We start from the raw sequence: 55,941 nt of genomic DNA, 5'->3' as shown, positions 1-55,941 counted from the left end.
AGAGCCGGTCACCGATGAGACGGCGGTAGTTGAGGTCGCCCTTCAGGACGGTCACGTCGGCCGCGGCGAACTCACGGCGGAGGTCGTCGGGCAGGTCGGCGTAGGGCAGCGGGGCGCAGAAGAAGGGGTGGGCCCGGACCGTGAGGCGGCCGTCGGCCGCTGCCGCCCAGAGCCGTCGGCCGGCCTCGCCGGCCGCTCCCTTCGCGTCGACGAGGCGGCGCAGTGCGTCGACGGTGTCCGCGGTCGTGGCGTCGGAGACGTAGTACGGGTACGGCTTGACGTGCAGGATTGCCCGTGTGATGCGGCCGTGGTGCAGGAGGTGGTCGACGAGGAGCAGGTCGGGGATGAGCTCGCGGCCCGCGTTGTCCGCGACCAGGCAGAGGGTGCCGCCGTGGAGCAGGGAGCGCAGCGCGTCGCCGTCGTCCGCGACGAGCCGGGACACCGTCGGCGTCTCTCCCGAGGCGGCGCCCAGGCGGAAGCCGAGGTCGGCCCGGTTGCCCCACAGCGAGCCGTGCAGCAGGGCCACTTCCTGTTCCTCGGCCGGCCGCGGGGCGAGTTCGTCGAGCGCGGCGAGTTCCTCGTCGGCCTCCGCGGTGTCGAGTTCCGCGAGCTTGAAGGGCCGGAACGGGTCGATGCCCTGCCAGGGGCCCGGCGCGAAGTATCCGACGGCTTCCAGGAGCCGGCGGTAGAAGTAGCTCTCGGACCACAGGAACGGCACGTCGAACCAGGACCGGCCGATCCGGTCCCGGCCCCATTCCAGCCATTGGCCCCGGTCCGCGGCCTCGGGGCCGAGGGGTTCGACGACGCCCTCGGTGCAGTCGGCGAGCAGGGTGTCGAGGGCACGGTGCTGTTCGGGACCGTACGGGAAGGCGCCCCGCACCTGGCGGATCAGCGCGGGGTGCCGCTCGGCCAGCACGCTCCAGGGGAACGATCCCACGACGTCGCTGACGACCATGGGCGGGGCGGACTCGGCGGGCTGGCCGGAGGGTGCGGGCTCGGCGGGTACGGGCATGCCGCTCACCGTACCGGCCGGACCGAAGGGGCCGGCCGACACGCGAGCGCGTCGGCCGGCCCCTCCCCCCGTGGAGATCAGCAGCGTGACCTGGGTCAGAAGGTCAGCTTCCAGCTGTTGATCGTGCCGGTGTCCTGGGCGGCCACGTCCTGGACGCGGAGTTTCCAGGTGCCGTCGGCCGCCTCGCCGGAGGCGTCGACGGTGAACGTCGCGCTGACGTCGTCCGCGGAGTCCGAGCTGCTGGAGGACTTCAGCCGGTACGTCGAGCCGTCCGGGGCGACGAGGTCGATCACCAGGTCGCCGCGGTAGGTGTGGGTGATGTCCACGCCCACCTTGAGGGCGGCGGGCGCGTTGCCGCCGCGCCCGCTGACGGTGATCGGCGACGCGACGGCTGAGCCCGCGTCCGGGATCGCCACCGGGCCGGCGCTCGTGAAGGTCGTGCCGCCGGTCGAACCGCCTCCGGCCACGGCCTGAACGGTTTTGGCGGCGTCCGCGAGACCGGCGCCGCAGCCGCCCGAGCAGGTGCCGGGCAGGGCACGCGCGTTGGCCTTGACGGCCGTCTCGATCTGCGCCGGGGTGAGGGCCGGGGCGGCCGACTTCATGAGCGCGACCAGGCCGACGATGTGCGGGGTGGCCATGCTGGTGCCCTGGTAGTACGCGTACGACTCCGTGGACGGCGTCTTGGTGCCGGAGTTGAGCGTCGACAGGATGCCGTTGGCGGTGCCGGTGCTCATCTCGCCGCCCGGGGCCGCGATGTCCACGACGGAGCCGTAGTTGGAGTACGAGGCGCGGGAGCCGGTGCGGCCGGTGGCGGCGACGGTGATGACGTTGCTGCAGCTCGCCGGGGAGTACTTGGAGGCGTTGTCGTTGTCGTTGCCCGCGGCCACGACGACGGTCGTCCCGCGGCTCACGGCGGCGTTGATGGCGCTCTGGGTGGCGGAGGTGCAGGCACCCGGGCCACCAAGGCTCATGTTGATGACCTTGGCGACGTTGCCGTTGGCCGGGACACCGGACACCGTGCCGCCGGAGGCCCAGGTGATGGCGTCGATGATGTCGGAGTCGTAGCCGCCGCACTTGCCGAGCACGCGCAGCGGGGAGACCTTCGCGTGGTAGGCGACGCCCGCGATGCCCTTGCCGTTGCCGGTGACGGCGGCGATGGTGCCCGCGACATGCGTGCCGTGCCAGGAGGAACCGCTGGAGCCGGTGCCCGCACCGCACTCGTCCGTCGCGTACCAGTCGCCCGGGTCGGCCGGGTTGCTGTCGCGGCCGTCGCCGTCGACGGACACCGCCGGGTCGGAGATGAAGTCGTAGCCGCCGACGATGTTCGCGGCGACGTCGGAGTGGGCGACGTAGCCGGTGTCGATGACGGCCACGGTCACACCGCTGCCGGTGGACGTGGTCCAGGCGCCGGGGACCCGCATGCCCGCGGTGGCCTCGAAGAGGTCCCACTGCTTGGCGTACTCGGTGTCGTTCGGGTCGGCCTGGGGCTTGTTGAGGCGGTCCGGCACCACGTACGCGACCTGCGGGTCGGCCCGGTACTGGGCGATGACGTCGGCGACGTCCGCCTTGTCCGGCTCGGCGCCGATGTCCACGAGGGCCGCCCCGGTGCCCAGGCGGCGCCGGAAGTCGAGGTCCTCCCCCGCCTTCCTGCCCTTCGCCGTGGCGTCGGCGTCCGCGGCCTTGTCCGAAGTCGCCTCCGCGGCACCGGACTTGTACCCGACGATCAGGCGCTCGGCCGGAGCGGCGGCGGGTGCGGCGGGCGTGGACTCGGCCGCGACGGTGGTGGACCGCGGGGAGGGGGTCTGGGCGGCGGCGACCGTGCTCGTCGTCGCGGCCAGCAGCGCCGCGGATATCGCGGCGACGGACACCAGTTTCCGGCCGGTGCCGCGGGGCGCCTCGCGGGAGGCGTCGGGTGAGGGGGAGGGACGCAAGGGCTTGCCTTTCGTGGCCGGCTCCGGAGGGTGTGGGGGTACCGCGGAGCAGCGGTCGATTCGCTTCGTCGTCGAAGCGGCGGGGGGTGCGGATCCGGAAAGCGGCGCGGTGGCCGGCCATGCGCGAGCGACCCTGCGAGGGGTTTCCTGTGGGGCGGCTGTGCCCGAACGATAGGCAAGTGGAAGGTGAGGGGGATACAGGGGAAACCCTCGATGTGACCGGTAATCGACCCTCGATCCAGTGCCGTTGGCCGGGAAGGGTACGTTTCGCGCCCCTCGCACCGCTGAACGCACGGCTCCGCGGTCCCGTACTTCACGGTGCCCCGGGTGAGGAGTGCCCTCCGCACGCCCCGCACGGTGGCCGGACCGCTTCGCCGACGTATCGAGGAGACCCCCGGATGACCGCCCACCGCACCGCCGTCGCGGCCGCTGTCGCCGTGACGGCTCCGCTGTTCCTCGCCACCTGGGCCGCGGGGCCCGCCCAGGCGCACGGCGCGCCGACGTCCCCGGTCAGCCGGGTGGTCGCCTGCTCCCCCGAGGGCGGGAGCATGACGCGGACCGCGGCCTGCAAGGCGGCGATCGCCGCGAACGGGGCGCCCTTCACCGCGTGGGACAACCTCCGGGTGGCCGGTGTCGGCGGCCGGGACCGGCAGGTGATCCCCGACGGGAAGCTGTGCAGTGGCGGCCTGCCCGCCTACAAGGGCCTCGACCTCGCCCGCTCGGACTGGCCGGCGACCCGGCTGACCACCGGCGCGAACCTCACCCTCAGCTACAGCTCGACGATCCCGCACACCGGGACGTTCAAGCTGTACCTCTCGAAGCCGGGCTACGACCCGTCCCGGCCGCTGAGGTGGTCCGACCTGCCCGAGAGGCCGTTCGCCACCGCCACCGACCCCGCTCTGGTCGACGGCGCGTACCGCATCACGGCGAAGCTGCCGTCCGACCGGACCGGGCGGCACATGCTGTACACGATCTGGCAGAACTCCAGCACGACGGACACCTATTACTCGTGCTCGGACGTGGTGCTGTCCGGCGGCCGCACGACGCCGGCGCCGACGAAGAAGCCCGCCGCCGGCGCGGGCGGCACGAGCGCGGACAAGAGCGGGCGGACCGGTGCGCCGGCGAAACGGTCGCCCGCTCCGTCGCGGACGGCCGCCTCGCCGGCACCGGCGTCCGGTTCGCCGACCCTGGTGACCACGTCACCGGCCGGCGCGGCCGGTCCGGATCACCTCCAGCCCGCCGCCGACAGCACGTCGGACCACAGTGCCGCGCTCCCCCTGGCAGCCGGGGGAGCCGCGGCGCTGCTGCTCACCGCGGGCGTCGCCGTCACGCTGCGGCGCCGCCGCTGAGCGCTCGGCGGGCCGTCAGTTCACGTGGACCGTCGGGCCGCCCGCCTGGCTGGTGTCCGACACGGGTGCGTACTTGGCGGTGAACCAGCCGCCGGCGAAGCACAGGGACGAGCCGGAGAACTTGGTGAACTGCTGGTTGGTGAAGGCGATGCTGTTGTCGGTGTTGCTCGCCGTACCGGACAGGCCGGCCGCCCGGTAGACGCAGGTCACGGTGCCGAGCAGGGTGCGCAGCTTGACCGTGGTCTGGATGCTGGAACCGGCGGCGGGCGCCACGGCGACGGTGCCGTCCGAGGAGACGGTGGTGCTGTAGGGCAGGTTGTCGACCGTGATGCCGGTGACGCCGAGCACCCCGACGACGTTGCTGGTGCAGCTCGCGCTGTCGAAGGTGTGCCCGGTGAGCGACTCGGTCGCGGTGCCGGGGGCCGCCGGGTTGTCGGTGACGGTGGCGGTGAAGGTCGACGAGGAGCAGGAGACCCCGCTCGTGCCGGTGCTGCTGGAGTAGAGCGTGGCCGCGGTGCCGCTCGCCAGGGACGCGTTGAGGACGTCACCGGCGGCGACCGGGGTTCCGCCCGCGCTGCCGGTGGTGAGCACCGGGGCGTCGGCCGCCGACGAGGGGACGGTCGCCGACACCGAGAGGGCGGCGACGACTCCGGCGACGGCGAGGAGCGATCGAGTGCGCATGGGGGGTGCCTCTTCTCCTGATTGGGGGGTGTGGGTGCCTGACCGCGCACGGGGGCGCGGGGGTGCGGGGTGCGGTGTCGAGCCGACGCGCCCGCGGCACGGCGGCGCGGGGCGACACGGGGTGGCGCGAGCGTGCGGACGACGCGCAGGTGCGGGGCGACGCGGACGTACGGGACGACGCGAGCGGGTGGGGCGACTCGGAAGTGCGGGCGACGCGCAGGTACGCGGCGACACGGAAGTGCGGGACGACGCAGGCGGTGGGGCGAGCCGGGTGCGCGGGCGACGCGAACGTGCTCGTCGCCGGGGTCGCGGGAATCCGCCGCCGGTCCGTGACGCCTTCTCCGTACGTCACGGACCGGCAGCGACAGCCGGGCGCCGGCACGGCTCAGGGGGAAGGCGACCGTGCCGGTGCCAGGGGTGGGGGGTGCAGTGGACGAGGAGGCGCGACGCGTCCGGAGGTGTCACCGCCATCCGGGGAAGGACGGCGTCCGGGAGGCGACCCACGCGTCACGCGACGGACCCGGCGCCACGGGTCCGTGGGAATCAAGGCAGAGTTGTAGACCTGGTGAATGCTCAACGTCAAGGCGCAGTACGGAAGTTGAGCGTGGAAGCGACCCTTTGGCCGGTCTCCGTTCACAGCTGCGGCACAACCATCACGCTTTTCCCACAAGCGCCTTGACCCATGAATGTAACCCCCGGTAACTTCCTCCGCGGCTACTGCTGCGTAACGAGAAAGCCCTTGCGCCCGTCGGGAGGCGTGAGGGGCGTGCGCCGCAGCCGCTGTCCGCGCCAGGACAACGTGCCACTGAACCCGTACCCGCATCGACCGTGCACAGGGAGCAGACATGGCCTCGTCCTCGGATGCCTCGGCGTCCCCCGGTTCCACCCCCGAGAGCCCGGAAAGCGGTTCCGCGGCCGAGGGTCCGGACAGACGCGGGCGGGTCCGCCTGCGCCGCGCCGCGGTGATGGCGGTGCCTGCCACCGCGATCGCCGCGGGACTGATGATCCTCACCGCGCAGGGAGCCCTCGGCGTCCAGTTCGCCATCTCCGGCATGCCGTTCACGGTCACCGCCACCGAGCTGAACGGCACCGGCTTCGAGCAGTTCGGCAACCTCGACAACATGGCGGAGGACAGCCCCAACGCCGGCGACACCGGCGGCCAGGTCCTCGTCGTGACCTCCGCCATCAAGAACGCGACGCTCACCAAGCTGTGCCAGAGCGTCGACCTGGGCGGCACGAACCTGCTCATCACCGCGGGCAGCGGCGCGGACAAGGTGCAGGCGAGCAACCTCACCACCGACTCCACGGAGCTGTCGGGCGACGCGGCCTTCGACAACATCGAGATCGGCAACGACGCCAGCACGCTCAGCAAGGCCGGTGTCCAGGGCAACAAGGGCGTCTTCAGCCAGCAGGCCGACACCGTGCACATCGCGAACCTGCGGCAGACCAACTACGCGACCACCGCGGCCGTGTTCAAGCTGCCCGGGCTCAAGCTCCGCTTCAGCGACCAGGGTTGCTGATGACGTCCGCCCGGGACCCGCGGTCGGCATTCCGCCGGTGGCGAGCGCACCGCCCCTTCTGGGGAGGCCTGCTGCTCACCCTGGCCGGAGCGGAGATCCTGCTCACCGAGAAGGCGTCCCTGAAGGTCGTCCTGCACATCGGCATGCAGGGACTGGCGGGTTATCTGCTGCCCACCCTGATGGTGCTGTGCGGACTGCTGATCCTCTTCAACCCGGCCCAGCGCCTCTTCTACTCGCTGGTCGGCATCCTGCTCTCCCTCGGCACCTGGCTCACCTCCAACCTCGGCGGCTTCCTCGTCGGCCTCCTCCTCGGAGCCGTCGGCAGCTGTCTCGCCTTCGGCTGGCTCCCGGACCAGGAGCCCCGCCGTCGCCGTCTGCTGCGGCGCAGGCACGCCTGATCCCCGAGCCCGTGCGACCTCCGGCCCCACCGCGGTCCGGCAGGGCCCGGGCAGCCCGACAAGTCGACCCGGCGCCGGGTCGACTTGTCGGTACGCGCACGGAAATTGCCCGCGTACGCACCGGGCGACGGGCGCTCTCGCTGCGGATCCGTACCCCCGCGTAGCGTGACCTGCCGTCATGACGTGCGAATGCCAGGGAGGCTCCCCGTGGGAAATCCAAGCCCCTTAGTGATGGACGCGACCGGCCGCGACATTCACTCGGAAGCCGCCCGCATCCGGGACGGCGGACCGGTGACCCTGGTGGCGCTTCCCGGTGGTGTCGAGGCCTGGGCGGTGAGCAGCCCGGATCTGCTGAAGCGGCTGCTCACGGACCCGCGGGTGTCCAAGGACGCCCGGCAGCACTGGCCCCGGTTCGCCCGCGGGGAGATCACCCCGGAATGGCCTCTGTTCACCTGGGTCGCCGTGCAGAACATGTTCACCGCGTACGGCGGCGAGCACAAACGTCTGCGCATCCTGGTCTCCAAGGCGTTCACCGCGCGCCGTACGGCCGCGCTCCAGCCGCGGATCGAGGAGATCACCGCGCAGCTGCTGGACCGGATCGCGGAGGCCGGCCGCGATTCCCAGGTCGTGGACCTGCGTGAGGAGTTCTGCTATCCGCTTCCCATCCAGGTGATCAGCGAGCTGTTCGGGCTGCCCGAGGAGCGCGGGCCCGAGCTGCGGCAACTGGTCGACCGCATCTTCGACACCTCCGCCGACCCGGGCGAGATGACCGCCGCCTACGAGCGGCTGTACGTCGTCCTGGCCGAACTCGTCGCCTCCAAGCGGGAGTCACCGGGCGACGATCTGACCACCGGTCTGATCGCGGCACGCGACGAGGACGACGGCACCCGGCTCAGCGAGCAGGAACTGCTGGACACCCTGGTGCTGATGATCAGTGCGGGCCACGAGACGACGGTGAACCTCATCGACAACGCCGTGCACGCCCTGCTCACCCACCCCGGTGAGCTCGCCGCCGTGCGTGAGGGGCGGGCCACCTGGGACGACGTGGTCGAGGAGACGCTGCGTGTGGACGCGCCGGTCGCCAGTCTGCCGCTGCGCTACGCGGTGGACGACCTGCCGATGAGTGAGTTCGGCGGCCCGGACGGTCTGGTGATCGGCAAGGGCGAGGCCATCCTCGCCGCGTACGCGGCCGCCGGGCGTGATCCCGAGCGCCACGGGAAGGACGCCGACCGCTTCGACGTCACCCGCGCCGACAAGGAGCATCTCGCCTTCGGCTACGGGGTGCACCACTGCCTCGGTGCCCCGCTCGGCCGCATGGAGGCCCGGGTCGCGCTCCCGGCGCTCTTCGCCCGCTTCCCGGACCTGCGCCTCGCGGTTCCCGGGGAGGAACTGCGGCCGGTGGAGTCCTTCATCTCCAACGGCCACCGGTCCCTCCCCGTACTGATCTCCTGATCACTCCCCGCGCCACCAGGCCAGCAGGCGTGCCCAGCCGCTCTTCGGCGGCTCGGGCACGACGGCGGGCGGCGGAGCCACCGGCAGCGGAAGGGCGCCGGGGTGCGGCTGCGGCTCGGCGTCCGGCGCCGCGGCCGCCGCCGTGGGCGGGAAGCGGACGGGCAGTGCGGCCAGGGCGCGGTGGAAGGGACCGGGCCGCCAGACCAACTCATCGGCCGGGACCGTGAGTTCGACATCGGGGAGGCGGTCGAGGAGCTTCTCGACGCCGACCGCCGCGATCAGCCGGGCCGGACTCTGTGCCGGGCAGTTGTGCGGGCCCGCGCTCCACGCCAGGTGGGCGCGGTTGCCCGCCCGCTGATCGCTGGTCAGCGCCGGGTCCGTGTTGGCCGCGGCGAAACTCACCACCAGCGGATCACCGGCGCGCAGCGACGCACCCTCGTAGACGACGTCGTGCACGGGATAGTGGACGGCGTAGTTGGCCATCGGCGGGTCGGACCACAGCACCTCGTCGAGGGCGTCCTCCACCGGGAGACTGCCGCCGGACAGATCGCCCGCGAACCGGTCGTCGGACAGCAGCAGCCGCAGACTGTTCGCGATGAGGTTCTGCTGCGGCTCGGTGCCGGCGCCCATCAGGACGACGAGGGTGTGGATCATCTCCTCGTCGGTGAGCGCGGCCGGGTGCGCCATCAGCCAGGACGTCATGTCCTGTCCGGGCTTCGCCCGCTTCAGCGTGACGAGGTCGAGCAGGGTGGTGCTGAGCAGTTCGTTCGCCTTCTCGGCGTCCACCCCGTCGAAGATCCCGGACATGCCCTCGACCAGCCGGATCCCGTAGTCGGCGGGGCAGCCGAAGAGGTGGTTGAACACCAGCAGCGGCAGGACCTGGGCGTACTCGCCGAGCAGATCCGCCGTGCCGAGCGGGGCGAACCGGTCGATGAGCGTGTCGGCGCTGCGCTCCACGTATCCGCGCAGTGTGTTCGGCTCCACCAGGGCCAGGCTGTCCGTGATCGCTCCGCGCAGCCGGCGGTGCTCCTCACCGTCGGTGAACAGCGCGTTCGGCCGGTACATCATCATCGGCACGACGGGGCTGTCCATCGGGACGGTGCCGTCGGCCAGGTCGCGCCAGCGCCGGGGGTCCTTGGAGAAGGTCTCCGGGCTGCGCAGGACGTGCAGGGCGGCCTCGTACCCGGTGACGAGGGTGGCCCGGACGCCGGGCGCCAGTTCGACGGGAGCGGTCGGTCCGTTCTCCCGGAGCCTGCGGTACACGGCGCCCGGATCGGCCGCGAACTCCGGTCCGTACATGGGCTCGTGGGCCGGGCAGCCGGGCGGCGGCACGGACTGCGACGGTGCGGGCCGCGGCGCCGGGGCGTCCTCCGGCACGCTCTGCGGTGGTACGGACTCCGGTGGTACGGGGGTCACGCGTGCTCCAGTTCGCCGGTGCGGGTGAGCAGGTATTCGACGAGGGCGATCAGCGCCTCGGTGGAGGAGACCCGGTCGCGGGCGTCGCAGCGCACGAGCGGGGTCGAGGGCAGCAGGTCGAGAGCCTCGCGCACCTCGTCCAGGCCGTGTTCGGGCGCGTCGTCGAACTCGTTCAGGGCCACCGCGTAGGGCAGTCCCAACTCCTCCAGCACGCCCATGACTTCGAAGGACTGGTCCAGGCGCCGGGTGTCGGCGAGGACGAGCGCGCCGAGCGCACCGCGCGTCATGTCCTGCCACAACTCGGTGAAGCGCTGCTGCCCGGGTGTGCCGAACAGGTAGAGGACCAAGGCGTCGTTGAGGGTGAGGCGGCCGAAGTCGAGGGCGACCGTGGTGGTCGTCTTGTCGCGCGTCCCGGCCAGGTCGTCGACGAGCGCGCCGGCCTGGGTCATGACCTCCTCGGTGCGCAGCGGCCGTATCTCGGACAGGGCGCCGACGAAGGTGGTCTTGCCGACGGCGAAGTGACCCACGATCAGCAGCTTGACCGCGGTCTGCACGGTCGGCGGCAGATGCATGCCGCCCGACCGGGGGCGGACGTCGTCAGAGGCGGGCGCGGAGCCCATCGAGCACCTCCTGGAGGATGCGGGTGTCGGAGGGGCGGGCGGACGGGATCGGCGCGCGGGTGACGATGTGGCCGCTGTCGATCAGGTCGGCGATCAGCACCTTGGTGACGCTGACCGGCAGCTCCAGATGCCCGGCCACCTCGGCGACTGACAGCGCTCCGGGCCGGCACAGCTCCATCAGCCGCCGCTTCTCGGGACTCAGTCCCGTCAGGGGCAGATCGTCGGCGGCGATCAGCAGCGTGACGAGGTCGAGGGTGTTGCGGGACGGGTGGGAGCGGCCGTCCGTGACGACGTAGGACCGCACGAGCCGCTCCCCGGGACGGCGGCGGGGTGTCATGCCGGACTGCCGGTGTCCTGCCGGGCCGGGCTGGTCAGCTCCTTGCCGAGCCGGTCGACCAGCTTGTGCATGCGGTAGGTGACCGCTTCCATGTCGACGTTCTCGGTGGTGGACACCGCGAGATAGGCTCCCTCCCCCGCGGCGACGAGGAAGACGTAGCCATGGGCGAACTCGATCAGGGTCTGCCGCCACGGGGTGTGCGGGCTGCCGCAGAACTCGGCCGTGCTGCGGCTGATCGACTGCACCCCCGACAGGCCGGCGGCCAGCCGTTCGGCGTCGTCCCGGCCGATGTCCGCGGAGTGCGCCCGGAGCATGCCGTCGGCGGACAGCAGGATCGCGTGACGCGCCTCCGGCACCTTGAGGACCTCGTCGAGCATCCACCCCAGCTCGTTGGTCATGGGGGCGATCATCCCTGTGTGTTCCCTTCGTTCTCGTGGGGGGCTTGGTGCGAGGCCTCGGCGGCGGACGCGTCGTGGGCGGACCGGCCGAAGCGGGTGCCGCGGGCGAAGGCGCCCATGCGCCGCGCGTTCTCCTCGGCGGTCCGGCCGCCGACCTCCTCGGCCGGCGCCGCGGGCGGCTCCCCGGCGGTCGCGGTCACCGGCGCCTGAGGGGTGCGGCGGCGCCGCTTGGGCAGTCCTCCGGCCGTGGTGGCCTCCGCGGTCTCGGCCGTACGGGCTGTCGTACGGGCAGTGGTGGTGGCGGCGGACGCCGCCTCGGTCGGGGTGGCGGGTCCGGCCTGTACGGGGGCCGGGGCGGGTTCCGGCGACGCAACGGTTCCGGCGGGCCGGGACGACCGGCGGGTCGGGGCGGCCGGCGGTGCCGCCACCGTCGCGGGGTCCATGTGGGTCAGCAGCGCCGCGGGCACGAACAGCACGGCGCGGACACCGCCGTACGGCGACCGGGTGTCCACCGAGACGCTGAATCCGTACCGGGCGGCGAGCACGCCGATGACGGCGAAGCCGAACTGGGGCGGGTCGTCGAGGCGGGTGACGTCCACGGCGTGCCGGCCGGTCAGCAGCGCGGCGGCGTGCTCGGAGGCCTGCCCGTCCATGCCGACGCCGGCGTCGTCGATGACCACGCAGGCGCCGTTGTGCACCGTCTGGACGTTGACCTCGACCGTCGTGTTGGGCTGCGAGTGGCGTGCCGCGTTGTCGAGCAGTTCGGCGACCGCGAGGACGACGGGCTCCACCGCGCGGCTCTCGACGGCGATGTCCGCCTGCCCGTTGATCCGCACGCGCCGGTAGTCGCGGATGCGGGAGGTCGCCCCGCGGACGACCTCGATCAGCGGGGAGGTGGAGCGCTGCCGTCCGGGCCAGGAGCCGCAGAGGACGGCGATGGCCTGCGCGCGGCGGCCGAACTGGGCGTTGGTGTGGTCGATCTCGAGCAGGTCGCGCAGCACGTCGGGGTGGTCGTGCCGGTCCTGCATCTCCGAGATGGACACCTGCTGCTCGTTGGCGAGGGCCTGGATCGAGCGCATCGACGCCTTGAGGGCGGCCTTGGCGGACTGGTCGGCGCGGGACTGCGCGTGCTCCACGGCGCCGGAGAACCGTTCGACGACGCTGTCGAGGCTCTTGGCGAAGTCCGTGTCGGCCAGCCGGGCGTCCAGCAGTCCGGCGGCGGGGCCCGCCTGGTGCGGGGCGTCCTCCAGGGCCGGGAGGCGGACCGCGGCCAGATGGCGCAGTTCCTCTTCGCGGGCCCGCAGTCCGTCCGCGAGTTCGGTGGTCCGCCTGCGCTGCCGGGCGGTGATGCCGCGCTGGCGGAGCAGCAGGACGGTGACGGCGAGCAGGCCGACGGCCAGGCACCAGAACGCTGCCTCCGGTAGGCGTTCGGTCATGGATCCTCAAGTCTCCGCATGCATGGCTGAGTTGAACGGGTGGCAGTCATAGGGGGTTGGAAGGGTGATGGGAGGGGCGCGAGTTGACGCGGCGCACGACGGTAGCCGCGCGGCGGCGCCCGCGCTTGCCCCGGCGCGCAAGGAAGTTGCTGTCATGCGCACGGGGCGTGTGCAGTAGGCTGACTCCGAGTAACTGCCGCCAATAGCACGGGAGTTGAGGTGCCGTCGCCAGCGGAGAGCTACCTCGTGGAATCGCAGTCGACCCATGAGGTGACACCGCGTGAGCGGGCCGACTTCTGGAGCGAACACATCGGGTCGTACCAGTCCCGGATGGGCTTCGCGTACGCCCGCCCGGACGACTTCGGCGGCGAGACCGTCCGGCAGCGGACCGAGAAGTACCAGCTCGTCAGGTTCCGGTCCGACGAGATCGAGTACAGCAGGACCGCGCGCCAGGTCCGCGAGGACCCTGACGGGGACTACCGGTTACTCCTGCCGCTCACCGGCGGGATCGTCCTGCGGCAGGACGGCCAGGAGGCACGGCTCACCCCGGGGACCGGCACACTCGTCTCCTTCGACTCGCCCTTCGACTGTCTCCAGGACGCGACCACCCAGGCGTACATCCTCACCATCCCGGCCCGCGAGGTGGACGGCCCCCTCAACCGCAAGTCACCGCTGGCCACCGGCCTCGACCTGACCAGGGGGCTCGGCCGGGTCGTCGGCTCCATGCTGAACGACCTGCACGCCGAGCGCGACGCCCTCACCGACGCCCAGTTCGACGCCGTCTCCGACCGCATCGTCGAGCTGCTGTGCATGCTCGCCACGGGCGACGACCGCCCCGACGGAACCGGTCAGCTGTCCGACGTGGAGACCATGGTCCGCCGCTACGTCCGCGACCACGCGGCCGACCCGGCCCTCACGGGTACGTCCATGGCCCGCGCGCTCGGCTGGTCACTGCGCCAGATCCAGCTGGCCCTGCAACGGGCGGGCACCACTCCCCGCGACCTGATCCGCGAGGAACGGCTCCGGCTCGTGCGCGAGCGCCTCCGGTGCGGCGACTGCGAACACCTGACGATCACCGACCTCGCGTACGCCTCGGGCTTCTCCTCGGCGAGCGCCCTGAGCACCGCGTTCCGGCAGCGCTACGGGCTGAGCCCCCGGGAGATGCGCAACGGCGGCCGGCGGTCCTGAGCCCTCGCCCGCGTCCGCCCGGCTGGTGACCCGACGAGTGGTCCTCCCGTCCGGCGACCGGCCCGCGGACGATCGCGGGACGGCCGGCAGGTGACCGCGGGACGGCCGGCAGGTGATCGCGGCCTGCGACAATCGGAGGACGAGCTCATCTCCGAGGGAGATGGGGTGCGGCTTCGGGACCGGGAGCGGAGCGTACATGGACCTGCGGCAGATGGAGGTCGCCGTCGCGGTGGCCGAGGAGGGCGGCTTCACCGCGGCGGCGCAGCGCCTGCACGTGGTGCAGTCCGCCGTGTCCGGCACGGTGCGGGCGCTGGAGCGTGAACTCGGCACCCAGCTGTTCGACCGCACCACGCACCGGGTGTCGCTGACCGCGGCGGGAGAGGCCTTCGTCCCCGCGGCACGCGCCGCGCTGCGGGCCGCCGAGCAGGCACGGGCGACGGTCGACGCGGTCCGGGGGCAGCTGCGGGGCAGGATCACCGTCGGCACCATGCAGGGCGTCTGGGCCGAACTGCACCGCCCGCTGGCCGCACTGCGCGCGGAACATCCGGGCGTGGTGGTCCGGCTGCGGCAGGCCGCCGTCACCGACATCCGGCAGGCACTGCGCGAGGGCACGGTGGACCTGGCCGTCGTCGCGCTCGACCGGCAGCAGCAGCGCGGTCTGGTGACACGGCTGCTCTCGCGCGAGGAGATGGTCCTGGTGTCGGCACCCGGGCGGGCAATCGCCGGGGAGGGCCCGGACGGCACGGTGACGCTCGCCGAGGCCGCCCGGCTGCCGCTCGTGGACTTCACGCCCGGCTGGGCGATCCGGCTCTGCGTGGACCGGGCGTTGCGTGCCGCCGGTGTCGAGCGCGAGACGACCTTCGAGGTCAACGACATCGTCGCCGCGTCCGAACTCGTCCGCAACGACCTGGGCGTCTGCATCATGCCGGCGTCGATCGCGGCGCGGTTCCCGGATCTCGCCACCCACCGCTTCGACCGGCACGCGCCCAGCTGGAAGGTCATGGTGGTGCGCCCGCGCGGGGAGGCGCCCCCGGCCGTCGCCGCGCTGCTGCACCACATGTCCTGAGGACGGTCACCCCCGTGTCCTGAGGGCGGTCACGCCAGGAGCGGGACGACCTGAGTCCGGTCGGCCCGCGGACGGCCGCCCGCCCGGGCGTCCTCCGCGGACGACGCCCGGACCGCCGAGGCCCGCATCATCTCTGTCGGAGATAACCGATATCTCTGATCATCGCCGCGCCAGGGGAAGGGACACGTCCCGTCCGGTGCTGAGGAGACCGTACGGGCGACAAGGAGGCCGCCCGTCCAGCAGACAGCGTTCCCGCCGAACCGTCCCCGCCGGTTCTTTTCCCGAGAAGGTGCCGTGTCCGCATCCTCCGAATCCTCCGAGCTCCGGTCCCAGAGCCCGTCCGCCGTCGCGCCCCCGCACGGCGTACCGGGCCGGCTGGTCGCCCTCCTCGCCGTCGCCTCCGGCATGACGGTCGCCAACCTCTACTACGCACAGCCGCTGCTGTCGTCCCTGCGCGACGTCTTCCACGTCAGCACCGCGGCGGCCGGCGGCCTGATCACCCTCACCCAGGTCGGCTACGTCATCGGCATGCTCTTCCTGGTCCCGCTCGGCGACCGGCTGGAGAAGCGCGGCCTGATCACCGTGCTGCTGGGCGTCACCACGCTGGCCCTGGTCGCGGCGGGCCTCGCGACGACCTTCCCCCTGCTGCTGGCCGCGTCACTCGTCGCCGGGGCCACCTCGGTCGTCGCCCAGATCGTGGTGCCGTTCGCCGCGAGCCTCGCCCCCGATCACGCACGCGGCCGCATCGTCGGCCGGGTGATGAGTGGTCTGCTGACCGGCATCCTGCTCTCCCGCACGCTCAGCAGCCTGGTCTCCGACGCGGCGGGCTGGCGTGTGGTCTACCTCGGATCCGCCGTCCTGATGGCCGTGCTGGCCGTGGCGCTGCGCGCCGCCCTGCCCGCGCACGCACCGACCACGACGATCCCGTACGCCCACGTCCTGCGCTCCACGCTGCGCCTGGTGCGCACCCACCCCGCGCTGCTGCGGCGCGGGCTCTACCAGGCGGCGATGTTCGGCGCGTTCAGCGCCTTCTGGACGACCGTCTCGTACGTCCTCACCGGACCGCCCTTCCACTACTCCCCCGTCGGCGTCGGCCTCTTCGCGCTGGTCGGTGCGGCCGGTGCGGTGGTGGCGCCGGTCGCGGGACACTGGGCCGACCGGGGGCTGACCCGGCCGATGACCGGCGTCGCCTTCGCCGTCGCCGCCGTCGCGTTCGCCGTCGCGGGGCTGGGCGGGCACCACATCGTCCTGCTGGCCCTGGCCGCCGTGCTGCTCGACATGGCCGTCCAGAGCACGCTGATCCTCGGCCAGCACACCATCTACCAGCTCGACGCCGACGCCCGGGCCCGCCTCAACAGCGCGTTCATCGCCATCTTCTTCATCGGCGGGGCGCTCGGCTCCCAACTCGCCTCCGTCGCCTACCACGCGGCGGGCTGGCCCGCGGTGGCCGCCTTCGGCACGGCCCTGCCCGTACTGGCGCTGCTGTACTGGACGACGGAACGCGCGGCGGGCCGACGGGCCGCCTGACCGGGACGTCAGGGAAGCCGGGGGATCATGCGGTGCAGCCCCTTGCGGTCGTAGTAGCGGGTCATCGCGAAGCCGAAGAGCAGGGCCAGCGCGGAACCGACGGCGATCATGGTCCAGGCGCGGGCGAGACCGGCGTCGGCACGCGCGTCGAAGAACAGGATGGCGCGCACCCCGTCGCTGAGCTGGCGCATGGGCTCGAAGACCGACAGGAAGCGGTAGAAGCCGGGGACGGCCTGGAGCGGGACGGTGGCCCCCGACGACGGCAGGCCCAGCACGATGAACACGAACATGGAGACGAGCTGCCCGATCCCGCCGAACGCCGCGTTGATGGCCTGGACACCGAGGCCGACCGCGAGGCTCGCGCAGTACGAGTAGATCCACAGCAACGGGAGACGGGTGGCGTCCATGCCGAGGATCGCGACGGTGGCCACCATGACGAGGGAGACCGAGAGCACACAGATCCCGGCGGTCATGGCCATCTTCAGCAGCAGGGTCCGGGTGCGGTCGATCGGCACGGTCGGCCGGCGGGTGTGCCAGGGGCCGATCTCACCGTCGGCGTAGCCGAGCGCGGTGTCCACGCCGGTGTTGATGATGTTGGCGCCGAGGAATCCGGCGAGCACGAGCAGCAGGGTGTAGTAGAACGCGGTCAGGCCGAGGCCGCTGTGCGTGCCGATGGGGTGTCCGACCTGGGTGACGACCTGGACCGGATCCGCCAGCAGCAGCCGCTCGGTGGCGCCGGCCCGCGCGGTGGCGGGGGCCGACGTCAGCTCCTTGCCGATCGCCGCGGAGGTCTGCTGGGCGGCGGTCGTGCCGATCCGGGAGGCCAGCGAGGAGCCCAGGCTGCCCATGCCCGGGTTGGTGAGCACGGTCATCGTCGGCCGGACCGTCGCGTGCGCGGTGGTGAGCGCGGCCACGGAGTCGGTGAAGTCCGCCGGGACGACCAGGGCGCCGTAGATCTTCCCGGAGGCCATCTGCTCCTGGGCCTGCGCGCGGGTGAGCCGACGCCAGCCGGCCTGGCCGGAGACGTCGCCGGACAGGATCTTGTCGGTGACCTGCGCGCCGAGGTTCTGCCGCTGACCCGGCAGCGGCCGGCCCCGGTCCTCGTCGACCAGGCCGATGGGCAGGCGGTGCAGATGCCCGCTCGGGTTCACGATGCCGCCCATGTAGAGCAGGGACAGCAGCAGTGCGAGGAGCCCGGTCATGGCGGTGGGGAACAGCCACAGCCGGGGACGCCGCAGCAGCGCGCAGACACGGGCCTCGGCCGGGGCGCGGGGGCTGGTCCGGCCCGGCTCGCCGTCGGGTGTCCCACCGGGGACGCCGGTCCCGCCCCCGCTGCCGGCAACGGCTTCGCCCGCGGCGCCGGCCGCTCCCCCGCCCGGGGTGCGCGGGCGCTTCTCGGGGCGGGACGGCTCGCGGTCTTCGTTGTCGGCGTCCATGGTGCTCCCTGAGGTCCGGGCCTGCCTTCGGGGCCGGCTCCGGGAGGCTCGGCACCGCCGCGCGAGGGGTGGCCGCGCCCGTACCCGCGGAGCCGCTCACCGAGGTCAGCATGGTGCGTCCGGTGGTGCCGCGTTCGACGACGCGCCGACCTCGCCGGCACCGGGCGCGGGCCCGCGCGTGCGGCGATGGCGGCGGGGTTGCGTCGTCCGCGGCGGACGGGCTGCCCGCGCCGAACCGCGGACGGCCGCGGGGCTCGTCCACCGGACCTCCAAGAGACCGCACCGGCAAGCGCGTTGGGCCTCGTCCGCCTCGTCTCCCCGGCTGCCGGACCGGTTGCGCGGACGGGCGGGCCCAGGACCGGACCGGCCCGGTTGAGGGGACTGCCCGATCGGATCATGCTTGTACACATGGTGACGCCGAGGTCCGCGGGGTCTGCGGCCACGGCCGGTGACGCCATGGCGGTGGTGGATGCCCACGGGGTCGTCACGGGCTGGAGCGACGGTGCCCGGATGCTGACGGGCCACACGGCCCACGAGGTCCACGGGCGGCCGTTGGCGGAGCTGATCGACGGCGACGCGGAAGCGGCCTGGCACGAGCTGCGGACGAGCGGCGCAAGCGTGGTGACCGTGCGGTGCCGGGACGGGCGGCGCACGGACCTGGCGCTGCGGGCGTGGGCGCTGCTGGGCGAGCGGGGCGACGCGTCGGGATACGTGATCACCGCGGCGCCGGACGACCGGGGCCGGACCCTGGGGGACCTGGCGTTCCGGCAGTCGTCGGTGTCGATGTCGGTCTTCGACACCGAGCAGCGGTACCTGCTGATGAACGACACGGCGTCCCGGCTGATGGGCCGCACGGAGGCCGAGTTCGTCGGCCGGTTCTTCCCGGACACCGTGGAGAACGAGGAGCACAGCCGCGGCTTCGTGCGCCATCTTCAGGAGGTCGTGGAGACCGACCGGCCGGTGCACTACGAGAGCTGGACGCGGGCCCCCTCCGGGACGCGCACGCACGCCTGGAACACCGAGATGTGGCCGCTGCGGGGCCCCTCGGGAGATCTGCTCGGGGTGGCGGCGGCCGCGTTCGACAGCAGCGAGCAGTACTGGGCCAGACAGCGCCTCGCGCTGCTCAACAAGGCGGCCACCAGCATCGGCACGAAGCTCGACGTGATCCACACCGCGCAGGAGCTGTCCGAACTTGCGGTCCCGCGGATGGCGGACTTCGCCAGCGTCGACCTGCTGGACTCCGTGCTGCGGGGCGAGGAACCCGGCATCGGCGCGGTGGGCGCCGATGTGGAGCTGCGCCGCGTCGCCCACCACTCGCGTACCGCCGGGGTGCCGGAGGCGGCGATCGCGCTGGGCTCCGCGGACGTGTATCCGCCGGCCTCGCCGCCCGCCCGCGCGCTGGCGACCGGCGAGGTGGTGGTCACCAGGAGCGGCGAGCCGGGCCTCGACATCTGGCTGGCCCGCCACGACAGCCGGGCCACCCGGCCGCGGGCGTCGGAGGACAGCGACTTCTCGCTGATGGCCGTACCCCTGGTGGCGCGCGGCACGACGCTCGGAGTGGCCGTGCTCGTACGGCTGCTCACGACAGGCAGCCCCGATCCCTTCGACGAGGACGACGTGTCACTGGTGCAGGAGCTGGCCAGCCGTGCCGCCGTCTGCGTCGACAACGCGCGCCGCTACACCCGGGAGCACACCACCGCGCTGGCGCTGCAACGCAGTCTGCTGCCGCAGGCCATGGTGGGTCAGGCGGCGGTGGAGTTCGCCTCCCGCTACCTTCCGGCGCTGTCCCGGGCGGGTGTCGGCGGCGACTGGTTCGACATCATCCCGTTGTCCGGGACCCGGGTGGCGCTGGTCGTCGGGGACGTGGTGGGGCACGGCATCCACGCCTCCGTCACGATGGGCCGGCTGCGCACCGCGGTCTGGACGCTCGCCGACGTCGACCTGCCCCCGGACGAACTGCTCACCCACCTCGACGACCTGGTCGGCCATCTCACGGCCGACGACAGCCAGACGGGCGGCCAGATCGGCGCGACCTGCCTGTACGCGGTCTACGACCCGGTGGCGCGGCACTGCACGGTCGCCTCCGCCGGGCACCCGCCGCCCGTCGTGCTCTACCCGGAGGGGGAGGTCGAGGTCGTCGAGGTGAGCGCCGGGCCCGTGCTCGGCGTCGGTGGGCTGCCCTTCGAGTCCACGGAGCTGGACCTCCCCGAAGGGTCCGTGCTGGCCCTGTACACGGACGGACTCGTGGAGGCCCGCCACCTGGCGGTGGACGCGGGCACGGCCACTCTGTGCAGCGCGCTCGCGGCCCCCGCCGGAAATCTGGACGACGCCTGCGACAACGTGCTCAAGGCGCTGCTCCCGGAGCGCCCCGCCGACGACGTGGCGCTGCTGCTGGCGCGCACCCGCGCCCTGGACGCCGACCAGGTGGCGGTGTGGGACCTGCCGTCCGATCCGGCGGTGGTGGCCACGGCCCGGCAGCGCGTCGGGGAACGGCTCGCCGAGTGGGGGCTCGACGAGGCCGTGTTCGTGACCGAGCTCGTGGTCAGCGAACTGGTCACCAACGCCATCCGCTACGGCGGGCCCCCGATCCAGCTCCGGCTCATCCGCGACCGGGCGCTGATCTGCGAGGTGTCCGACGCCAGCAGCACCTCGCCGCACCTGCGCCGGGCCCGCACCTTCGACGAGGGCGGGCGCGGCCTCCTGCTGGTCGCCCAGCTCACCGACCGCTGGGGCACGCGTCAGGCAGGTTCGGGCAAGACCATCTGGGCCGAGCAGACGCTCCGCGCCGACTAGGCGGTTTCGGATCAGGTCCCATCAGGCCGCGGCGGCGGGTCCGTGCCCGGTCCTGCCGGCCGGTACCCTGCTCAGCTCTCGTCCGGCGCCAGCCGCAGCGAGATGCTGTTGATGCAGTACCGCTGGTCGGTCGGGGTGGGGTAGCCCTCCCCCTCGAAGACGTGTCCGAGGTGGGACCCGCAGCGGGCGCAGCGCACCTCGGTCCGCACCATCCCGTGCGAGCGGTCCTCGATCAGCTCGACCGCGTCGCTGTTCTTCGGGTCGTAGAAGGAGGGCCAGCCGCAGTGCGACTCGAACTTCTCCGTCGAGGTGAAGAGATCGGCCCCGCACGCGCGACAGGAATACACGCCCTCGGTCTTGGTGTCGGTGTACTCGCCGGTGAACGCGGGCTCGGTGCCCGCCTTGCGCAGTACGGCGTACTCGGCCGGGCTCAGCTCCGCACGCCACTGCTCGTCCGGCTTTTCGACGTCGTACGACATGAAGCTCAACCCCTCAAGAACGCTGTGGCTACTTCGACAGGCGGGCCAGGATCTCCGGACCGAGGTCCGTGACGTCGCCCGCGCCCATGGTGAGAACGAGATCACCGGGCTTCGCCATTCCCGCCACCGTCTCGGGCACGTCGCCCTTGTCGTGGACCGCCGTGACGTCCGCGCCCGCGGCCCGTGCCGCCCTGATGATCAGGTCGCTCGTGACGCCCGGGATCGGGTCCTCGCGGGCCGGGTAGATGTCCAGGACGACCGAGGCGTCCGCCAGGGCCAGGGCCTCGCCCATCTCCTTGCCCAGCTCCTGGGTGCGGGAGAACAGGTGCGGCTGGAAGACCACCAGGATGCGGCCGGAGGCACCGGCTCGCATGGCCTCCAGGTCGGCCGTCATCTCCGTCGGGTGGTGCGCGTAGGAGTCGACGACCTGCACGCCGGCCTCCTCGCCCTTGAGCTGGAGGCGGCGCTTGACACCCGTGTACGACGCCAGGGCCGGGGCCAGCTCGGACGCCGGGACGCCCAGGGCCGCGCCGGCGGCCAGGGCCGCGACCGCGTTGTGCGCGTAGTGGCGGCCGGGCACCGAGACGGTGAAGGTGAGCTCGGCGCCGTCCAGGAGGACGGTCACCTCGCTCTTGAGGCCCTGCGGGACCACGGAGAGCACCCGGACGTCGGCGTCGGCGGAGTCGCCGTACGTGACGACCCGGGCGTCGCGGCCCCTGACCCGGCGCGTGAGCTCGCGCGCTCCTTCGTGGTCCGCCGAGATCACCAGCGTGCCGCCCTCGGCGATCCGGTCCACGAAGGTCTCGAAGGACTCGTAGATCTCGTCCATGGAGGCGTAGTTGGCGTGGTGGTCGAGTTCCACGTTGAGGACGATCGCGACCTCGGGCGCGTACTTGTGGAAGCTGCGGTCCGACTCGTCAGCCTCGGCGACGAAGATCTCGCCGTCGCCGTGCAGGGCGTTCGAGCCGGGCGCGTCGAGGTCGCCGCCGATCGCGTACGACGGGGACAGGCCGAGCGAGGACAGCGACACGGCGAGCATCGACGTCGTGGTGGTCTTGCCGTGCGTGCCCGCGACGGCGATCGGGCGCAGGCCGTCCATCAGGCGGGCCAGGGCGTCCGAGCGGTGCACGACGGGGATGCCGAGCTCGGCCGCGCGGGCCAGCTCCGGGTTGTCGGCGCGGATCGCGGAGGAGACGACGACACAGGTGGCGTCGTCGGCGAGGTGGCCGGCCGCGTGGCCGATGTGCACCGTCGCGCCCAGTGCGCGCAGGGCCTCGGCGGTCGCGGAGTCCTTGGCGTCACTGCCGGCGACCGCGGCGCCGCGCTGCGCGAGGATCTTCGCGATGCCCGACATCCCGGCTCCGCCGATGCCGATGAAGTGCGGTCGGTCCATGGCGGTAGGAAGGCCGGGTGCCATGCGTGTGTCTCCCCAGGAAGCGTCGAGCGGGTCGAGAGGTGTTGCGGATCGGATGGCGCCGGAGCGCGCGGGGGCAAGCCTATGCCTTGCTGTGCGAGAACAGTTTCAGCACCGGCACGCCCACCTTGTGGCGGGCCCGCGAGGCCCAGTCCCGGTGGAAGAACTCTTCCACGTAGTGGGGGTCGGTCAGCACGATCACCTCGTCGGCGTCGATCTCGTCGACCAGGGCCTTCAGGGCGTCCAGCGGGTGGTCCTCGACGAGCCGGCCCTCGGCCGCGCTGCCGGTGGCACGCAGCGCCACCAGCGACACGTCCAGGGCCTGCTGCCCCTGGTCGGCGGCGGCCTCGCCCTCGGGCGTCTCGCCCTCGCGGGCGGCCTCGTCCAGTTCGCCGAGCGCGACGTCGTCGATGGCCCGCAGCAGCCGGTCCGCCTGGTCCCCGCGGGGCTGGAGCAGCACATGGAAGGCGACCGATTCGTCACCGTGCAAGGTGGTGACGAACTCCACGTCGGCGGACGTCAGGGCCTTCTCGATCATCAATACGCTTGTGAACACGACAGGCGCCCTTCTCCTCCGTGGGCCGTCCCGGCCCCCTGCTGAAACCATCCTGCCCCGTGATCTCGCGGGGGCTGCGAGTTTTAGTGTGCCCAGCGGAAGATAAACGGAACGGTGCATTCCGCCGACTTGTCAGGACCGACGGTATCGGCTGTACAGGAACCCGGCCTCCTCCAGCAGGGACACGAGTTCGAACCGCTCGGGGACCGTCACCGAGGGCCCTCCGGCGATCCGCTGGGCACCCCCCGCCGTGAGCATGGGCGACACCGTCAGACAGAGCTCGTCGAGCACTCCGGCCGCGATCAGCTGCCCCAGCAGACGAGGGCCGCCCTCCGTCAGGAGCCGGGTGAGTCCGAGGTCGCCCAGGGCCCGCACGGCGCGGGCGGGGTCCACCCCCGCCCCGTCCCCGGCGATCAGCACCCGGGCGCCCGCCGCGCGCGCCGCCTCGATCCTGTCCGGGTCCGCCGCGGCGCCGGTCAGCACCAGTGTGGGCACCAGGGGCGAGGTGAACAGCGGAAGCGAGAAGTCCAGGTCGAGGCCGGCCGAGACGACCGCGATCGCGGGCGCGGGCCCCTGTCCGGCGGCCTCCCGCAGGGCCGCGAAGGCCTCACGCGCGCGGGCCGGCCGGTAACCCTCCTGGCGTACCGTCTCCGCACCGACCACCACGGCGTCCGCGAGGCCCCTCAGCACCCCGAAGACCCGCATGTCGGTGGCGCTGGAGATGGGCTGCGAACGCCCGTCGTGCTGGGCGGCGCCGTCGAGCGTGGAGACCATGTTGGCGCGCAGCCAGGGCCCTCGGACGTCCGGATAGGCGTAGGCCTCGGCCAGCTCCGCGAGCCCCCATTCCCGGTCCGTCACATCCGTCACAGGGGCCTCATCCGAGGCCTGGGCTGCTGTTTCGTAGGTCACAGGGAACAGGCGTCGCATGACGTGCAGTGTGGCACGGCGCTTAGAGTGGGTGACCGTGTCGTCCACCACCACCGCCTCCGGGATCGACCCGATACCCGAAGCGGCTCCGCTGTCACTGTGCGCCCGCGAGCCCCACGTCCCCGCCGACCGGCTCGTCGCCGAGATGGTGCCGCCGCCGCGCTTCGACTCGGTCCGCTTCGCCACCTACATCCCGGACCCGAACCAGCCCAGCCAGACCGAGGCCGTAGGCGTCCTCGAAGGCTTCGCCGGCGGACTCGGCGGGGCGCACGCCGTCGGCGCCCCCAAGCGCAGGCTGTTCGGCTTCGGCAAGAGCGCGAAGAAGTCGCCCGCCGGCCCCCGCGGCGTCTACCTCGACGGCGGTTACGGCGTCGGCAAGACCCACCTTCTGGCCTCGCTGTGGCACGCGACCCCCGCGGAGCCCTCGCTCAAGGCCTTCGGGACCTTCGTGGAGCTGACCAACCTGGTCGGCGCGCTCGGCTTCCAGAAGACCGTGCAGACCCTCTCCGGGCACCGCCTCCTGTGCATCGACGAGTTCGAGCTGGACGACCCGGGCGACACCGTCCTGGTCTCCACGCTGCTCGGCAAGCTCGTCGACGCGGGCGTGGCCCTCGCGGCCACCTCGAACACGCTGCCCGGCAAGCTCGGTGAGGGCCGGTTCGCCGCCGCCGACTTCCTGCGCGAGATCCAGGGCCTGTCGGCGCACTTCCGGCCGCTGCGCATCGACGGCGAGGACTACCGCCACCGCGGGCTGCCCGAGGCCCCGGCACCGTTCTCCGACGAGCAGGTCACCAAGACCGCGTACGCCACCGACGGCGCCTCCCTGGACGACTTCCCGCACCTGCTGGACCACCTCGCACGCGTCCACCCCAGCCGGTACGGCGCCCTGACGGACGGCGTCCGGGCCGTCTGCCTCACCGACGTGCAGCCGGTCCCGGACCAGTCCACGGCGCTGCGGCTGGTCGTGCTCGCCGACCGCCTGTACGACCGGGAGGTGCCGGTCCTCGCCTCCGGGAAGCCCTTCGACCAGCTGTTCAGCGAGGAGATGCTGAACGGCGGCTACCGCAAGAAGTACTTCCGCGCCATCTCCCGGCTCACCGCGCTGGCCCGGGACGCCAAGGACATCGTCCACAACTAGAGGTCCCTGCGGGGGCGCCCCTGCGGCGCCCCCGAGGCCGGGCCCCGACTCGCCGACGGCACGCTCGCGGTGACGTCTCCCGAGCACGGGATCACGCCAACTGCACGACCCCTTTCGGGCGCACTTCGCGGGTGAAACGTGGAGTTAACCGCGCAAACGACTCGGCGGGTTAACGTACTTGTACGCGCCGACTCCCGGCGTGCGCGAACCGCCGGAAGGGGGGCGCATGTTACGAGGCAGGACGGCCCGGACCCTGTTCACGGCGCTCGCCGCCGTGCTGATCTTCCTGCAACTCCTCGGCCCCGCGGATACGTTCGCGTCCGCGCACAGGGGCGAGACCGTCGCCTGTGCCGAGACCGAACATCCGCACAAGGCCGCTCCGGCCCCCGGTGCCCGTCGGCACGCCCGCGACGAGGACCTCGTACCCGAACCGCCGTCGCACCCCCTGTCGGTGGACGGCCCCGCGGCCACGCACTCCCCCCTCCCGGCCGCCGCCTCGCACCCCCGCACGCCGAGATCCCCGGCCGCGCACTCCCCGGAGGGGCTTCAGGTCTTCCGATGCTGAGCGGAGCGATTCCCCCCACGCTCCGTTGTGCAAGCCGACGCGCCCACAGGGCGCGCCAGGAGGATCCGACATGCAACCCCTCATCGACCACGCCCGCTCCTTCGGCCGGCGGCCCGAGGACTTCGCCTCGCTCGCCCACGGCCAGTCACCGCAGGTCCTGTTCATCACCTGCTCCGACTCCAGGGTCGTCCCGGCCCTGATCACCGGCGCCCGCCCCGGACAGCTCTTCGAGCTGCGCACGGCGGGCAACATCGTCCCTCCCCCCACCCTGGACCGGCCGACCGCCGAGGCGGCCACCGTCGAGTACGCGGTGGACGTGCTCGGCGTCCGCGACGTCGTGGTCTGCGGCCACTCGCACTGCGGCGCCGTCGGAGCACTGGTGCGCGGCGACGACCTGGACGCGGTGCCCGCCGTCCGCGACTGGCTCGCCCAGGCCGAACCCCTGGCGGACGCGCCGGCCGACGACCCCGCCGTCGCCGGCGCGGTGCAGAACCACGTCCTCGCGCAACTGCTCCGGCTCCGCGCCTACCCCAGTGTGCGGCGGGCCACGGCCGCGGGCCGGCTGCGTCTGCACGGCTGGTACTACGAGGTGCACACCGGTGCCGTACGCGCGCACCGGCCGGACACCGACACCTTCGAGGCGCTGTGAGGCGCACGATGACCTTCCCCCACCTGCGGCAGGACTTCGCCGCGTCGGTCGTCGTGTTCCTGGTCGCCCTGCCGCTGTGCGTGGGCGTCGCCGTCGCCTCCGGCGTACCCGCCGAACTCGGCCTCGTCACCGGCATCGTGGGCGGCATCGTCACCGGGGCGATGCGCGGCAGCAGCCTCCAGGTGTCGGGGCCGGCCGCCGGCCTGACCGTCCTGGTGTTCGAGGCCGTACGGGAGTACGGCCTCCCCGTCCTCGGGGTCGTCGTGCTCGCGACGGGCCTGCTCCAGCTGCTCATGGGCGCCCTGAAGCTGGGGCGCTGGTTCCGGGCGATCTCGGTCTCCGTCGTCGAAGGCATGCTGGCCGGGATCGGGCTCGTGCTGATCGCCGGGCAGCTCTACTCGATGGCGGGCCTGAAGGCACCGGCGTCCGGGCTCGACAAGATCACCGGACTGCCGGGGGCACTGGCGGACGCCGTGCGGAGCACCGAGGCGCTGACCTCGCTCGGGCTCGGCGCCGGCACCGTGGTCGTCCTGGTGCTGTGGCCCCGGCTGCCGCGGCGCGTACGCGCGGTTCCGGCGGCGCTCGGCGCGGTCGCCCTCGCCACCCTTGCCGTGTCCGTGTTCGGGCTTCCCGTCGCGAGGGTGGAGGTGCACGGACTGCTGGCGTCGGTCCAGCCGCCGCCGCTCGACGCGTTCGGCGAGCTCGGGCGCGTCGGTGTGCTCGGCACGATCCTCGCCTTCACGCTGATCGCGTCCGCCGAGTCCCTGTTCAGCGCGGCGGCCGTGGACCGGCTGCACGACGGGCCGCGGACCCGGTACGACCAGGAGCTGATGGCCCAGGGCGCGGGCAACACGGTCTGCGGGATCCTCGGTGCCCTGCCGATGACCGCGGTGATCGTCCGCAGTTCGGCGAACGTCCGGGCGGGCGCGCGGACCAAGGCCTCCCGGGTCCTGCACGGCGTGTGGCTGCTGCTGTTCGCGGCGCTGCTGCCCGCCGCGCTCGGTGTCATCCCGCTGCCCGCCCTCGCGGGCGTCCTGGTGCACGCGGGCTGGCGGCTGATCCCGCTGCGCGAGATCGCGTCGCTGTGGCGCGAGCACCGGGGCGAGGCGCTGGTCCTCGTGGTCACCGCGGTGTCGATCGTCGCCGTCAGCATGTTCGAGGGGGTCCTGATCGGGATGGCGCTCGCCGTGGGCAAGACGGCCTTCGAGGCCTCCCAGGTCCGCCTCGACGTCATAGACAAGGGGGCGGGCCCCGTCCAGGTGTACCTCTCGGGCAACGCGACGTTCCTGCGGCTGCCGAAGATCCTCGACAGCCTGGAGGCGCTGCCGCAGGACCGGCCGGTCGAGCTGGACCTGTCCGGACTGCACCATCTGGACCACGCCTGCCGGACGGCGCTGGAGACCTGGTCGGAGCGGCACAGCGCGGCGGGGGTCGAGCCGGTGAAAATCACGCCGGGGCGCTGAACCGTGCACGGGAGCCCGCCTCGCGCGGGCTCCCGCACGGGGCCGGGCCGCCGCACGGCGGCCCGGCCCTACGACGTAAAGTGGACATGTTGGGCATACTCGACGGGTGTGCCGGGCGGCTCGGAAGGGGGTCGTCATGGTCGAAGAAATCGTCGTCGCGTGCGTGGCCACGGCTTCGGCCGGTCTGGTCTACCTCGCCGCGGCGGCCCGGGTCGTCAAGCAGTACGAGCGCGGTGTGGTCTTCCGGCTGGGCAGGCTCGCGGGGAACGTACGACCACCGGGATTCACCATGATCGTTCCGGTCGTGGACCGGATCCGCAAGGTCAACATGCAGATCGTGACCCTGCCCGTGCCGGCGCAGGAGGGCATCACACGGGACAACGTGACCGTACGGGTGGACGCGGTCGTCTACTTCAAGGTGGTCGACGCGGCGAACGCGGTCATCCAGGTCGAGGACTACCGGTTCGCGGTCTCACAGATGGCGCAGACCTCGCTGCGGTCCATCATCGGCAAGAGCGACCTGGACGACCTGCTGTCCAACCGCGAGAAGCTCAACCAGGGTCTGGAGCTGATGATCGACAGCCCCGCGATCGGCTGGGGCGTGCAGATCGACCGCGTGGAGATCAAGGACGTGTCGCTGCCGGAGACGATGAAGCGGTCCATGGCCCGGCAGGCCGAGGCCGACCGCGAGCGCCGCGCGCGGATCATCAACGCGGACGCGGAGCTCCAGGCCTCCAGGAAACTGGCGGAGGCGGCCGGGGTGATGTCCGAGCAGCCCGCGGCGCTCCAGTTGCGGCTGCTGCAGACGGTGGTGGCCGTCGCGGCCGAGAAGAACTCGACGCTCGTGCTCCCCTTCCCGGTGGAGCTCCTCAGGTTCCTGGAGAAGGCGCAGGCGGGGCAGACGCAGGCCGCCGCTCCCGCGGACAGGCTGCCGCGCCCGGCCGGGAACACGGCACCGGAACGGTCCGACGCCCCCGGTGAACTCACCGCCGACCCCGACGGACTCCGGCCGACGGCCGCTGCGGACGAACTCCCGCCCGCCGCCGGACCGGGCGGACTCGACCGCACCGCCGAACCGGACGAGCTCGCCCTCACCGCCGAACCCGACGATCTCGAACTCACCGTCGAACCGGACGAGCTCGGACTCGCCGCGGGCCCCGGCGACCCGAAGGGTGACCCGCCCGGGATCTTCGGGAGGGACGACCCCGCCGACCGCGACGTACCGGGCGGCGGATAAATCCGGTGCGGCGCCCGTGCCGCCTTGTTACGGTCGAGACCATGCAGCGTGCCGCCATGAACACGACGACGCCGGAGAGTGTCCCGGCGCGCTGACTGCTGACTGAGTCCGAAGCCCCGGGGCGAGTGCCCCGGGGCTTCGTCTTGTGGGCGCTCGCCTCCCCCGAGCGAGGAGAGCACCGTGCACGACCACCGCCGACTCGGCCGTGAACTGGACCTGTTCGACACCGACCCCCTGATGGGCGCGGGACTGCCGTACTGGCTGCCGGACGGCGCGGCCGTACGGCACGCCCTGGAGGAGTACGTCCGCGACGCCGAGCGGCGGGCCGGCTACCGGCACGTGTACTCGCCGGCGCTCGGCAAGCGCGAGCTGTACGAGATGTCCGGGCACTGGTCGCACTACAGCGACGACATGTTCCCGCCGATGGACCTCGGCGGCGAGCAGGTCGTCCTGCGGCCGAGCCTGTGCCCCCATCACGCGCTCATCTACCGCTCCCGCGCGCACAGCTACCGCGAGCTGCCGCTCCGCATGGCCGAGTTGGGCGCCATGTACCGCTCCGAGCCGTCCGGCGTGCTCGGCGGGCTCACCCGCGTCCGCTCGATCCAGCTCAACGACGCGCACATCTTCTGCACCCCGGACCAGGTCGCCGAAGAGGCCGACGCCGCCCTGGGGTTGATCCGCCGGGCCTACGAGGCGATGGGCGTGCGGGCGGCCCGCTACCGGCTGTCGCTGCCCGGCCCCGGCGGCAAGTACGTCGCCGACCCTGAGCTGTGGCGCCGGTCGGCCGCACTGCTGCGCGAGGTCCTCGACCGCGCGGAGGTGGCCTACGAGGCCGTCGAGGGCGAGGCCGCGTTCTACGGCCCCAAGATCGACGTCCAGGTCGCGGACCCCGCGGGCCGCGAGTCCACCCTGTCGACCGTGCAGGTCGACTTCCACCAGCCGGAGCGCTTCGGCCTGCACTACACCGGACCCGACGGCGCGAAGCACCGGCCGGTGATGGTCCACCGCAGTGTCATCGGCAGCCTGGAGCGGGCCGTCGCCCATCTCATCGAGGTGCACGGCGGCGCCTTCCCGGCCTGGCTCGCCCCCACCCAGCTGGTGGCCCTGCCGGTCTCCGACGCCGAGGCCGACCGGGCCGCGGCGCTCGTGCGCCGCTGTCGCGACCAGGGGCTGCGGGCCGAGGTCGCGGGCCCCGAGCAGGGCACCCTGGCGGCGCGGGTGCGTGCTCACCGCCTCGTCCCCTACCAGGCGGTGATCGGCCCGAAGGAGGGCGCCGACGAGATCTCGCTGCGGCTGCGCGACGGGCGTCGCCTCGGGACCCGTCAGGTCGACGAGGCGCTGAGCCGTCTGCGGCGAGTCGTCGACGCCCGCGCGGCCGATCTGCTCGACGAGGCGGCCTGAGCCGCGACGACGCCGGCCGTCCGCGCTTCCGCGACGCTCCCTCCCGGCGCGTGCGGTGCGCGGGCTGTCGTCCCCTCGCACGACACCACGGTCGCGTGCCCGCCGGCCCTTCCCGCAGGGCCGGCGGGCACGCGGCCGTCACCAGGACGCGCGCGGCTCCAGCCGGGTGACTTCACGGTCCTGGACGCACGACACATCCCCATAAGGAGCAAATAGTCACATTTACCTAGATAGTTTCATCATGTGACCATTTCAGTCAGACGATTCGCCGTGACCTGTGCCGTCGGAGCCCTCGGAGCCGCGCTCGCCGCCTGCGGCGGCCCCTCCCCGCAGCACGCCGCCCGCCCCGGTCAGTCCGCCTCGGCCGCCGCCGCACCGTCGAAGCCGCCCACACTGGCACCGGGCCCTGCCGGACTGACCCCCGTCTTCACGAACGGGCCCCGGACCCGGGACAAGACGGTCGCGCTCACCTTCGACGCCGACATGACCGCCGACGAGGGGCCGCGCGCGGAGGCCGGCGAGCGCTTCGACAATCCCCAGCTGATCGACACGCTGCGCGGTTTCAAGGTCCCGGCCACCGTGTTCATGACCGGACGGTGGGCCGAGGAGTATCCGCAGGAGGCCAGGGCCATCGGGCGGGACCCGCTGTTCGAGGTCGCCAACCACTCGTACAGCCACTACGCCTTCACCGGCAACTGCTACGGGCTTCCGACCGTGGGCGAGGCGGACATGCGGGGCGACGTCGAGCGGGCCTACGCCGCCTTCAAGAAGGCGGGGGTGCCCAAGGCGATGCCCTACTTCCGCTTCCCCGGCGGCTGTTACGACCAGCGGGCGCTGCGCGCGCTGAGCGCGGTCGGCGTGACCGCCGTGCAGTGGGACGTGGTGAGCGGCGACGCCTTCGCGACGGACGCGGACGCCGTGGCCCGGCAGGTGCTGGAGGGCGTGAAGCCCGGTTCCGTGGTCGTGATGCACTGCACGCGCAGCGCCGCACCGACCACCGAGCAGGCGCTGCGGACGATCGTCCCCGAACTGCGCAAGCAGGGCTTCCGGTTCGTGAAGGTGTCCGAGCTGATCGGGCGGACGGCCGCCGGTCACCGCTGACGGGTCCCGCGAGGCGCGCCCTACCCTGGGGGCATGAGCGACTACTGCGGCACCCCGGCGGACCCGGCCCCCGAGGCTCCCCCGGCCGTCCCCGCGGACGGCCCCCGCGCCGAGTGCGTGCTGTGCCGGAAACCCACGGAGTACCCGGAGTCGCACAAGGGGATCACGCTGTGCCCGGTCTGCGAGTGGCAGGAGGCGCAGCGCACGGCCTGCTCCGGCTGATCGTCCCCGTCGGCCGCCGGTTCACGGCGACCGGCGGGAGGTGAGCGCGCACGCCGCGGCGAGGGCGCCCGCCGTGAGGACGGCCGCGCCCGTCAGGGGCAGCAGCGGCACGGGGACCGTACCGGTCCGTGAGCCGGTGATCGGTCCGGTGAGCGCCGCGTGGGCGGGCGAGCCCGTCAGCACGAGCGCCAGGAGCGCCGTGAGGAGCATCGCGGGGACCGCGCGGCCCGGGGAGCGCAGCAGCGGCCAGGTCGTGAGCGCGCCGACGGCCGGTCGACACCGCGCAGCACCCAGGGGCCGCGGAGCCCGTAACGGCGGCCGACACCCGCCGACCGTAGATCGTCTCGCATGGAGGCCATCCTCGCCCGGGCCGGACAATGCCCGCAGAAGAACCGATCTTCCGCCTGGCAGACTGGAGGGCGTGAGCAGCGACCCGACCCCCGCGACCCCGGCCTCCGAGGCCACCCCCGTCTCCCCGGCCTCCGAGGCCTCCGCCGACGAGAGCCCCTTCCGTACCGAGCGCATCGCGCGCGACGAGGCACCGCAGTTCGTGCTGCCCCTGGTCGTGCGGATCGAGAAGGCCGCTCCCCCGGCGCGTACGGACGCCCTGGAGACCGCCGCCCGGGCCGTGCTGACGATCCTCGCGGACCGGCGCTCCCTGGACGACGGGGAGTGGGCGCAGACGATGCGGGACTGGCAGGACGCCCGGATCCGCAAGGTGGTGCGGCGGGCGCGCGGCGCCGAGTGGCGGCGGGCCGCGGCGCTGCCGGGCATCACGGTGACCGGGAAGTCCGCGGAGGTGCGCGTCTTCCCGCCGGTCCCGCTGGACGGCTGGCCCAAGGACCTGGCCAAGCTCCAGGTCTCCGGCACCGATCTCGACGACCCCGAGCCCCCGGTGGAGGCCGATCCGTCGGCGCCCGTGCTGTGGCTCAACCCCGATCTCGACATGTCGGCCGGCAAGACGATGGCGCAGGCGGGGCACGGCGCCCAACTGGCGTGGTGGGAGCTGTCGGACGAGGAGCGCGCGGCCTGGCGGGACGCCGGCTTCTCGCTCGCCGTGCGCACCGCGGACCCGGACCGCTGGAGCGCGCTCACCTCGTCGGGGCTGCCGCTGGTGCGCGACGCGGGCTTCACGGAGATCGCACCGGGGTCCTGCACGGTGGTCGCGGACCACCCGGCGCTGCGACGCTGAGGGCTGCCCCATAATCCCTGGTGGATCGGCGCGTGGCGTCGGATGCGGTGCATCGCAAGGCGGAGGGCCGTCCTCGTACCGGGTGTATTCGGGCGATCCGACGACGCGGCGAGGTGCCGTGGCTGTCGTCGTGCGCCTGCCAGGGATCACGGGACAGCTCTTGGCACCGCGGCCGTACCCCGGGCGGGGTCCTGGGCGGGCCGCGGCCCGCCCAGGACGAGCATGTGGAGGTCACGATGACCGGCTCCCGGCCGGATGGCAGGGTCGAACGGGGCAACCGTACGCGGCAGTCGGTGCTGCGCCGCACCGTCGACATCGCCTCGGTCGAAGGGCTGGAGGCGCTGTCCGTCGGCCGTCTGGCGACCGATCTCGGGCTCAGCAAGAGCGGGGTGTTCGCGCTGTTCGGCTCCAAGCAGGAGCTGCAACTGGCCACGGTGCGGGAGGCGGCCCGCATCTACGTCGAGCAGGTCGTCCGGCCCGCGGCGGACGTGCCGGCCGGGATCGCCCGGGTCCGGCGGCTGTGCGAGCTCTGGCTGGCGTACTCCGAGGGCCGGGTCTTCCCGGGCGGCTGCTTCTTCTACGGCGTCATCGCCGAGTTCGACGCCCGGCCGGGGCCGGTGCACGACGCCGTCGCGCGTGCCCAGCGGGACTGGACGGACCATGTGGAGGGCGCCGTCACCGCGGCCCGCGAGGCCGGTGCGCTCCACCCGGGCACGGATGCCGCCCAACTCGCCTTCGAGCTGATCGCGTTGATGGAGGCCGCGAACGCGGTGTCCGTGCTGCGCAACGAGGCGGACGCGTACCGCAGGGCCCGCGTCGCGATCTCCGCACGGCTGCGCGCGGCGGCGGTCGATCCGTCGCAGGTGGCCGAACTCTCCTGACCCGTAAGGCCGTCGGTGCGGTGACGGCACCGACGAGTCGCGGGAAAACAAGTAGCACGACCGTTCGCTCAGTTTTAGGCTCGGGGCATGACCACGACCGGAACGGACATCGTCGAGCTCGACCGGATCGCCGTGCACGAATCGCTCAGGGTCCTGGCGGGGGCCGAAGCGACGGACTGGGAACGGGACACGCCCTGCGCGGGGTGGACACTGCGCGCGCTGGTCGCCCACATGACCGCCCAGCACCGCGGCTTCGCGGCCGCCGCGCGCGGGGCGGGACACGAGGAGGCGCACTGGCGGGAGCCCGCGGACACGGCCGACCCGGGGCGGACGTACCGGGAGGCGGCGAGCGAGGTGCTCGACGCCTTCGCCGAACCGGGCGTCAAGGAGCGGGAGTTCGTCCTGCCCGAGTTCGGCGGCCCGTTCCCCGGGCGGCGGGCCGTCGGCTTCCACTTCGTCGACTACGTGGTGCACGCGTGGGACGTGGCCGCCACGCTCGGCGTCCGCCTGGAGCTGCCCGGCGCCGTCCTCGACGCGGCGGTGGCCGTCGCCCGGCGCGTCCCGACGGACCCGGCGCTCCGGGGGCCGGGCTTCGCCTTCGCACCGGCCCGCGACGTTCCGGCCGGCGCCGACGCCCTGGACGAGGCGCTGCGGCTGCTGGGCCGCGACCCGGAGGCATGGCCGCTTCCGGGCCGCTGAGCCGACCGCCGCGCGGGACCGACACCGGCGGCTCGGCGACGACGCCACCGACAACCCGACGACCGACACCGACACCGGCCCCGGCACCAGGGGCTCGACCGGCGGCGACGGCGCGATCGGCACCGGCCGAGCGGACGCCACGGGACGGGACCGGTTGCCCGGTGGCCGCCCCGTGGAACCTCAAATGTTGCTCTGAACGTCCTCCGTGTCGGATTCGGCCCCGCTTCCCGGGGCCATGACTTCGTCACACCGGGGGACACGGGTCCGTCGTGAGGAGACGACACGCAGCGTCTGGTCGAGACCGTGACGGAGGAGGGGCCATGAAGCAGCTGAGCCGACTGGGGACGGGAATCGGGTGGCGGCCGGAGATCGCCGAGGCCGTGGAGCGGATGCCCGGCATCGACTGGGTCGAGGCCGTCTCGGAGAACCTGTGCCCCGGGCACCTGCCCGAGTCGCTGCTGCGGCTGCGGGAGCGGGGCGTCACGGTCGTGCCGCACGGGGTCTCGCTGGGGCTCGGCGGCGCGGACCGGCCGGACGCCTCCCGTCTGGCCGCGCTCGCCGAGCGGGCCGAGGCGCTGGGCTCGCCGCTCGTCACGGAGCACATCGCGTTCGTGCGGGCCGGCGGGCCGCTCACCGTCTCGCAGCCGCTGGAGGCGGGGCACCTGCTGCCGGTCCCGCGCACCCGGGACGCGCTGGACGTGCTGTGCGAGAACGTCCGCATCGCGCAGGACGCGCTCCCGGTCCCGCTCGCGGTGGAGAACATCGCCGCGCTGATCTCCTGGCCCGGCGAGGAGATGACCGAGGGCCAGTTCCTCCACGAACTGGCCGACCGCACCGGCGTACGGCTCCTCATCGACGTCGCCAACCTGCACACGAACCACGTCAACCGGGGCGAGGACCCCGCCAAGGCGCTCGACGAACTGCCCGTGGAGGCCATCGCCTACGTCCACGTCGCCGGCGGTTTCGAACGCGACGGCGTCTGGCACGACAGCCACGCCCACCCGGTGCCCCGGCCCGTGCTGGACATCCTCGCCGACCTCGCCTCCCGGGTGTCCCCGCCGGGGGTCCTCCTGGAGCGCGACGAGAACTTCCCCGAGCCGGCGGAACTGGAGCGGGAGATCGGGGCGATACGGGAGACGCTCGCGAAGGCACCGCGGGCGGACCGGGCCACGACGGGCTCCACCGCCGGGGCGGCGGAACGGGCGAACGGGCCGGTGGGGCAGCCCTCTTCCGGTTCCGACGGCGCCCGGGCGGACGAGGACCCGGCGGCCCGGCAGCGGCTGGCGCTGGCGCAGGCCGCGCTGCTGTCCGCGCTCGTCGCCGGGACCCCCGTGCCGGAGGGGTTCGACCGGGTACGGCTCGGTGTGCAGGCGCGGGCGCTCGCCGCCAAGCGCGCGGACGTGGTGGCGAAGGTGGCGGAGGAGCTGCCGGAGATCCTGGAGCGGGAGTACCGGCCGGCGTTCCTCGCGTACGCCCAGGGGCATCCGATGACCGGGGGCTACCGGCGCGACGCCCTCGACTTCGCCGAGCATCTGCTCCTCGCGGGACTCCCGGAGGACGCGGCCGCGCGCCGCCGGCTGCGCGACTGGTGGCTGGAGCGCTCGGGTCCCGCCCCGCTGTCGCGACGCCCGGCGGCCCGACTGGCCCGCGCCACCCGCAGGGTGCTGCTGCGCCACTGACCCCTCCGCGCGGCTGAACCGAAGCGCCGGGGACGAGAACGGACGCCGCCTCCCGCCCGGCGCTCGGCGCCGCCGCGACGGTGAGCGGACGCGCGGCAGGACCGGACGCGCAACGGGCCCCGACCGGCGACTGCAGAGCCCGTGCGCAGGGTGCCGCCGGGCCGCTGCGCGGACGTGTGACGGAACCCGACCGGCTGCCGCCCCCGAGCCGTGCGCGGGGTCCGCCGCGCCGGTGGGCAGACGCGTCTGGCCGGGAGGCGCCGTCGAGTGTGCCGGGATTAACACGCCATCCTGTGAGCCCGTCGCGGACGTCCGGATTCCTCCGCTTCACAGGGGTATGGCGTGCGCCCGAACCACCACATCCGTCACCTTCCACCCGGCCCCCAACCCGAATCTCCCGTACGGCAGTTGGCGTAGCGCCCGCAGTAATATGCCAACTCGCACCCGAAGCGCATTAGCGTGCGGTGCCGCAAGCAGGAGGCACCATGCGATCCATCAACCGCACCGGACTGATCAGTGGAACCGGGCTCGTCATAGCGGGGCTCACGGCGACGCTCGTCGCCCTGGTCTTTCCGATCTGGTCGTACGCGGACCGCTCCGGCACCGGCCTGGACAGCCTGAACGCCCAGAGCGTGTCGACCCGGTTCGGGCCCCTGTCGGCGCTGGACCGGGAGTTCATCACCAAGGTGCGGCTGGCCGGACTGTGGGAGCTGCCCGCCGGTCAGCAGGCACAGGAGCGCGGTACCACCCAGGCCGTACGGACGGCGGGCGAGCATCTCATCGAGGGGCACACCTTCCTGGACGCGCGGGTCCGCGACGTCGCGGCGCGGCTGAACCTGGAGCTGCCCAACCAGCCCAACCCGCAGCAGCGTCAGTGGCTCGCCACGCTCGACGCGTCGCACGGCACGGACTACGACCGGCAGTTCGCGAACATCCTGCGCAAGGCGCACGGCAAGGTCTTCTCCGTGGTCGCCCAGGTCCGCGCGAACACCCGCAACTCGCTCGTGCGCGACCTCGCCGACGACGCGAACACCACGGTGCTCGACCACATCAAGGTCCTGGAGGCCACCGGCTACGTCGACTTCGACGCCCTCGCCGAGGACGCGGCCACCGCGAGCCCGCCGCCGCTCACCAACTCCCCGGCCCCGCCCGGCCCGACGCAGTCCCCGGACTCACCGGCCCCGGTCACTCCGTCCGCCGGCTATTCGCTGCCGCCCGCGGCCTCGCGCCCCGACCCCTCCGCGACCTCCTAGCAGAACCGGCGGAGCGGAACGTCACATACTCACAACACTCCGTCCACATAGTGAACAAACCATGGCGCCCGCGCGGCCGTTCGCATAGAAAAACGCCATGTTCTGGGTCCTTCTCCTGCTCCTGGCCTGGGTCGCGGCCGGCACCGCGTGCACCCGGCTCTGCCTGGCCGCCGTCCGCGCGGCGGCGGCCGACGCGAACGCGGCGCGCGGTCACGACCTGACGCTCTACGAGGCGGCGTTCCTGTCGGGCGGTCCGGCCCGGGTCGCCGATCTGACGCTGGTGTCGATGGCCCGTCAGCGGCGCCTGCTGCTCGCGCACACCGGTTGGGCGACCGTCGTGGACCCGCGGGGACGCGACGAGATGGAGTGCTCCGTCATCGGAGCCATCGGCCCGGAGGGTCAGTCCCGGATAGCCCCGGTGCGCACGGCCGCCGCGGCCGCGGACTCGGTGCGCCGCCTCGCCGACCGTCTGGTCGCCGCGGGTCTCGCCGTACCCGACGGCGCCCGCACCACCGTCGCCGGAGCCGTCCGCCAGGTCCAGGCCGCACTGGTCGCCGTCCTGGCGCTGGGCGCCGTGGCCCTGCTGCTGCCCGCCCAGAGCACCGGCAACGACGTACCGGTCGCCGTCTGGTTCGCGCTCCCGCTGATCCTCACGCTGAGCTGCCTCGCCATAGCGAGGATCGAGGTGCACCCCTACACCCGCTGGGCGTCCCCCGCCGGACAGCGCCTGCTCGGCACCCTCGCCCGGCACACCGACGCCACCGGCGACGACCGTACGTACCTCACCTCCGTCGCCGTACGCGGCATCCGCGCGATCGGCGAGCCCGACCTGCGGGCCGCCCTCACGCACCGCGACCGCGGCCCGAGGGTCTGACGGGTGGCCCGCGGCCGTCCCCCGGAGCCGGCAAGGAGCTCGCGAAGGGGCTGAGGGGCGCCTCCGGGGGCGCATCGGGGTCATTGGGGCCGACACCGGCGGCCGGTGCTTTACTTCCCCAACCCGCAAACGAAACATCCCCTTTGTCGCTGCCGCGAGCCGAAGGGATGCCCGATGAGAGCCGCCGTCCTCTACGGAACCGCAGGGTCCGTACTCCTGACCGCCCTCGTCGGCGCCCCGGCAGCGGGGGGCACGCCGGCCGGGCGGGCCGCGGCCGGCTCCGCGGAGACGCGCGGCACCGCGGTCGCCGCCCAGCGTGCCGCCGCCGCGGGCATCCGCTTCGGCACGTGCGCCGAGGAACAGGGCCTGCCGGGCGGCGTCCGGTGCGGCACGGTCACCGTGCCCCTCGACTACGCCCACCCCGACGGCAAGAAGATCAAGCTGACCGTCAGCCGGGCCCGGGCCACCGGCAAGGACGCGAAGAACTCCAAGCGCAAGGTGCCGCGGCAGGGCGCCCTCGTCTACAACCCGGGCGGCCCCGGCGCGTCCAGCATGTACTTCCCGCTGATCGGCACGCTGCCCGACTGGCAGCGCGTCGCGGCGGCCTACGACCTGGTCGGCTACGCACCCCGCGGCGTCGAACGCTCCGCCCCGCTGTCCTGCGAGGACCCGAAGCAGTTCGTCAAGGCTCCCTCACTGGCGCCGACCTTCCCCTCGGAGTCGTACAAGAAGGAGCGCATCGCGGAGGCGAAGGCGTACGCGCAGGGCTGTGCCCGGCGCTCGGGCAGCGGCCTGCGCCACTACACCTCGCTCAACAACGCCCGCGACCTGGACGTGCTGCGTGCCGCGCTCGGCGAGCCGAAGCTGACCTACATGGGGGCCTCGTACGGGACGTACTTCGGTGCCCTCTACGCGACGCTCTTCCCCTCGCACGTCCGCCGGATGGTCTTCGACTCGGTGGTGAACCCCGCCCCCGGCAAGATCTGGTACCGGAACAACCTCGACCAGTCGGCCGCGTTCGAGGCCCGCTGGACGGACTTCCGGACATGGATCGCCGAGCACGACGACGTCTACGGACTCGGCACCACGCCCGCGGAGGTGCTGAACAGCTACGAGAAGGCGCGCGCGCAGCTCGCCGCGCAGCCCGCGGGCGGCACGGTGGGGCCGGCGCAGTTGCAGGGCGCGTTCCTGGAGGCCGGGTACTTCGACGACTACTGGCCGCAGCGCGCCCTGGCCCTGTCCGCGTATCTGAAGGGCGACCCGAAGCCGCTGATCGAGGCGGCCGGTCCGCACCCGGAGACGGCCGCCGAGCAGGAGAACGGAAACGCGGTATACACGGCCGTCGAGTGCAACGACGCGCCCTGGCCGACCGACTGGCGCACCTGGGACCGCGACAACACACGCCTCGCGCGGGTGGCGCCGTTCGAGACCTGGGACAACGTGTGGATGAACCTGCCCTGCGCCTACTGGCCGGTACCGCGGCAGAAGCCGCTGGAGGTGCGGACGCTGCCCGGGGAGCTGCCGCCGACCCTGATCCTGGCCGCGGAACGGGACGCGGCGACGCCGTACGAGGGGGCGCTGGAGCTGCGGCGCAGGCTGTCCGGCTCGGTGCTGGTGACGGAGCGGGACGCGGGCACGCACGGTGTCGCGGGCGGCGCCAACCAGTGCGTCAACGGTCACCTGGAGGCATATCTGCTGACGGGACGGCTGCCGGAGCGGCACGCGGAGTGCGCGCCGCACGCGGAACCGAAGCCGTCGGAGCGGAAGTCCGCCGGGCAGGGCGGCCGGGCGCAGGGCCCGCGGGACGCGCAGCACCCCGGCGGCCCCACGCGCTCCGACGAGCAGGAGGCCGCCCGGCAGGCTCCCTGATCAGGCCAGAGTCGCGACCAGATCGGCGATGTCCCTGCGACGGCCGGTGTAGAACGGGATCTCCTCACGGACGTGCATCCGCGCCTCGGAGGCACGCAGGTGACGCATGAGGTCGACGATGCGGTGCAGCTCGTCGGCCTCGAAGGCGAGGATCCACTCGTAGTCGCCGAGCGAGAACGAGGCGACCGTGTTGGCCCGCACGTCCGGGTAGCCGCGGGCCATCTTGCCGTGGTCGGCGAGCATGCGGCGGCGGTCCTCGTCGGGCAGCAGGTACCAGTCGTAGGAGCGCACGAAGGGGTAGACGCTGACGTAGTCACGCGGCGTCTCGTCGGCGAGGAACGCCGGGATGTGCGAGCGGTTGAACTCGGCGGGCCGGTGCAGCGCCATGTTCGACCAGACCGGCTCCAGGGCGCGGCCCAGCCTGGTGCGGCGGAAGAGGTTGTACGCCTCCTGCAGCTGGTCGGCGGTCTCCGCGTGCCACCAGATCATGAGGTCGGCGTCGGCGCGCAGGCCGGAGAGGTCGTAGGTGCCGCGGATCGTCACGTCCTTGGCGGCGAGCTGGTCGAACAGCTCCTGGACCTCGTCGGCGTAGCCCGCGCGGTCCTCGGGCAGCACGTCCTTCAGCTTGAAGACCGACCACAGCGTGTAGCGGATGACCTCGTTGAGGTCCTTGGCCAGCTTGCCCTTGTTCGGGATCCTGCCGGGCTCGGTGGTGGGGGCGTCGTCACTCATGTGCCTATTCTCCCGCTCCGCCGTGCAGGCTCTGCACCGGGTTCGCTCTGAGCGCCTCCAGACCGGCGCGGTCGCCGCCGAGCTGGTCCACGGCCGCGTACGCGCTCGCGATGCAGGCCGGGATGCCGACGCCGTCGTAGGCCGCGCCGCACACGGCGAGGCCGGGGAGCTTGCCGATGTGCTCGCGGACGCGGGCCACGCGCGCGTGGTGCCCGACCGGGTACTGCGGCAGTCCGTCGTCCCATCGCGTCACCCGCGTCGCCACCGGCTCGGCGGCGAGGCCGATCGCCTCCCGCAGGTCGTGCCGGGAGACCCGCACGAGGCCGGCGTCGTCCCGGCCGAGCACCTCCGTCTCGCCGTACCGCCCGACGGAGGTGCGCAGGACGAGCAGATCCGGGTCGTCCTCGGCGATCCAGCCCCACTTCTGGGACGCGAACGTGGACGCCTTGACGGTGTGCCCGTCGACCGGCGGGACGAGGAAGCCGCTGCCCTCGGGGAGGGCGGCGTCCCGGCGGCGGTAGGCGAGGGTGACGAGCGCCATGGAGGCGTACTCCACGGCGGCCAGTTCGGACGCGGCGGCGGGCGCCTCGGCGCGCAGCAGGGCGGCGGCGGGTGCGGCGGGCAGTGCGACCACGACGGCGTCGGCGTGCAGCACGCGGTCCTCGGCGATGACCCGCCAGCCGGTGTGCGGCCCGGCGGCCCCGTCCGCCGCGCCGCCGACCCGGCGCAGCTCCGTCACGGCGGCCCCGGTGACGATCTCGCCGCCGCGTGCGCGCACCGACTCGGCGACCGCCAGGGGCAGTTGCCCCACGCCGCCCTCGATGCCCATGAACACCGGTCCGGTCTGCTGCGCCGCGGCGGCCTTGGCCTGGATGTCGCGGACGGCTTCCGTGAGGGAGGTGTGGGTGCGGGCGGCGGCGTAGAGCTGGGGCACGGCCAGGCGCATCGAGATGCGGTACGCGTCGCCCGCGTAGACCCCGCCGAGGAGGGGTTCGACCAGGCGGTCGACGACCTCCCGGCCGAGGCGGGCCGCCACGTACTCGCCCACCGCCACGTCGTCGCCGACCTCGGTGCGGGGCAGGTCGGCGTCGCGTCCGATGCGGCGCAGGCCCTCCTCGGACAGGATGCCGGAGAGCGCGGACGCGGTGCCGGGGACGCCCATCACGTGTCCCTTGGGCATGGGGCGCAGGGTGCCGCGGTTCCACAGGGACGCCGTCGCGGTGGCGGGCGGCCGGAGGCGGTCGGCGAGGCCGGTCTCGCGGGCGAGGGACACGGCCTCGGGGCGGCGCGCGAGCATCGACTCGGCGCCCAGGTCCACCCGGACGCCCGCGATCTCGCCGGGCAGCAGCTTGCCGCCGACGCGGTCGGAGGCCTCCAGGACGGTGACCCGTACGCCGCGGTCCAGCAGGCGGTGGGCGGCGGCCAGACCCGCGATCCCGCCTCCGACGACCACGACATGTCCCGAACCCGTACGAGTGTCCTCTTCGCGCATGCCTCCACCCTCTCAGACCGCGCCGGGGCCACCCGCCGCGCGTCCGGTGTCCGGCACGAGTCCTGACCGTGACCGCATCGGGACCGGACGGGACCAACGTCCCGGTCCGGTCGTGCGTCGAAGGAGCGTCAGTCGAGTCGACACGACCCTCGGGGGTAGGCCCACATGCGCATACGAAGCTCCGCACGTCCCGTCCAGGTCCTGGCCGGGGTGCTCCTCGCGTCCGCGCTCGCTCTGGCGGGATGCAGCGGCGCCGACGACTCGGCGGACAAGGCCGGCGGTGGCGCCGCCGCCGACGACAAGGCCGCCGCCGCGCAGGCCGGGCAGGAGGACTCGGGCGCCACGGGCCGCGGCGGCTCGAACGGATCCAGGGCCACCGCGCCGCCCAAGGTGAGCCCGAGCCACATCATCCGCACCGCCTCCCTGACCGTGCAGGTCAAGGACGTGCCCAAGGCCCTCGACGACGCCCGTGCCACGGCGGAGGACGCGGGCGGCTACGTCGGCAACGAGACCACGACCCGCGACGGCCGGGGCCACGAGCGCACGCGCGTCGTCCTGCGCGTGCCCACCGACCGGTACGAGCAGGTGCTCTCCGACCTGGAGGGCACGGGCAAGGTCGTCGAGCGGACCGCCAAGGCGCAGGACGTCACCGACCAGGTCGTGGACGTGGAGAGCCGCATCAAGTCCCAGCGTGCCAGTGTGGCGCGGGTCCGGGAGCTGATGGACAAGGCGACCAAGCTCAGTGACGTGGTCACGCTGGAAGGGGAGTTGAGCAGCCGCGAGTCCGACCTGGAGGCGCTGCTCGCCCGGCAGGCGTCCTTGAAGGACCGCACCGGTCTGGCCACGATCACCCTGTCGCTGTCCGAGACGCCGGTGAAGAAGGCCGAGAAGAAGGACGCGGACCCGGGCTTCGTGGACGCGCTCACCGGCGGCTGGCACGTGCTGGTCACGATGCTGCGCTGGATCGCCCTGGCGTTCGGGGCGGTGCTGCCCTTCGCGGTGGGCCTGGCGCTGATCGTCCTGGTGTGGGTGCGCCTGGTACGGCCCCGGCTGCCGCGCCGCACCGCCACGCACCCGGCACCGGCGGCGGGCGCCGGGTCCCTGCCCGTGGCACGTCCGGTGCGGGCCGACGGCTCGGCGACGGGTGGCGAGGAGGACTGAAATGCCCGGCCCCCGTAGCGTGTTCGCATGGACATGAGCCGTACGAGCAGCAGTGGCGGGGCCCGGGAACGACTGGTCGTGGTCGGCGGTGACGCGGCGGGCATGTCCGCCGCGTCACAGGCACGCCGGCTGCGGGGGCCCGACGCGTTGGAGATCGTGGCGTTCGAACGCGGCCACTTCACCTCCTACTCGGCCTGCGGCATCCCGTACTGGGTGGGCGGTGACGTCCCCGAGCGGGATCAGCTGATCGCGCGGACGCCCGAGGAGCACCGGGAACGCGCCATCGATCTGCGCATGCGCACGGAGGTCGTGGAGATCGACGTCGCCGGCGCCCGGGTGCGCTCCCGGGACCTCGACAGCGGGGCCGAGGAGTGGACGGCGTACGACAAGCTCGTGATCGCGACCGGCGCGCGTCCGGTCCGCCCGGACCTGCCGGGCATGGACGCCCCGGGCGTGCACGGGGTGCAGACGCTCGACGACGGCCAGGCCCTGCTGGACACGCTGGCCGGCACGGAGGGCCGGCGGGCGGTGGTCGTCGGCGCGGGCTACATCGGTGTGGAGATGGCCGAGGCGCTCATCAACCGCGGCTACGAGGTCACGGTCGTCAACCGCGGCAAGGAACCCATGTCCACGCTCGACCCCGACATGGGACGCCTCGTGCACACGGCCATGGAGGGCCTGGGCATCACCATGGTCGACGACGCCGAGGTCACCAAGGTGCTCACCGGTGACGACGGGCGGGTGCGCGCCGTCGCCACCGAGGACGCCGAGTACCCGGCGGACGTGGTCGTGCTGGGCATCGGCGTACGTCCCGAGACGACGCTGGCCGAGGCCGCCGGGCTGCCGCTCGGCGAGCACGGCGGGCTGCTCACGGACCTGGCGATGCGGGTGCGCGGCCACACGGACATCTGGGCCGGCGGCGACTGCGTCGAGGTGCTCGACCTGGTCTCGGGACGCGAACGGCACATCGCGCTGGGCACGCACGCCAACAAGCACGGGCAGGTCATCGGGTCCAACGTGGGCGGCGGGTACGCCACCTTCCCGGGTGTCGTCGGCACGGCGGTGAGCAAGGTCTGCGATCTGGAGATCGCCCGCACCGGCCTGCGCGAGAAGGACGCCCTCCGGGCGGGCCTCCGGTTCGAGACCGTGACCATCGAGTCCACGAGCCGTGCGGGCTACTACCCGGGGGCAGCGCTCATGACCGTGAAGATGCTCGCCGAGCACCGCACCGGGCGCCTGCTGGGCGTGCAGATCGTCGGCCGCGAGGGCGCGGCGAAACGCGTCGACATCGCGGCGGTGGCGCTGACCGCGGGCATGACGGTGGAACAGATGACAGCCCTCGACCTCGGCTACGCCCCGCCCTTCTCCCCCGTCTGGGACCCCATCCTGGTGGCAGCCCGCAAGGCAGTCACAGCAGTACGCGACACCACCCGATAGCCCACACCCACCAGGGGCGCGAGGAACAGCGCGCCCAGCCACGACGCACCCGCACAGGCACACAGACGTCACCCGGCCAGGGGCGCGAGGAACAGCGCGCCCAGCCACGAACCGACCCGCGGTCCACAACGGACCGCACCCCACCGCGGCGCGGGGCCCGCGGACCCGGCCACGAACGCCGGGCACCGCACCCCGCCCCGCGAGGCAACGCGCCTACGCGGACTCGTGCCCCGCACTCCCGTTGATCCGGTCGATGGCCTGCCGAGCCTGCTCCGCAGGCGGCCGCGCAGGCAGCGACGAAATGGACGCGGACGGCACCGCGGACGACGAGACGGAGGCCGCCGCACCGACCGCGGGCGGCGACTGCGCGGGCTTCGCGTGGGCAGCGGGCCTGCTGCTGCGCAACCGGTGACTGACGGCCTCGTCGAGAGTCACCGGACGCTGCATCCGCGCCGCGAGCCGACCCGCCTCCTGGCCGAGTGCGGCGACGTCCTCCCAGGGCAGGTGCAGCACCAGGGCGATCTCCGCCTCGCCGTCGGGCAGGGCGTGCATCGCAGGAGCAACTCGGTCGTTCATCGCCTGTGTCCTCACGTCTTCCGCGTGTCACGTCTGCACCGCGCCGCGGGCGGTTGAGGAGACATACGGACGAGAACACGGTGGCGTTCAGCCGGGACGCCCCGGGGGCGCGCGCATTCGGCGTCGGCATCCAGGGCACTAGTTCCTTGTGGTCATCCCCGTCCATGACGTGAACCCGGTGCGCCGCACGCCGTATGTGACGTACGCGCTGATCGCCGCCGACGTCCTCGTGTTCCTCTACACTCCCGGCCTGGCCGGCTCGGCGGCGGGGGACAGCGGGCTGTCGCAGCTGTGCCATCTCCAGGCGTTCCTGGACCACTACGCCGCGGTGCCACAGGAGTTGATCCATCATCAGATGCCGGGGCTGGTGCCGACGGGACAGACCGGTGCCGGGCCGCACGGCATGGGCTGCGTGGTGGCTCCGCCGGACTACGACAAGTCGCCGCCGTTGTCGGTGTTCACGGCGATGTTCCTGCACGGAGGCTGGCTGCACCTGCTCGGCAACATGCTGTTCCTGCTGATCTTCGGCAACAACATCGAGGACCGCCTCGGCCATGTCCGCTTCGCGCTGTTCTACGTGGCCTGCGGCTATGCGGCGGCCTACGGCTTCGCGCTGCTCAACGACGACTCGGGCGACCCCCTGATCGGCGCCTCGGGAGCGATCGCCGGGGTCCTCGGGGCCTATCTGGTGCTCTATCCGAGAGCCAGGGTCTGGGTCCTCGTCCCGTTCCTGGTCTTCCTGCCGCTGCGTCTGCCGGCCTGGCTCGTGCTCGGCTTCTGGTTCGTGCTCCAGGCGGTGTACTCGTCCGGGAGCGGTGTCTCGACCGCGGGAACGGTCGCGTACGCCGCCCACGTGGTCGGCTTCCTCACCGGCATGCTGCTCGCCTGGCCGCTGCGTCCCGGCACACCGCCGCCGCCCGAACCACGCCGCCTGCTGTGGGGCAGGCGGGCGCGGCACAGCTGGTGAGGCGGCGGGCCGTGAGCGCGGGCCGGTGAACCGAGGGGCTCCCCGGTCAGCGGGCGGTCTGGGTGTGCACGTACTCCACGAGGCGGGTCAGGGCGTCGGGGTCCATGGTCGGCAGAACGCCGTGGCCGAGGTTGAAGACATGGCCTTCGAGACCGGCGGCGGCGTCGAGCACCTCGCGGGTCTTGGCCTCCACGGCCTCGGTCGTGGAGAACAGCACCGCCGGGTCGAGGTTGCCCTGGAGGGCCTTGCCCGGGCCGACGCGGCGGGCGGCCTCGTCCAGCGGGACGCGCCAGTCGACACCGACCACGTCGGCGCCCGCCTCGCCCATGAGGCCGAGCAGCTCACCGGTGCCGACGCCGAAGTGGATGCGCGGCACGCCGTACCCGGCGACGGCGTCGAAGACCTTCGTGGAGGCGGGCATGACGGAGCGGCGGTAGTCGGCGGGTGCCAGGGCGCCGACCCAGGAGTCGAAGAGCTGGACGGCGCTGGCGCCGGCCTCGATCTGCACCTTCAGGAAGGCGGAGGTGATCTCGGCGAGGCGGTCGAGGAGGTCGGCCCACAGCTGCGGGTCGCCGTACATGAGCGCCTTGGTGTGCTCGTGGTTCTTGGACGGACCGCCCTCGACGAGGTAGCTCGCGAGGGTGAAGGGCGCGCCCGCGAAACCGATGAGCGGGGTGGGGCCGAGCTCGGCCGTGAGCAGACCGATCGCCTCGGTGACGTAGTGGACGTCCTCGGGGGTCAGGTCGCGCAGCTGGGCGAGGTCGGCCCGGGTGCGGATCGGGTTCTGGACGACGGGGCCGACGCCCGGCTTGATGTCCAGGTCGATGCCGATGGCCTTGAGCGGGACGACGATGTCGCTGAAGTAGATCGCCGCGTCCACGTCGTGGCGGCGGACCGGCTGGAGCGTGATCTCCGCGACCAGCTCGGGCCGCATGCAGGACTCCAGCATGGGGATGCCCTCGCGCACCTTGAGGTACTCGGGCAGTGAGCGGCCGGCCTGCCGCATGAACCACACCGGCGTGTGCGGCACGGGCTCGCGCCTGCACGCCTTGAGGAAGGCGGACTCGTACGTGGCTGTCGGCTGCTGCCCGGCGGGGCGGTGGTTGGCACTCACGACGGAAAGTCTCGCACGGCGTACGGGCGTCCAGGTCCCGGGCTCCGCCCTCCCCCGGCCGGTGCGGGTCCCCGGCGCACGGCGCGCGGGCGGGCGCGTTCGCGCGGAACGATCCGGACAGTGGTCCCGCGCACGGGTGTCTCTCCCTGCGCGAAGGCTCCGTTCCCCTTAACCTTCCCCGCATGGCTGCGGCTCAGGGACGACTGTCGGACGGCGCTGGCGGAATGGACGACGCGAAGGAGGGGGACCGTGATGCGGTGGAGACGGCTCCCTTGCCCTTCCGGGCGGCCGTCGACGCGCTGAGGGCCGCGCGACTGCGGCCGGAGATCGAGATCGACCCGACGCGTCCCCCGCAGCGGCTGGCTCCGCACGCGTACGCGCTGGAGGCCGCGGTCGTCGCGGACGACGAGGACCTCGCGGACGGCCGGCTCGTCCTGCTGCACGACCCCGCCGGGCACGACGCCTGGCAGGGCTCCTTCCGTCTGGTGACCCTGATCCGCGCGGAGCTGGAGCCGGAGATGGCCGCCGATCCGCTGCTTCCCGACGTGTGCTGGTCGTGGCTGACCGGCGCGCTCCAGGCACGCGGCCTGTCGTACGGCGAACCGAGCGGCACGGTCACGCGTGCGAGCTCTCACTACTTCGGCGGCCTCGGTGAGCGCCCCGCCGCCTCGCAGATCGAGATCCGCGCCTCGTGGACGCCCCGCGAGGGACTGGCGGGCGTCCCGGACACGGCGGCGCACCTCGCGGCGTGGTGCGACCTGCTGTGCCAGGTCGCCGGACTCCCGCCGGCCGGGCCGGGCGACGGGTCGATCGTCACCCTTCCGCAGCGCCGGGGCCCGCAGTCCCGCTGAGTGCGGCCACCTCCGCCCCGCCGTGAGCCGTCGCACCTCGGCCAGGCGGGGCGGGCTCCGCAGCCGTGCCACTCTTCGGGGCGGCTCCGTCACGCCTCACCTCCGGAGTGGTCCGTACCGGTGCCGTCAGCGGTGACCTTGCCCTCCGGGCCTCGGCCGGGCACGCCGACGCGCCCGTCTCTCACCGCACGCTTACCGGTTCTTTGTCGATACGGCCACTTTCGGCCGTGATTTGACGCGGATCGACTCGGTTCGATCTTCGGATGATCGATCGCGTGTCCGAATTGCACGGATTGTTACTCACCAAATCGTGATCATTCTCTAAAGGACGAGGGGTTTGGTGCCGAAGACGTCTGTGACCTTGAAAGCACGGTTCGTCCCGGCTCCATCCCCAGAGCCGGTCCCGTCCCGAACCCCAGGAGGCCTGGTGTCCGTTCTCCTCGAGCAGCCCGCAAGCCTGGTCGCCTACCGCCCCAACAAGCCGACCGCCATGGTGGTCGTGGCCGACCCCCGGGTCCGCTCCACCGTCACCCGCCACCTGTGGGCGCTCGGAGTGCGCGACGTCATCGAGGCGTCGTCCGTCGCGGAGGCCCGTCCCCGAATCGGCAACCCGCGTGACATCTGCGTCGCCGACGTCCATCTTCCCGACGGCAGCGGGCTCACCCTGCTGTCCGAGACCCGAGCCGCGGGCTGGCCCAACGGCCTCGCCCTTTCCGCCGCCGACGACATCGGCGCCGTACGCAATGCCCTGGCGGGCGGCGTCAAGGGCTATGTCGTCACCGGCACCCGAACAAACGTCGGGCTCCCCACCCGGCCCGGCGCCGCACCGATCGGCTCGGCCGCCGCCCGTATGCACCGCCGCCCCCCGGGTGCCCCGAGCCACCCGGGCGGCTACCGCGAACTGTCCGGACGAGAGGTCGAGGTCCTTCGGCTGGTCGCGGAGGGCCAGTCGAACAAGGCCATCGGCGTCTCCATGGGCCTGTCCGCGCTGACCGTCAAGAGCCACCTCGCCCGCATCGCCCGCAAGCTCGGCACGGGCGACCGCGCCGGGATGGTGGCGGTCGCGTTGCGCACCGGCATCATCCACTGAACCCCGCCCCGCCCCCGACCGTCCCCCGCCCGTGAACCTGATGTTTCACTGACCTGACTGGTTTACGACCCCCAGACGCCCGTCGACGGAACGTTCCGTCGGCGGGCGTTGTCCATACACAGATACCCTTGACAGGTGACCGACGCCCAAGAGACCGCAGCAGACAGCTCACTGCGAACCACCGGAGGCGCCCCTCCGGACGACGTCGAATCGGCGCCGATCCCTTTGCTTGAGCCCCGAGACGGCATTCCGCCCGTGATCGCCGACGACGCCTCGCTCGCGCAGGTGATCGCCGCCTTCGCCGCCGGATCCGGCCCCGTCGCCGTCGACGCCGAACGCGCGTCCGGGTACCGATACGGCCAGCGCGCCTATCTGGTGCAGCTGCGCCGCGAGGGCGCCGGGACCGCGCTGATCGACCCCGTCGCGTGCCCCGATCTGTCCGGCCTCGGCGAGGCGATCTCCGGCGTGGAGTGGGTGCTGCACGCAGCCACCCAGGACCTGCCCTGTCTGCGCGAGATAGGCATGGTCCCCACCCGCATCTTCGACACCGAGCTGGCCGGCCGGCTCGCCGGGTTCCCCCGGGTGGGCCTCGGCGCCATGGTCGAGAGCGTGCTCGGTTTCGTCCTGGAGAAGGGACACTCCGCCGTCGACTGGTCGACCCGCCCGCTGCCCGAGCCCTGGCTGCGCTACGCCGCGCTCGACGTGGAGCTGCTCGTCGATCTGCGCGACGCCCTGGAGAAGGAGCTCGACCGGCAGGGCAAGCTGGAGTGGGCCCAGCAGGAGTTCGACGCCATCGCGCAGGCCGAGCCCGCCCCGCCGCGCAAGGACCCCTGGCGCCGTACGTCGGGGATGCACAAGGTGCGCCGCCGCCGGCAGATGGCGGTCGTACGGGAGCTGTGGGAGGCCCGGGACCGCGTCGCCCAGCGCCGGGACGTCTCGCCCGGCAAGGTCCTCGGGGACGCGGCGATCGTCGAGGCGGCGCTGGGCCTGCCCGCCAACGTGCACGCCCTCGCCGCGCTGAACGGCTTCGGACACCGCATGGGGCGCCGCCAGCTGGAGCAGTGGCAGGCCGCGGTCGACCGCGCGAAGGCCCTGCCGGAAGCCGAGCTGCCGCAGCCGGGCCAGCCGGTGACCGGCCCCCCGCCGCCGCGCGCCTGGGCCGACAAGGACCCCGCCGCCGCCGCGCGGCTGTCCGCGGCCCGCGCCGCGGTGTCCGCGCTGGCCGAGGAGCTCGGCATGCCGCAGGAGAACCTGATCACGCCGGACACGGTGCGCCGGGTGTGCTGGGAGCCGCCCGGGGCGCCGGACACGGCGTCCGTGGCCACCGCGCTGACCGGATACGGGGCGCGGCCCTGGCAGGTCGAGCAGGTCGCCCCGGTGCTGGTGACGGCGCTTTCGGCGAAGGCCCCCAAGGGCTGACGACCGCAGGGGCCGAGGCGCCCCGGCCCCGGGGACGTCCGGGGCCCCGGGTGGCCGGGCCGCGGACGGCGGCCCGGCCCGTGCTCATTTCGTCGCCCCCCGGGTGAAGCCGTTGTAGATGAAGCGCTGCAGGAACAGGAAGACGATCAAGGTCGGCAGGATGACGAGCACCGCGCCGGCCGAGATCGTCTCCCAGTGCGCCCCGAACGGCCCCTTGAAGCGGAACAGCGACGTCGAGATCACGCCAAGATCCTCGGACGGCATGTAGAGGAAGGGGAGGTAGAAGTCGTTGTAGACGGTGATCCCCTTCACGATCACGACCGTGGCGACGGCGGGCCTGAGCAGCGGCAGGATGATCCTCCAGTAGATCGTGAAGGCGTTGGCGCCGTCGAGGCGCGCGGCCTCGTCCAGGGAGACGGGGATGGACCGGACGAACTGCAGGAAGATGTAGATCGACACGATGTCCGTCCCCATGTAGAGCACGATCGGTGCCCAGCGGGTGTCGAACAGGCCGAAACGGTCGACGATCTGGAAGGTCGCGACCTGTGTCGTGACGCCCGGTACGAGCGTGGCGATCAGGAAGAGCGCGACGACCAGCTTCTTGAAGCGGAACGTGAAGCGGTCGATCGCGTACGCCGCCATCGAGCCGATGATCACCGTGCCGGTGACGGAGAAGAGCAGGATGAAGGCCGTGTTGCCGAACGCCGCCGGCATCCCGCCGTCCCGGAACGCCGTCACGTAGTTGTGGAAGTTCAGGAAGTCGTCGGGCAGCGCGAGCGCGCCGCTGCCGTCCGCCATCTCCTTCGAGGACTTGAGGGAGGTGAGCAGGACGACGGCGAGCGGGAGCAGCACGACGACGGAGGCGACGGCGAGCGACAGGTACGTGAGGGTGCGGGCGGCCCGGCGACGGCGCGCGGGCGTCGTGCCCGGCAGTGTCATACGAGATCCACCTTGTCGTCCGGGACGAGGCGACGCTGCACCCACGTCACCGCCAGGATGATGAGCAGCAGCACGACCGCGGCCGCCGACGCGAGGCCCGTCTTGTTGAACTGGAAGGCCAGCTTCACGGTCTGGATCACGAAGGTCTCCGTGCCGGTCGCGCCGCCGGTCATGATGAACGGCACGTCGAACGCCGACAACGAGCCGGAGACGGAGAGGATCACGGAGAGGCTGAGGACGGGTTTGATGCCGGGCAGGACGATGTACCGGAACTGGTGCCATCGATGGGCGCCGTCCAGCTCGGACGCCTCGTACAGCTCGCCCGGGATCGACTGGATCGCGCCGAGGAACAGCACGAAGTTCAGGCCGGTGTAGCGCCAGACGGAGACCCCGGCCAGGGAGGTGTTGGCGGACACCGAGGTGCCGAGCCAGGCCCGGTCGGAGTGATGTCCGAACAGGCCGAGGACGGAGTCGAGGGTGCCGCCGTCCTGGAAGAAGTAGAGGAAGACGAAGCCGATCGCGACGCCGTTGACGAGGTACGGGAAGAAGAGCACGCCCTTGAAGAAGTTCCGGAAGCGCACGTCGAAGCTCAGGATCGTCGCGAAGTAGAGGGCGACGGCGATCTGCACGACCGAGGCGGCCAGGTAGTAGCCGCTGACGAAGAACACCTGGAACAGCTCGGGCCGGGTGAAGAGTTCGACGTAGTTCTCGGCGCCCGTGTAGTGCAGGTCGGGGCTGACGCCGTCCCAGTCGGTGAAGCTGTACGCGATCATGTTGGCGACGGGCGCGTACGTGAAGGTGATCAGCAGGGCGAGCGGGGCGGCGAGGAAGAGCCAGGGGGTCAGGCCGCGCCACAGGCGTACACCGCGCGGGGCGCGCCCCCGGGCGGCGGGCGGCGGGGCCGTCGCGGGCCGCGCCCCCGTGCCGGGGGCGTCCGTCATCACGGTCCCGGTGTCGTCGCCGTTCATCAGGACCCGGACCCGACGGTCCGGGCCGCCTCGCTCCAGCGCTTGCCGAGGTCTGCGAAGAAGTCGTCGAGGCTGCCCTTCCTGGCGCCGCGGGCGAGGTCGACGAGGTTCTGGCGGTAGTCGGGGGCGTAGATGCCGACCTCGGACTGGTTGTCGATGGCCTTGACGGTGGCTCCGTCGGTGTCGTCGAGTTCGATGAACTTCACGCCCGCGTCCTGGTACGGCTTCAGCACGTCCGGCAGCGGCGCTCCCTTGACCGGGGAGAGGGTCAGGTTGTCGTCCGCGTAGCCCGACCGGTCGGTGAACCAGTCGATCCAGGCGCGGGCGGCCTCCTTGTGGGCGGAGTGGACGTTGACCGCCTGGTTGTAGTCGGGCGCCACCACGGCGCAGAACCTGCCGCCGGCCTGGACGGGGAAGGGCATGAAGCCGATGTCGTCGGGGTCGGTGCCGGCCTGTTCGGCGGCGGCCCGGAACTGCGTGATCGCCCAGGAGCCGAGCCACATGGTGGCGATGTCGCCCTTCGCCAACCGCGGTTTGGAGCCTTCCCAGTTGGTGGTCGTCGGGTCCTTCTCGGCGAGCCCGTCGTGGACGACGTCGTAGAGCAGGGTGTCGGCGACGCGCAGATCGGCGCCCTCGGCCCAGGGGTCGCCGTCGGCGAGGGCGGTGGTCGCCCCGGTGTCGCAGCTCGCGGACCCGTTGGCGGACGTCCAGGACGTGAGCGGCCACTTGTCCTTGAAGTTCGTGTAGTACGGGACGGCCTTCGTCCTGGACTTGATCGCCCGGAGGTCGTCGACGAACGCGGCCGGGGTGGTGGGCCAGTCGGTGATCCCCGCGTCCTTCCAGACCCGTTTGTTGTAGACGAAGCCCGGGGTCACGCCGATCGGGCTCTGTCCGTAGACCTTGCCGCCGACCGTGGTGAAGTCCGTGAAGCGGTACTTCCCGGAGCGCTCGGCGGACGTGCCGAGCGAGGCGAAGAACTTGGGGTAGTCGCCCTTCTTGATCACGGCCGGGATCATGAGGACGTCGCCGTAGTTCTCCGTGTTCATGCGGATCTTGACCTCACCCTCGTAGTCGGTGACGGCCTCGAACTCGACCTCGACCCTCGGGTACGTCTTGTTGAACTCGGCGGCGTACTTCTTCATCGTGCCGTCCTGCACGAGATCGGTCCGCTGGGTGAGGACCTTGATGGTCCCGGACACCTTGGCGGGGTCGTCGGGGACCTTGGCGTCCGCGCCCTTCGACGCGCCTCCGCTCCCCGTGCAGCCCGCGGCCAGCAGTGCGGCGGCGAGCAGTGTTCCGGCGAATGACGTGCGGCGGTTCATCTGCACCAGCTCCGTTCACCTCGGTTGGCTGGTTCGGCACTCTGACAGCCGTCGCTAAACCGGTAAAGTCACTATTCCGCCAACGATTCCGAAATCTTTCGCAGCCACTGGTGTCTACTGCCTCAACCGGTTTAGGGAGTACGCATGCTGGACGTCACACCGCTCACCGAGGGATGGACCCTGCGGCACGAGGGAGCCGCGCTTCCGGCCGCGGTCCCGGGCTGTGTGCACACCGATCTGCTGGCGGCGGGCGTCATCGCGGACCCGTTCCTCGGCCGCAACGAGACCGAGGTGGCGTGGGTGGGCCGGCGGGACTGGACGTACGACGTCGCCCTGCCCGCCACATCCGGCCACGAGCAGACCGACCTCGTCTTCGACGGCCTGGACACCGCCGCACAGATCCGGCTGGACGGACGGCTCCTCGGATCGGTCCGGAACATGCACCGCTCCTACCGCTTCGACGTCACCGGGCTCGGCGGCCCGCTCTCGGTGCACTTCACCTCGGCGTACGGCGCGGCCGAGGCGGTGCGGGACCGGCTCGGCGAGCGGCCGAACGCCTATCCCGAACCCTTCCAGTACCTGCGGAAGATGGCCTGCTCCTTCGGCTGGGACTGGGGGCCGACGCTGGTGACCGCCGGGATCTGGCGCCCGGTGCGGCTGGAGCACTGGTCGACCGCGCGGATCGCCCGGGTACGGCCGCTGGTGACCGTCGAACGGGGCGTCGGACGCGTCGAGCTGGCCGTGGACGTCGAGCGGACCAGGGTCGAGGCAGGCCTCACCGTGGAGGCCCGGTCCGGCGGGGTGCGGGCCTCGGGGACGATCGACGGCACGTCCGGGACGGTCCTGCTGGAGATCCCGGACCCCGAGCTGTGGTGGCCCCGCGGGTACGGTGAACAGCGTTTGTACGACGTCGAGTTGACGTTGAGCGACGCGCACGGCCCGCTCGACGCGTGGCACCGCCGCATCGGCTTCCGCACGCTGGAACTGGACCGCCGCGCCGACGCCCACGGCAGCGGCTTCACCTTCGTCGTCAACGGCGTCCGGCTCTTCGCACGGGGGGTCAACTGGATCCCGGACGACGCCCTCCCGTCCCGGATCACCCGTGAGCGCTACCGGCACAGGCTCCGCCAGGCCGCCGCCGCGGGCGTCGACCTCGTACGCGTGTGGGGCGGCGGCATCTACGAGAGCGAGGACTTCTACGACGCCTGCGACGAGCTGGGGCTGATGGTCTGGCAGGACTTCCCCTTCGCCTGCGCGGCGTACCCCGAGGAACAGCCGCTGCGCGGCGAGGTGGAGGCCGAGGCCCGGGAGAACGTCGTACGGCTGATGCCGCACCCCTCGCTCGTACTGTGGAACGGCAACAACGAGAACCTGTGGGGCTTCAGGGACTGGGACTGGGAACGACGGCTGGCCGGGGACTCGTGGGGCGAGGGGTACTACCTCGGACTGCTGCCACGGGTGGTGGCCGAGCTGGACCCGACGCGGCCGTACGCGGCGGGCAGCCCGTGGTCCGGCTCCTGGGACCACCACCCCAACGACCCGGCGCACGGCACCCACCACTCGTGGGAGGTGTGGAACAGGACGGACTACGCCGACTACCGCCGCCATGTCCCGCGCTTCGTCGCCGAGTTCGGCTGGCAGGCACCGCCCGCCTACGCGACGCTGCGCCGCGCGCTCCCCGGCGAGACGCTCGCCTCCGACTCCCCCGGCATGC

Annotated in this window: 50 protein-coding genes and 1 pseudogene (2 of these 51 only partly in view); 30 read left to right on the top strand and 21 right to left on the bottom strand. The window is 72.7% G+C overall.

Annotation, left to right across the window (positions count from 1 at the left end; all coding sequences use genetic code 11):
* Positions 1-955, bottom strand: the 5' portion of a protein-coding gene (locus tag ACSYGO_RS34465; RefSeq protein ID WP_432189267.1) for a damage-control phosphatase ARMT1 family protein. It extends 185 nt beyond the left edge of the window; 955 of the gene's 1,140 nt are visible here — the first part of the coding sequence; it begins with the start codon at positions 953-955; the stop codon falls past the left edge of the window.
* Positions 956-1,107: 152 nt separating this feature from the next.
* On the bottom strand, positions 1,108-2,943 hold the full coding sequence (locus ACSYGO_RS34460) for a S8 family peptidase (RefSeq protein ID WP_460388894.1): 1,836 nt from the start codon (positions 2,941-2,943) through the stop codon (positions 1,108-1,110).
* Between the two features lie 398 nt (positions 2,944-3,341).
* Between ACSYGO_RS34460 and ACSYGO_RS34455 the strand changes: the two genes are divergently transcribed.
* The gene (locus tag ACSYGO_RS34455; protein WP_460388893.1) at positions 3,342-4,292 is read left to right on the top strand and encodes a lytic polysaccharide monooxygenase auxiliary activity family 9 protein; all 951 of its coding nucleotides are present in this window, start codon (positions 3,342-3,344) and stop codon (positions 4,290-4,292) included.
* Between the two features lie 15 nt (positions 4,293-4,307).
* Here the strand turns inward: ACSYGO_RS34455 and ACSYGO_RS34450 are convergent, their stop codons facing one another.
* Positions 4,308-4,973 (bottom strand): Tat pathway signal sequence domain protein, encoded by a 666-nt coding sequence (locus ACSYGO_RS34450; protein ID WP_426681414.1) that lies wholly within the window; start codon positions 4,971-4,973, stop codon positions 4,308-4,310.
* Positions 4,974-5,818: 845 nt separating this feature from the next.
* Between ACSYGO_RS34450 and ACSYGO_RS34445 the strand changes: the two genes are divergently transcribed.
* The 3 genes from ACSYGO_RS34445 (at position 5,819) to ACSYGO_RS34435 (ending at position 8,343) form a co-directional block, all read left to right on the top strand.
* Positions 5,819-6,493: a DUF6230 family protein gene (locus tag ACSYGO_RS34445; RefSeq protein ID WP_460388890.1), complete on the top strand. Its 675-nt coding sequence runs from the start codon at positions 5,819-5,821 to the stop codon at positions 6,491-6,493.
* Positions 6,493-6,891, top strand: coding sequence for a DUF6114 domain-containing protein (locus ACSYGO_RS34440; RefSeq protein WP_426681412.1), 399 nt, complete (start codon positions 6,493-6,495; stop codon positions 6,889-6,891). Before ACSYGO_RS34445 ends, ACSYGO_RS34440 begins: the two co-directional genes overlap by 1 nt.
* A gap of 231 nt (positions 6,892-7,122) precedes the next feature.
* Positions 7,123-8,343, top strand: coding sequence for a cytochrome P450 family protein (locus ACSYGO_RS34435; protein ID WP_460388888.1), 1,221 nt, complete (start codon positions 7,123-7,125; stop codon positions 8,341-8,343).
* Here ACSYGO_RS34435 and ACSYGO_RS34430 read toward each other — a convergent pair whose 3' ends face one another.
* The 5 genes from ACSYGO_RS34430 to ACSYGO_RS34410 all read right to left on the bottom strand — a co-directional run bounded on the left by ACSYGO_RS34430 (position 8,344) and on the right by ACSYGO_RS34410 (position 12,550).
* Positions 8,344-9,642, bottom strand: coding sequence for a cytochrome P450 (locus ACSYGO_RS34430; protein ID WP_460389793.1), 1,299 nt, complete (start codon positions 9,640-9,642; stop codon positions 8,344-8,346).
* 113 nt (positions 9,643-9,755) lie between these two features.
* Entirely contained in the window at positions 9,756-10,379 is a 624-nt protein-coding gene (locus ACSYGO_RS34425; protein WP_095937258.1) for a GTP-binding protein, read from the bottom strand.
* Positions 10,357-10,716 (bottom strand): DUF742 domain-containing protein, encoded by a 360-nt coding sequence (locus ACSYGO_RS34420; protein ID WP_345648583.1) that lies wholly within the window; start codon positions 10,714-10,716, stop codon positions 10,357-10,359. Before ACSYGO_RS34420 ends, ACSYGO_RS34425 begins: the two co-directional genes overlap by 23 nt.
* On the bottom strand, positions 10,713-11,126 hold the full coding sequence (locus tag ACSYGO_RS34415) for a roadblock/LC7 domain-containing protein (RefSeq protein ID WP_028800745.1): 414 nt from the start codon (positions 11,124-11,126) through the stop codon (positions 10,713-10,715). Before ACSYGO_RS34415 ends, ACSYGO_RS34420 begins: the two co-directional genes overlap by 4 nt.
* Positions 11,123-12,550 carry an ATP-binding protein gene (locus ACSYGO_RS34410; RefSeq protein ID WP_460388885.1) on the bottom strand — a complete coding sequence of 476 codons (1,428 nt, stop codon included), beginning with the start codon at positions 12,548-12,550 and terminating at the stop codon, positions 11,123-11,125. The genes ACSYGO_RS34415 and ACSYGO_RS34410 overlap by 4 nt, the downstream gene beginning before the upstream one ends.
* 219 nt (positions 12,551-12,769) lie before the next feature.
* Between ACSYGO_RS34410 and ACSYGO_RS34405 the strand changes: the two genes are divergently transcribed.
* From ACSYGO_RS34405 to ACSYGO_RS34395, 3 genes are all read left to right on the top strand, one after another.
* Positions 12,770-13,738 carry an AraC family transcriptional regulator gene (locus tag ACSYGO_RS34405; RefSeq protein WP_426681408.1) on the top strand — a complete coding sequence of 323 codons (969 nt, stop codon included), beginning with the start codon at positions 12,770-12,772 and terminating at the stop codon, positions 13,736-13,738.
* A gap of 196 nt (positions 13,739-13,934) precedes the next feature.
* Positions 13,935-14,804, top strand: a complete 870-nt coding sequence (locus ACSYGO_RS34400; protein ID WP_460388883.1) for a LysR family transcriptional regulator — start codon at positions 13,935-13,937, stop codon at positions 14,802-14,804.
* A gap of 405 nt (positions 14,805-15,209) precedes the next feature.
* Positions 15,210-16,331, top strand: a complete 1,122-nt coding sequence (locus tag ACSYGO_RS34395) for an MFS transporter (protein WP_426681506.1) — start codon at positions 15,210-15,212, stop codon at positions 16,329-16,331.
* A gap of 8 nt (positions 16,332-16,339) precedes the next feature.
* Here the strand turns inward: ACSYGO_RS34395 and ACSYGO_RS34390 are convergent, their stop codons facing one another.
* On the bottom strand, positions 16,340-17,767 hold the full coding sequence (locus tag ACSYGO_RS34390; protein WP_460388881.1) for a YhgE/Pip domain-containing protein: 1,428 nt from the start codon (positions 17,765-17,767) through the stop codon (positions 16,340-16,342).
* 408 nt (positions 17,768-18,175) lie between these two features.
* On the opposite strand from ACSYGO_RS34390, the gene ACSYGO_RS34385 reads away from it, so the two are divergent.
* Positions 18,176-20,560, top strand: a complete 2,385-nt coding sequence (locus ACSYGO_RS34385) for a SpoIIE family protein phosphatase (protein ID WP_460388879.1) — start codon at positions 18,176-18,178, stop codon at positions 20,558-20,560.
* Between the two features lie 71 nt (positions 20,561-20,631).
* Here ACSYGO_RS34385 and msrB read toward each other — a convergent pair whose 3' ends face one another.
* From msrB to ACSYGO_RS34365, 4 genes are all read right to left on the bottom strand, one after another.
* Positions 20,632-21,039, bottom strand: coding sequence for a peptide-methionine (R)-S-oxide reductase MsrB (gene msrB / locus ACSYGO_RS34380; RefSeq protein ID WP_426681404.1), 408 nt, complete (start codon positions 21,037-21,039; stop codon positions 20,632-20,634).
* A 28-nt stretch (positions 21,040-21,067) separates the two neighbouring features.
* Positions 21,068-22,456, bottom strand: coding sequence for a UDP-N-acetylmuramate--L-alanine ligase (gene murC, locus ACSYGO_RS34375; RefSeq protein WP_460388877.1), 1,389 nt, complete (start codon positions 22,454-22,456; stop codon positions 21,068-21,070).
* A 79-nt stretch (positions 22,457-22,535) separates the two neighbouring features.
* Positions 22,536-23,009, bottom strand: coding sequence for a hypothetical protein (locus ACSYGO_RS34370; protein WP_028800753.1), 474 nt, complete (start codon positions 23,007-23,009; stop codon positions 22,536-22,538).
* A gap of 132 nt (positions 23,010-23,141) precedes the next feature.
* The gene (locus ACSYGO_RS34365) at positions 23,142-23,936 is read right to left on the bottom strand and encodes a pyrimidine reductase family protein (protein WP_460388875.1); all 795 of its coding nucleotides are present in this window, start codon (positions 23,934-23,936) and stop codon (positions 23,142-23,144) included.
* Between ACSYGO_RS34365 and zapE the strand changes: the two genes are divergently transcribed.
* The 8 genes from zapE to ACSYGO_RS34325 all read left to right on the top strand — a co-directional run bounded on the left by zapE (position 23,935) and on the right by ACSYGO_RS34325 (position 31,712).
* Positions 23,935-25,074 (top strand): cell division protein ZapE, encoded by a 1,140-nt coding sequence (gene zapE, locus ACSYGO_RS34360; RefSeq protein WP_432189234.1) that lies wholly within the window; start codon positions 23,935-23,937, stop codon positions 25,072-25,074. The two genes, ACSYGO_RS34365 and zapE, sit on opposite strands and share 2 nt — an antisense overlap.
* Positions 25,075-25,300: 226 nt before the next feature.
* Positions 25,301-25,639 (top strand): hypothetical protein, encoded by a 339-nt coding sequence (locus ACSYGO_RS34355; protein WP_426681400.1) that lies wholly within the window; start codon positions 25,301-25,303, stop codon positions 25,637-25,639.
* Between the two features lie 70 nt (positions 25,640-25,709).
* Positions 25,710-26,288 carry a carbonic anhydrase gene (locus ACSYGO_RS34350; protein ID WP_426681399.1) on the top strand — a complete coding sequence of 193 codons (579 nt, stop codon included), beginning with the start codon at positions 25,710-25,712 and terminating at the stop codon, positions 26,286-26,288.
* Between the two features lie 8 nt (positions 26,289-26,296).
* Positions 26,297-27,751, top strand: a complete 1,455-nt coding sequence (locus ACSYGO_RS34345) for a SulP family inorganic anion transporter (protein WP_432175961.1) — start codon at positions 26,297-26,299, stop codon at positions 27,749-27,751.
* Positions 27,752-27,887: 136 nt separating this feature from the next.
* Positions 27,888-28,988, top strand: a complete 1,101-nt coding sequence (locus ACSYGO_RS34340; protein ID WP_460388873.1) for a slipin family protein — start codon at positions 27,888-27,890, stop codon at positions 28,986-28,988.
* Positions 28,989-29,168: 180 nt separating this feature from the next.
* Positions 29,169-30,389 (top strand): threonine--tRNA ligase, encoded by a 1,221-nt coding sequence (gene thrS / locus ACSYGO_RS34335; protein WP_460388871.1) that lies wholly within the window; start codon positions 29,169-29,171, stop codon positions 30,387-30,389.
* A gap of 243 nt (positions 30,390-30,632) precedes the next feature.
* The gene (locus ACSYGO_RS34330) at positions 30,633-31,490 is read left to right on the top strand and encodes a polysaccharide deacetylase family protein (RefSeq protein ID WP_435227060.1); all 858 of its coding nucleotides are present in this window, start codon (positions 30,633-30,635) and stop codon (positions 31,488-31,490) included.
* Between the two features lie 33 nt (positions 31,491-31,523).
* Positions 31,524-31,712, top strand: a complete 189-nt coding sequence (locus tag ACSYGO_RS34325; protein WP_432176287.1) for a hypothetical protein — start codon at positions 31,524-31,526, stop codon at positions 31,710-31,712.
* A gap of 21 nt (positions 31,713-31,733) precedes the next feature.
* On the opposite strand, the pseudogene ACSYGO_RS34320 reads toward ACSYGO_RS34325, so the two are convergent.
* Positions 31,734-31,988, bottom strand: a pseudogene (locus ACSYGO_RS34320) (ABC transporter); the annotation flags it as partial.
* Positions 31,989-32,133: 145 nt separating this feature from the next.
* Here ACSYGO_RS34320 and ACSYGO_RS34315 point away from each other — a divergent pair.
* From ACSYGO_RS34315 to ACSYGO_RS34285, 7 genes are all read left to right on the top strand, one after another.
* Positions 32,134-32,904 carry a peptidyl-tRNA hydrolase gene (locus ACSYGO_RS34315; RefSeq protein WP_426681502.1) on the top strand — a complete coding sequence of 257 codons (771 nt, stop codon included), beginning with the start codon at positions 32,134-32,136 and terminating at the stop codon, positions 32,902-32,904.
* A gap of 236 nt (positions 32,905-33,140) precedes the next feature.
* The gene (locus ACSYGO_RS34310; protein ID WP_460388869.1) at positions 33,141-33,785 is read left to right on the top strand and encodes a TetR/AcrR family transcriptional regulator; all 645 of its coding nucleotides are present in this window, start codon (positions 33,141-33,143) and stop codon (positions 33,783-33,785) included.
* 87 nt (positions 33,786-33,872) lie between these two features.
* On the top strand, positions 33,873-34,484 hold the full coding sequence (locus ACSYGO_RS34305) for a TIGR03086 family metal-binding protein (protein WP_460388867.1): 612 nt from the start codon (positions 33,873-33,875) through the stop codon (positions 34,482-34,484).
* Positions 34,485-34,804: 320 nt separating this feature from the next.
* On the top strand, positions 34,805-36,163 hold the full coding sequence (locus ACSYGO_RS34300; RefSeq protein WP_460388865.1) for an MbnB/TglH/ChrH family RiPP precursor modification enzyme: 1,359 nt from the start codon (positions 34,805-34,807) through the stop codon (positions 36,161-36,163).
* 485 nt (positions 36,164-36,648) lie between these two features.
* Entirely contained in the window at positions 36,649-37,416 is a 768-nt protein-coding gene (locus ACSYGO_RS34295; protein ID WP_426681498.1) for a DUF4142 domain-containing protein, read from the top strand.
* Positions 37,417-37,513: 97 nt separating this feature from the next.
* Positions 37,514-38,290 carry a TIGR04222 domain-containing membrane protein gene (locus ACSYGO_RS34290; RefSeq protein ID WP_426681497.1) on the top strand — a complete coding sequence of 259 codons (777 nt, stop codon included), beginning with the start codon at positions 37,514-37,516 and terminating at the stop codon, positions 38,288-38,290.
* 174 nt (positions 38,291-38,464) lie between these two features.
* Complete coding sequence (locus ACSYGO_RS34285) at positions 38,465-40,159, top strand: alpha/beta hydrolase (protein WP_432176292.1); 1,695 nt, start codon at positions 38,465-38,467, stop codon at positions 40,157-40,159.
* On the opposite strand, the gene hemQ is transcribed toward ACSYGO_RS34285, so the two are convergent.
* Positions 40,160-40,891: a hydrogen peroxide-dependent heme synthase gene (hemQ, locus tag ACSYGO_RS34280; RefSeq protein WP_426681495.1), complete on the bottom strand. Its 732-nt coding sequence runs from the start codon at positions 40,889-40,891 to the stop codon at positions 40,160-40,162.
* 4 nt (positions 40,892-40,895) lie between these two features.
* Complete coding sequence (hemG, locus tag ACSYGO_RS34275) at positions 40,896-42,383, bottom strand: protoporphyrinogen oxidase (protein ID WP_460388862.1); 1,488 nt, start codon at positions 42,381-42,383, stop codon at positions 40,896-40,898.
* A 165-nt stretch (positions 42,384-42,548) separates the two neighbouring features.
* Between hemG and ACSYGO_RS34270 the strand changes: the two genes are divergently transcribed.
* Together ACSYGO_RS34270 and ACSYGO_RS34265 are read left to right on the top strand one after the other, a co-directional pair.
* A complete protein-coding gene (locus ACSYGO_RS34270) occupies positions 42,549-43,544 on the top strand; it encodes a DUF4349 domain-containing protein (RefSeq protein ID WP_460388860.1) in 996 nt (331 codons plus the stop codon).
* Positions 43,545-43,571: 27 nt separating this feature from the next.
* Positions 43,572-44,981 (top strand): FAD-dependent oxidoreductase, encoded by a 1,410-nt coding sequence (locus ACSYGO_RS34265; protein ID WP_426681492.1) that lies wholly within the window; start codon positions 43,572-43,574, stop codon positions 44,979-44,981.
* A 213-nt stretch (positions 44,982-45,194) separates the two neighbouring features.
* Here ACSYGO_RS34265 and ACSYGO_RS34260 read toward each other — a convergent pair whose 3' ends face one another.
* Positions 45,195-45,557, bottom strand: coding sequence for a hypothetical protein (locus ACSYGO_RS34260; RefSeq protein WP_426681491.1), 363 nt, complete (start codon positions 45,555-45,557; stop codon positions 45,195-45,197).
* Positions 45,558-45,705: 148 nt separating this feature from the next.
* On the opposite strand from ACSYGO_RS34260, the gene ACSYGO_RS34255 reads away from it, so the two are divergent.
* Positions 45,706-46,524: a rhomboid family intramembrane serine protease gene (locus tag ACSYGO_RS34255; RefSeq protein ID WP_432176295.1), complete on the top strand. Its 819-nt coding sequence runs from the start codon at positions 45,706-45,708 to the stop codon at positions 46,522-46,524.
* A 46-nt stretch (positions 46,525-46,570) separates the two neighbouring features.
* On the opposite strand, the gene hemE is transcribed toward ACSYGO_RS34255, so the two are convergent.
* Positions 46,571-47,638, bottom strand: coding sequence for a uroporphyrinogen decarboxylase (gene hemE / locus ACSYGO_RS34250; protein WP_426681489.1), 1,068 nt, complete (start codon positions 47,636-47,638; stop codon positions 46,571-46,573).
* A 224-nt stretch (positions 47,639-47,862) separates the two neighbouring features.
* Between hemE and ACSYGO_RS34245 the strand changes: the two genes are divergently transcribed.
* From ACSYGO_RS34245 to ACSYGO_RS34235, 3 genes are all read left to right on the top strand, one after another.
* A complete protein-coding gene (locus ACSYGO_RS34245; RefSeq protein WP_426681511.1) occupies positions 47,863-48,489 on the top strand; it encodes a DUF3000 domain-containing protein in 627 nt (208 codons plus the stop codon).
* Positions 48,490-48,916: 427 nt separating this feature from the next.
* Positions 48,917-49,579, top strand: a complete 663-nt coding sequence (locus ACSYGO_RS34240) for a response regulator transcription factor (protein WP_019073943.1) — start codon at positions 48,917-48,919, stop codon at positions 49,577-49,579.
* Positions 49,580-49,714: 135 nt separating this feature from the next.
* Positions 49,715-50,998 (top strand): HRDC domain-containing protein, encoded by a 1,284-nt coding sequence (locus ACSYGO_RS34235; RefSeq protein WP_426681488.1) that lies wholly within the window; start codon positions 49,715-49,717, stop codon positions 50,996-50,998.
* Positions 50,999-51,082: 84 nt separating this feature from the next.
* Here the strand turns inward: ACSYGO_RS34235 and ACSYGO_RS34230 are convergent, their stop codons facing one another.
* The 3 genes from ACSYGO_RS34230 to ACSYGO_RS34220 are packed head-to-tail and all read right to left on the bottom strand — an operon-like array spanning position 51,083 to position 54,227.
* A complete protein-coding gene (locus ACSYGO_RS34230) occupies positions 51,083-51,937 on the bottom strand; it encodes a carbohydrate ABC transporter permease (RefSeq protein WP_460388856.1) in 855 nt (284 codons plus the stop codon).
* Complete coding sequence (locus ACSYGO_RS34225) at positions 51,934-52,905, bottom strand: carbohydrate ABC transporter permease (protein WP_460388854.1); 972 nt, start codon at positions 52,903-52,905, stop codon at positions 51,934-51,936. Before ACSYGO_RS34225 ends, ACSYGO_RS34230 begins: the two co-directional genes overlap by 4 nt.
* Positions 52,905-54,227, bottom strand: a complete 1,323-nt coding sequence (locus ACSYGO_RS34220; RefSeq protein ID WP_460388852.1) for an ABC transporter substrate-binding protein — start codon at positions 54,225-54,227, stop codon at positions 52,905-52,907. The genes ACSYGO_RS34225 and ACSYGO_RS34220 overlap by 1 nt, the downstream gene beginning before the upstream one ends.
* Before the next feature lie 144 nt (positions 54,228-54,371).
* Here ACSYGO_RS34220 and ACSYGO_RS34215 point away from each other — a divergent pair, with 144 nt between their 5' ends.
* On the top strand, positions 54,372-55,941 hold the 5' portion of the coding sequence (locus tag ACSYGO_RS34215) for a glycoside hydrolase family 2 protein (protein WP_432176298.1). Its footprint extends 809 nt past the window's final position; the window shows 1,570 of its 2,379 coding nt (coding positions 1-1,570); its start codon is at positions 54,372-54,374; its stop codon lies off the right edge, out of view.

The sequence above is a fragment of the Streptomyces krungchingensis genome (assembly GCF_054729265.1).
Note: the sequence above shows the minus strand (reverse complement) of the source record. Positions and strands in the feature narration are given on the sequence as shown.

What these genes read in the sequence shown, in the direction of transcription:
- ACSYGO_RS34455 (WP_460388893.1), top strand. Translation starts at nt 3,342, where the DNA reads ATGACCGCCCACCGCACCGCCGTCGCGGCCGCTGTCGCCGTGACGGCT.
- ACSYGO_RS34450 (WP_426681414.1), bottom strand. Translation starts at nt 4,973, where the DNA reads ATGCGCACTCGATCGCTCCTCGCCGTCGCCGGAGTCGTCGCCGCCCTC.
- ACSYGO_RS34445 (WP_460388890.1), top strand. Translation starts at nt 5,819, where the DNA reads ATGGCCTCGTCCTCGGATGCCTCGGCGTCCCCCGGTTCCACCCCCGAG.
- ACSYGO_RS34440 (WP_426681412.1), top strand. Translation starts at nt 6,493, where the DNA reads ATGACGTCCGCCCGGGACCCGCGGTCGGCATTCCGCCGGTGGCGAGCG.
- ACSYGO_RS34435 (WP_460388888.1), top strand. Translation starts at nt 7,123, where the DNA reads ATGGACGCGACCGGCCGCGACATTCACTCGGAAGCCGCCCGCATCCGG.
- ACSYGO_RS34430 (WP_460389793.1), bottom strand. Translation starts at nt 9,642, where the DNA reads ATGTACGGACCGGAGTTCGCGGCCGATCCGGGCGCCGTGTACCGCAGG.
- ACSYGO_RS34425 (WP_095937258.1), bottom strand. Translation starts at nt 10,379, where the DNA reads ATGGGCTCCGCGCCCGCCTCTGACGACGTCCGCCCCCGGTCGGGCGGC.
- ACSYGO_RS34420 (WP_345648583.1), bottom strand. Translation starts at nt 10,716, where the DNA reads ATGACACCCCGCCGCCGTCCCGGGGAGCGGCTCGTGCGGTCCTACGTC.
- ACSYGO_RS34415 (WP_028800745.1), bottom strand. Translation starts at nt 11,126, where the DNA reads ATGATCGCCCCCATGACCAACGAGCTGGGGTGGATGCTCGACGAGGTC.
- ACSYGO_RS34410 (WP_460388885.1), bottom strand. Translation starts at nt 12,550, where the DNA reads ATGACCGAACGCCTACCGGAGGCAGCGTTCTGGTGCCTGGCCGTCGGC.
- ACSYGO_RS34400 (WP_460388883.1), top strand. Translation starts at nt 13,935, where the DNA reads ATGGACCTGCGGCAGATGGAGGTCGCCGTCGCGGTGGCCGAGGAGGGC.
- ACSYGO_RS34395 (WP_426681506.1), top strand. Translation starts at nt 15,210, where the DNA reads ATGACGGTCGCCAACCTCTACTACGCACAGCCGCTGCTGTCGTCCCTG.
- ACSYGO_RS34390 (WP_460388881.1), bottom strand. Translation starts at nt 17,767, where the DNA reads ATGGACGCCGACAACGAAGACCGCGAGCCGTCCCGCCCCGAGAAGCGC.
- ACSYGO_RS34385 (WP_460388879.1), top strand. Translation starts at nt 18,176, where the DNA reads ATGGTGACGCCGAGGTCCGCGGGGTCTGCGGCCACGGCCGGTGACGCC.
- msrB (WP_426681404.1), bottom strand. Translation starts at nt 21,039, where the DNA reads ATGTCGTACGACGTCGAAAAGCCGGACGAGCAGTGGCGTGCGGAGCTG.
- murC (WP_460388877.1), bottom strand. Translation starts at nt 22,456, where the DNA reads ATGGCACCCGGCCTTCCTACCGCCATGGACCGACCGCACTTCATCGGC.
- zapE (WP_432189234.1), top strand. Translation starts at nt 23,935, where the DNA reads ATGACGTGCAGTGTGGCACGGCGCTTAGAGTGGGTGACCGTGTCGTCC.
- ACSYGO_RS34365 (WP_460388875.1), bottom strand. Translation starts at nt 23,936, where the DNA reads ATGCGACGCCTGTTCCCTGTGACCTACGAAACAGCAGCCCAGGCCTCG.
- ACSYGO_RS34355 (WP_426681400.1), top strand. Translation starts at nt 25,301, where the DNA reads ATGTTACGAGGCAGGACGGCCCGGACCCTGTTCACGGCGCTCGCCGCC.
- ACSYGO_RS34350 (WP_426681399.1), top strand. Translation starts at nt 25,710, where the DNA reads ATGCAACCCCTCATCGACCACGCCCGCTCCTTCGGCCGGCGGCCCGAG.
- ACSYGO_RS34345 (WP_432175961.1), top strand. Translation starts at nt 26,297, where the DNA reads ATGACCTTCCCCCACCTGCGGCAGGACTTCGCCGCGTCGGTCGTCGTG.
- ACSYGO_RS34340 (WP_460388873.1), top strand. Translation starts at nt 27,888, where the DNA reads ATGGTCGAAGAAATCGTCGTCGCGTGCGTGGCCACGGCTTCGGCCGGT.
- ACSYGO_RS34325 (WP_432176287.1), top strand. Translation starts at nt 31,524, where the DNA reads ATGAGCGACTACTGCGGCACCCCGGCGGACCCGGCCCCCGAGGCTCCC.
- ACSYGO_RS34310 (WP_460388869.1), top strand. Translation starts at nt 33,141, where the DNA reads ATGACCGGCTCCCGGCCGGATGGCAGGGTCGAACGGGGCAACCGTACG.
- ACSYGO_RS34305 (WP_460388867.1), top strand. Translation starts at nt 33,873, where the DNA reads ATGACCACGACCGGAACGGACATCGTCGAGCTCGACCGGATCGCCGTG.
- ACSYGO_RS34300 (WP_460388865.1), top strand. Translation starts at nt 34,805, where the DNA reads ATGAAGCAGCTGAGCCGACTGGGGACGGGAATCGGGTGGCGGCCGGAG.
- ACSYGO_RS34295 (WP_426681498.1), top strand. Translation starts at nt 36,649, where the DNA reads ATGCGATCCATCAACCGCACCGGACTGATCAGTGGAACCGGGCTCGTC.
- ACSYGO_RS34290 (WP_426681497.1), top strand. Translation starts at nt 37,514, where the DNA reads ATGTTCTGGGTCCTTCTCCTGCTCCTGGCCTGGGTCGCGGCCGGCACC.
- ACSYGO_RS34285 (WP_432176292.1), top strand. Translation starts at nt 38,465, where the DNA reads ATGAGAGCCGCCGTCCTCTACGGAACCGCAGGGTCCGTACTCCTGACC.
- hemQ (WP_426681495.1), bottom strand. Translation starts at nt 40,891, where the DNA reads ATGAGTGACGACGCCCCCACCACCGAGCCCGGCAGGATCCCGAACAAG.
- hemG (WP_460388862.1), bottom strand. Translation starts at nt 42,383, where the DNA reads ATGCGCGAAGAGGACACTCGTACGGGTTCGGGACATGTCGTGGTCGTC.
- ACSYGO_RS34270 (WP_460388860.1), top strand. Translation starts at nt 42,549, where the DNA reads ATGCGCATACGAAGCTCCGCACGTCCCGTCCAGGTCCTGGCCGGGGTG.
- ACSYGO_RS34265 (WP_426681492.1), top strand. Translation starts at nt 43,572, where the DNA reads ATGGACATGAGCCGTACGAGCAGCAGTGGCGGGGCCCGGGAACGACTG.
- ACSYGO_RS34260 (WP_426681491.1), bottom strand. Translation starts at nt 45,557, where the DNA reads ATGAACGACCGAGTTGCTCCTGCGATGCACGCCCTGCCCGACGGCGAG.
- ACSYGO_RS34245 (WP_426681511.1), top strand. Translation starts at nt 47,863, where the DNA reads ATGGACGACGCGAAGGAGGGGGACCGTGATGCGGTGGAGACGGCTCCC.
- ACSYGO_RS34230 (WP_460388856.1), bottom strand. Translation starts at nt 51,937, where the DNA reads ATGACACTGCCGGGCACGACGCCCGCGCGCCGTCGCCGGGCCGCCCGC.
- ACSYGO_RS34225 (WP_460388854.1), bottom strand. Translation starts at nt 52,905, where the DNA reads ATGAACGGCGACGACACCGGGACCGTGATGACGGACGCCCCCGGCACG.
- ACSYGO_RS34220 (WP_460388852.1), bottom strand. Translation starts at nt 54,227, where the DNA reads ATGAACCGCCGCACGTCATTCGCCGGAACACTGCTCGCCGCCGCACTG.